Origin of the sequence: Kordia zhangzhouensis (assembly GCF_001005305.1) — a bacterium.
Taxonomy (GTDB): Bacteria; Bacteroidota; Bacteroidia; order Flavobacteriales; family Flavobacteriaceae; genus Kordia; species Kordia zhangzhouensis.
Genome location: NZ_LBMH01000015.1, coordinates 1 through 57,671, shown reverse-complemented (window position 1 = coordinate 57,671; position 57,671 = coordinate 1). Strand labels below are relative to the sequence as shown.

At 34.4% G+C, this 57,671-nt stretch carries 51 protein-coding genes (1 of these 51 running past the window's edge); 12 read left to right on the top strand and 39 right to left on the bottom strand.

Features of this window, described 5'->3' with window-relative positions:
* Positions 1-149: the 3' portion of a helix-turn-helix domain-containing protein gene (locus AA088_RS16280; RefSeq protein WP_082106816.1), read on the top strand. The gene continues 538 nt to the left of window position 1, outside the view; the window shows 149 of its 687 coding nt (coding positions 539-687); its start codon lies beyond the left edge, outside the window; its stop codon occupies positions 147-149.
* A gap of 443 nt (positions 150-592) precedes the next feature.
* Here AA088_RS16280 and AA088_RS16275 read toward each other — a convergent pair whose 3' ends face one another.
* From AA088_RS16275 to trhO, 9 genes are all read right to left on the bottom strand, one after another.
* A complete protein-coding gene (locus AA088_RS16275; RefSeq protein WP_046746098.1) occupies positions 593-2,827 on the bottom strand; it encodes a M43 family zinc metalloprotease in 2,235 nt (744 codons plus the stop codon).
* 252 nt (positions 2,828-3,079) lie between these two features.
* Complete coding sequence (locus AA088_RS16270; protein ID WP_046746097.1) at positions 3,080-3,736, bottom strand: CoA transferase subunit B; 657 nt, start codon at positions 3,734-3,736, stop codon at positions 3,080-3,082.
* 154 nt (positions 3,737-3,890) lie between these two features.
* Positions 3,891-4,589 carry a CoA transferase subunit A gene (locus tag AA088_RS16265; RefSeq protein WP_046746096.1) on the bottom strand — a complete coding sequence of 233 codons (699 nt, stop codon included), beginning with the start codon at positions 4,587-4,589 and terminating at the stop codon, positions 3,891-3,893.
* 74 nt (positions 4,590-4,663) lie between these two features.
* Entirely contained in the window at positions 4,664-7,018 is a 2,355-nt protein-coding gene (locus AA088_RS16260; RefSeq protein WP_046746108.1) for a penicillin-binding protein 1A, read from the bottom strand.
* Positions 7,019-7,037: 19 nt separating this feature from the next.
* The gene (locus AA088_RS16255) at positions 7,038-7,526 is read right to left on the bottom strand and encodes a gliding motility lipoprotein GldH (protein ID WP_046746095.1); all 489 of its coding nucleotides are present in this window, start codon (positions 7,524-7,526) and stop codon (positions 7,038-7,040) included.
* A complete protein-coding gene (locus AA088_RS16250) occupies positions 7,510-8,805 on the bottom strand; it encodes a PSP1 domain-containing protein (protein ID WP_046746094.1) in 1,296 nt (431 codons plus the stop codon). Before AA088_RS16250 ends, AA088_RS16255 begins: the two co-directional genes overlap by 17 nt.
* Positions 8,806-8,908: 103 nt before the next feature.
* Positions 8,909-9,139 carry a ferredoxin gene (locus AA088_RS16245; protein ID WP_046746093.1) on the bottom strand — a complete coding sequence of 77 codons (231 nt, stop codon included), beginning with the start codon at positions 9,137-9,139 and terminating at the stop codon, positions 8,909-8,911.
* Complete coding sequence (locus tag AA088_RS16240; protein WP_157547295.1) at positions 9,139-10,383, bottom strand: peptidase U32 family protein; 1,245 nt, start codon at positions 10,381-10,383, stop codon at positions 9,139-9,141. Before AA088_RS16240 ends, AA088_RS16245 begins: the two co-directional genes overlap by 1 nt.
* Positions 10,384-10,385: 2 nt before the next feature.
* Positions 10,386-11,417: an oxygen-dependent tRNA uridine(34) hydroxylase TrhO gene (gene trhO, locus AA088_RS16235; RefSeq protein WP_046746091.1), complete on the bottom strand. Its 1,032-nt coding sequence runs from the start codon at positions 11,415-11,417 to the stop codon at positions 10,386-10,388.
* A gap of 200 nt (positions 11,418-11,617) precedes the next feature.
* Here trhO and AA088_RS16230 point away from each other — a divergent pair, with 200 nt between their 5' ends.
* From AA088_RS16230 to AA088_RS16210, 5 genes are all read left to right on the top strand, one after another.
* On the top strand, positions 11,618-12,196 hold the full coding sequence (locus tag AA088_RS16230; protein ID WP_046746090.1) for a hypothetical protein: 579 nt from the start codon (positions 11,618-11,620) through the stop codon (positions 12,194-12,196).
* 382 nt (positions 12,197-12,578) lie between these two features.
* Positions 12,579-13,586: a recombinase RecA gene (gene recA, locus AA088_RS16225; RefSeq protein WP_046746089.1), complete on the top strand. Its 1,008-nt coding sequence runs from the start codon at positions 12,579-12,581 to the stop codon at positions 13,584-13,586.
* Between the two features lie 98 nt (positions 13,587-13,684).
* A complete protein-coding gene (locus AA088_RS16220; protein ID WP_046746088.1) occupies positions 13,685-14,107 on the top strand; it encodes a hypothetical protein in 423 nt (140 codons plus the stop codon).
* Positions 14,108-14,138: 31 nt separating this feature from the next.
* Complete coding sequence (locus AA088_RS16215) at positions 14,139-14,678, top strand: RNA polymerase sigma factor (protein ID WP_046746087.1); 540 nt, start codon at positions 14,139-14,141, stop codon at positions 14,676-14,678.
* A complete protein-coding gene (locus AA088_RS16210) occupies positions 14,671-16,275 on the top strand; it encodes an outer membrane beta-barrel protein (RefSeq protein WP_046746086.1) in 1,605 nt (534 codons plus the stop codon). The genes AA088_RS16215 and AA088_RS16210 overlap by 8 nt, the downstream gene beginning before the upstream one ends.
* A 91-nt stretch (positions 16,276-16,366) precedes the next feature.
* Here the strand turns inward: AA088_RS16210 and AA088_RS16205 are convergent, their stop codons facing one another.
* A complete protein-coding gene (locus tag AA088_RS16205; RefSeq protein ID WP_046746085.1) occupies positions 16,367-17,116 on the bottom strand; it encodes a lysophospholipid acyltransferase family protein in 750 nt (249 codons plus the stop codon).
* A gap of 132 nt (positions 17,117-17,248) precedes the next feature.
* Between AA088_RS16205 and trpS the strand changes: the two genes are divergently transcribed.
* On the top strand, positions 17,249-18,217 hold the full coding sequence (gene trpS / locus AA088_RS16200; RefSeq protein ID WP_046746084.1) for a tryptophan--tRNA ligase: 969 nt from the start codon (positions 17,249-17,251) through the stop codon (positions 18,215-18,217).
* Between the two features lie 57 nt (positions 18,218-18,274).
* On the opposite strand, the gene AA088_RS16195 is transcribed toward trpS, so the two are convergent.
* Both AA088_RS16195 and dprA read right to left on the bottom strand, forming a co-directional pair.
* Positions 18,275-19,234, bottom strand: a complete 960-nt coding sequence (locus tag AA088_RS16195; protein WP_046746083.1) for a C1 family peptidase — start codon at positions 19,232-19,234, stop codon at positions 18,275-18,277.
* Between the two features lie 66 nt (positions 19,235-19,300).
* Complete coding sequence (gene dprA, locus AA088_RS16190; RefSeq protein WP_046746082.1) at positions 19,301-20,407, bottom strand: DNA-processing protein DprA; 1,107 nt, start codon at positions 20,405-20,407, stop codon at positions 19,301-19,303.
* A gap of 101 nt (positions 20,408-20,508) precedes the next feature.
* On the opposite strand from dprA, the gene AA088_RS16185 reads away from it, so the two are divergent.
* The gene (locus tag AA088_RS16185; protein WP_046746081.1) at positions 20,509-21,459 is read left to right on the top strand and encodes an HU domain-containing protein; all 951 of its coding nucleotides are present in this window, start codon (positions 20,509-20,511) and stop codon (positions 21,457-21,459) included.
* Positions 21,460-21,630: 171 nt separating this feature from the next.
* Entirely contained in the window at positions 21,631-22,143 is a 513-nt protein-coding gene (locus AA088_RS16180; RefSeq protein WP_046746080.1) for an acyl-CoA thioesterase, read from the top strand.
* A 38-nt stretch (positions 22,144-22,181) separates the two neighbouring features.
* Here AA088_RS16180 and AA088_RS16175 read toward each other — a convergent pair whose 3' ends face one another.
* The 16 genes from AA088_RS16175 to atpB all read right to left on the bottom strand — a co-directional run bounded on the left by AA088_RS16175 (position 22,182) and on the right by atpB (position 37,525).
* Entirely contained in the window at positions 22,182-23,414 is a 1,233-nt protein-coding gene (locus tag AA088_RS16175) for a murein hydrolase activator EnvC family protein (protein WP_052752936.1), read from the bottom strand.
* Positions 23,414-24,187, bottom strand: a complete 774-nt coding sequence (locus AA088_RS16170) for a DUF4292 domain-containing protein (protein ID WP_241483429.1) — start codon at positions 24,185-24,187, stop codon at positions 23,414-23,416. The genes AA088_RS16175 and AA088_RS16170 overlap by 1 nt, the downstream gene beginning before the upstream one ends.
* Positions 24,188-24,193: 6 nt before the next feature.
* A complete protein-coding gene (locus tag AA088_RS16165; RefSeq protein WP_046746078.1) occupies positions 24,194-25,126 on the bottom strand; it encodes a tetratricopeptide repeat protein in 933 nt (310 codons plus the stop codon).
* Between the two features lie 18 nt (positions 25,127-25,144).
* On the bottom strand, positions 25,145-26,164 hold the full coding sequence (locus AA088_RS16160; RefSeq protein WP_046746077.1) for a sugar phosphate nucleotidyltransferase: 1,020 nt from the start codon (positions 26,162-26,164) through the stop codon (positions 25,145-25,147).
* A 44-nt stretch (positions 26,165-26,208) separates the two neighbouring features.
* Positions 26,209-26,643 (bottom strand): dUTP diphosphatase, encoded by a 435-nt coding sequence (gene dut, locus AA088_RS16155; RefSeq protein WP_046746076.1) that lies wholly within the window; start codon positions 26,641-26,643, stop codon positions 26,209-26,211.
* A 34-nt stretch (positions 26,644-26,677) separates the two neighbouring features.
* Complete coding sequence (locus AA088_RS16150) at positions 26,678-28,147, bottom strand: MATE family efflux transporter (RefSeq protein WP_046746075.1); 1,470 nt, start codon at positions 28,145-28,147, stop codon at positions 26,678-26,680.
* A gap of 102 nt (positions 28,148-28,249) precedes the next feature.
* The gene (locus tag AA088_RS16145; protein WP_046746074.1) at positions 28,250-28,801 is read right to left on the bottom strand and encodes a hypothetical protein; all 552 of its coding nucleotides are present in this window, start codon (positions 28,799-28,801) and stop codon (positions 28,250-28,252) included.
* On the bottom strand, positions 28,791-29,279 hold the full coding sequence (locus tag AA088_RS16140) for an RNA polymerase sigma factor (RefSeq protein ID WP_046746073.1): 489 nt from the start codon (positions 29,277-29,279) through the stop codon (positions 28,791-28,793). The genes AA088_RS16145 and AA088_RS16140 overlap by 11 nt, the downstream gene beginning before the upstream one ends.
* A gap of 89 nt (positions 29,280-29,368) precedes the next feature.
* Positions 29,369-30,214, bottom strand: a complete 846-nt coding sequence (locus AA088_RS16135; protein WP_046746072.1) for an alpha/beta fold hydrolase — start codon at positions 30,212-30,214, stop codon at positions 29,369-29,371.
* Between the two features lie 181 nt (positions 30,215-30,395).
* Positions 30,396-32,093 carry a helix-turn-helix domain-containing protein gene (locus AA088_RS16130; protein WP_082106814.1) on the bottom strand — a complete coding sequence of 566 codons (1,698 nt, stop codon included), beginning with the start codon at positions 32,091-32,093 and terminating at the stop codon, positions 30,396-30,398.
* A gap of 380 nt (positions 32,094-32,473) precedes the next feature.
* Positions 32,474-33,334 (bottom strand): ATP synthase F1 subunit gamma, encoded by an 861-nt coding sequence (atpG, locus tag AA088_RS16125; protein WP_046746070.1) that lies wholly within the window; start codon positions 33,332-33,334, stop codon positions 32,474-32,476.
* Between the two features lie 122 nt (positions 33,335-33,456).
* Entirely contained in the window at positions 33,457-35,034 is a 1,578-nt protein-coding gene (gene atpA, locus AA088_RS16120) for a F0F1 ATP synthase subunit alpha (RefSeq protein WP_046746069.1), read from the bottom strand.
* Positions 35,035-35,046: 12 nt separating this feature from the next.
* The gene (gene atpH / locus AA088_RS16115) at positions 35,047-35,583 is read right to left on the bottom strand and encodes an ATP synthase F1 subunit delta (RefSeq protein WP_046746068.1); all 537 of its coding nucleotides are present in this window, start codon (positions 35,581-35,583) and stop codon (positions 35,047-35,049) included.
* 10 nt (positions 35,584-35,593) lie between these two features.
* Complete coding sequence (locus tag AA088_RS16110; protein WP_046746067.1) at positions 35,594-36,094, bottom strand: F0F1 ATP synthase subunit B; 501 nt, start codon at positions 36,092-36,094, stop codon at positions 35,594-35,596.
* A gap of 93 nt (positions 36,095-36,187) precedes the next feature.
* A complete protein-coding gene (atpE, locus tag AA088_RS16105; protein WP_046746066.1) occupies positions 36,188-36,379 on the bottom strand; it encodes an ATP synthase F0 subunit C in 192 nt (63 codons plus the stop codon).
* A gap of 33 nt (positions 36,380-36,412) precedes the next feature.
* Entirely contained in the window at positions 36,413-37,525 is a 1,113-nt protein-coding gene (atpB, locus tag AA088_RS16100) for a F0F1 ATP synthase subunit A (protein ID WP_046746065.1), read from the bottom strand.
* Between the two features lie 242 nt (positions 37,526-37,767).
* Between atpB and AA088_RS16095 the strand changes: the two genes are divergently transcribed.
* The gene (locus tag AA088_RS16095; RefSeq protein WP_046746064.1) at positions 37,768-37,953 is read left to right on the top strand and encodes a hypothetical protein; all 186 of its coding nucleotides are present in this window, start codon (positions 37,768-37,770) and stop codon (positions 37,951-37,953) included.
* Between the two features lie 38 nt (positions 37,954-37,991).
* Here AA088_RS16095 and AA088_RS16090 read toward each other — a convergent pair whose 3' ends face one another.
* From AA088_RS16090 to AA088_RS16070, 6 genes are all read right to left on the bottom strand, one after another.
* Entirely contained in the window at positions 37,992-38,372 is a 381-nt protein-coding gene (locus tag AA088_RS16090; RefSeq protein WP_157547287.1) for a DUF6168 family protein, read from the bottom strand.
* A gap of 2 nt (positions 38,373-38,374) precedes the next feature.
* A complete protein-coding gene (locus tag AA088_RS18085) occupies positions 38,375-38,596 on the bottom strand; it encodes an AtpZ/AtpI family protein (RefSeq protein ID WP_157547285.1) in 222 nt (73 codons plus the stop codon).
* A complete protein-coding gene (locus AA088_RS16085; RefSeq protein ID WP_046746063.1) occupies positions 38,565-38,975 on the bottom strand; it encodes a bactofilin family protein in 411 nt (136 codons plus the stop codon). Before AA088_RS16085 ends, AA088_RS18085 begins: the two co-directional genes overlap by 32 nt.
* A 47-nt stretch (positions 38,976-39,022) precedes the next feature.
* A complete protein-coding gene (gene porW, locus AA088_RS16080) occupies positions 39,023-41,554 on the bottom strand; it encodes a type IX secretion system periplasmic lipoprotein PorW/SprE (protein ID WP_046746062.1) in 2,532 nt (843 codons plus the stop codon).
* Between the two features lie 365 nt (positions 41,555-41,919).
* Positions 41,920-44,829, bottom strand: a complete 2,910-nt coding sequence (locus AA088_RS17805; RefSeq protein ID WP_082106810.1) for a PQQ-dependent sugar dehydrogenase — start codon at positions 44,827-44,829, stop codon at positions 41,920-41,922.
* Between the two features lie 37 nt (positions 44,830-44,866).
* The gene (locus AA088_RS16070; RefSeq protein ID WP_046746061.1) at positions 44,867-51,070 is read right to left on the bottom strand and encodes a LamG-like jellyroll fold domain-containing protein; all 6,204 of its coding nucleotides are present in this window, start codon (positions 51,068-51,070) and stop codon (positions 44,867-44,869) included.
* A 308-nt stretch (positions 51,071-51,378) separates the two neighbouring features.
* Between AA088_RS16070 and AA088_RS16065 the strand changes: the two genes are divergently transcribed.
* Complete coding sequence (locus AA088_RS16065) at positions 51,379-51,846, top strand: hypothetical protein (RefSeq protein ID WP_046746060.1); 468 nt, start codon at positions 51,379-51,381, stop codon at positions 51,844-51,846.
* Positions 51,847-51,951: 105 nt separating this feature from the next.
* On the opposite strand, the gene AA088_RS16060 is transcribed toward AA088_RS16065, so the two are convergent.
* Together AA088_RS16060 and AA088_RS16055 are read right to left on the bottom strand one after the other, a co-directional pair.
* Positions 51,952-52,659, bottom strand: coding sequence for an ABC transporter ATP-binding protein (locus tag AA088_RS16060; RefSeq protein ID WP_046746059.1), 708 nt, complete (start codon positions 52,657-52,659; stop codon positions 51,952-51,954).
* A 21-nt stretch (positions 52,660-52,680) separates the two neighbouring features.
* Positions 52,681-54,156, bottom strand: coding sequence for a DUF5687 family protein (locus AA088_RS16055; RefSeq protein ID WP_046746058.1), 1,476 nt, complete (start codon positions 54,154-54,156; stop codon positions 52,681-52,683).
* A gap of 226 nt (positions 54,157-54,382) precedes the next feature.
* On the opposite strand from AA088_RS16055, the gene AA088_RS16050 reads away from it, so the two are divergent.
* Positions 54,383-55,423: a ferredoxin--NADP reductase gene (locus AA088_RS16050; RefSeq protein ID WP_046746104.1), complete on the top strand. Its 1,041-nt coding sequence runs from the start codon at positions 54,383-54,385 to the stop codon at positions 55,421-55,423.
* 28 nt (positions 55,424-55,451) lie between these two features.
* Here AA088_RS16050 and AA088_RS16045 read toward each other — a convergent pair whose 3' ends face one another.
* The 3 genes from AA088_RS16045 to AA088_RS16035 all read right to left on the bottom strand — a co-directional run.
* Positions 55,452-56,486 carry a glycosyltransferase family 9 protein gene (locus AA088_RS16045; RefSeq protein ID WP_241483428.1) on the bottom strand — a complete coding sequence of 345 codons (1,035 nt, stop codon included), beginning with the start codon at positions 56,484-56,486 and terminating at the stop codon, positions 55,452-55,454.
* Between the two features lie 17 nt (positions 56,487-56,503).
* Entirely contained in the window at positions 56,504-57,109 is a 606-nt protein-coding gene (locus AA088_RS16040) for a DUF4254 domain-containing protein (RefSeq protein ID WP_046746056.1), read from the bottom strand.
* A gap of 109 nt (positions 57,110-57,218) precedes the next feature.
* Positions 57,219-57,671: T9SS type A sorting domain-containing protein (locus AA088_RS16035; RefSeq protein ID WP_046746055.1), on the bottom strand; the 453-nt coding region annotated here is incomplete at its 5' end.

The window sequence follows — 57,671 nt, the reverse complement described above, 5'->3', positions numbered from 1 at the left end:
AATTAAAAAGTAGTGAACATTACCGGAAATATACCGTAAGTACAATGGCAAATGAAGCAGGATTTAGCACTCGAGAATCTTTTACAAAAGCATTTAGAAAACGAACAGGAGAAACAGTAACAGGTTATGTAGAAAAACTAAATTTTTAGCTATTTATCCCTATTTAATCGACATAAGATGATGACATATTTAAGCGGATATATATGGCATTACAGATGTAGAATATGAATCCTTAATGAAAGAAGTAGATAGTGTACAAATAAAACACCTAATTCTTTAAACCTCTACCAACATATAAAACGGCTGAACCAATTAAAACTGCTTAGGAAGGCTTATGAAAAAGTTAAAAAGTTTACAACTCGAGAGTTTGATAAGGAACATACTAACGTAAAAATTACTCTAGAAGCAAATCAAAAAGATTCTCATATTTATATTATGCCAAGGAAATTTTACAAGTAACTGCAACCACGAATCATCATTCAAAATAAATACATAAAGCAATTGAATCAGGGCTCTAATTGTGATATTAAAAAACTCCCAAGAAAATATTCTTGGGAGTTTCAAAGTTTATGGAATTATTTAAAAGTCGTTACTATTGCTTCACAAACTTCTGAATAATTTTTTCTTCTTCATCTGTTACTTCTAATAAGTATACTCCAGACTTAAGTTCACTTACATTCAATCGTCCATCTTTTATCGTTCCTGTTTTTACAGTTTGCCCTAATAAGTTTAGTACTCTGTATGCAGAATTGATATTGTAGCTTGCCAAATTGATTGTAATACCTCCACGAGTTACTGTTGGCGTAATCAAGATGTCGCCTGCTGCTGATCCTTGTGGTCCTGTACGTAATTGTTGTACTCCATCTGCTTCTATTCTTGCTCCTGCTCCATTGATTCCTGTAATGGTAACTTGATCAATGTATACTTGGTCAGAGTTTGCACTCGCATCACACTGTATTCTAAATTGAGAATTTGAAGCAAAGTTTACTTGAGAACTGTCTAGCGTTATTGTTGCCGAGTAGAAGTTTCCATTAGAGAAACTAGTACCACTTGCATACGTAGCAACTGTACTCCAAGTTGAACCATTGTAGTAGCGTACCCAGAAATCTTCTCCGCTCTCCATTGAGTTAGGATAGAAATAGAATTTGAATTCTACTTGATCGAAACCACGTAAGTCAAATGCTTCAGAAGTCATTGCAGAAGCTGTTCCAGAGTTATCACGTAAACGGATTGAGTAATTTCCTTCGTATGAGAAGCTTCCACTATATCGGAAACAGTCGCTTCCTCCATCTTCCCATCCATCAAGGCCTGTTTCAAAATATCCTTCATGCAGCACTGTTGTTCCTCCTGTTTGACATGGCGCACATGATGAACCTCCACAGTCTACTCCTGTTTCATCTCCATTTTGGATACCATCATCACAGGTTGGTGTTGGTGGTGTGCTTCCAAAGCAGAAATCGGTAGCTTCCGAACTTGTAAAGCTTCCTCCAGACTTGATAACACCGTTTGGTCCTGTAATTGTGTACGATCCACTTCCATATGTACAGCACATTCCGTCTCCGTACGAGTCATTGATTGTGAATGTATAACAATCATCCGGTAAACAATATGTTTCTGTCACTGTAGACCCATCAGGGTTTGCTGTTGAATAGCTATTTGATGCCACTGTTGATCCTCCATCAGTTACGATAGACCAAGATGTTTCTTCAGGATAATTATCAAAAGTGATTGTAATAGTTACTTCATTTTCTGAACAACCAGATTGACATGGTGCACATAATGAACCTCCACAATCTACTCCTGTTTCGTCTCCATTTTGGATACCATCATCACAAGTTGGCGGTGGTGGTGGCGTAGAGCTACATTTATCTGATAATGCTAAACTTCTTCTTACTCCTCCCGCATCTAGTACCGCACGCATACGAGCTTTTTGTCCTGCAGTGAACAAGTTCATACATCCATCATCTGAATAGTCCATATAGTTTTGTACCATATCTGTGCTGCTACAAGAAACATGCGTAGGTGTACATCCATAGTTTGGAGCATCTGAGGTTGGTGTATCAGTTACAAAATCGTCAACATTACAATTTCCATCTCCCCAAATATGACGTAAGTTTAAGTAGTGACCAACTTCATGTGTCGTTGTTCTTCCTAAGTCAAAAGGAGCCGATAGGTAAAATCCTGAGCCTTTTGCACTACTTCCAAAATATTGAGGACTCATCACAACTCCATCAGTAGCCGCACTACCTCCTGGAAATTGTGCATACCCTAAAATTCCACTACCTATATTTCCTACCCACATATTAAGGTATTCACTAGTGTTCCAAGGATCAACTCCTCCTTGTGCTGAACTTTTGATAGCATCATTTGTTCCCCATGATGTTCTAGTTGATGATTTTCTGGTAATCCCTGTAGTTGGATTTCCATTAGGATCAACAGAAGCCAAACAGAACTGAATCTCAGTATCGGCCGCTTGTGACCATCTGTTATCTGCATCAGCATTGGTTCGTCTAAAGTCTTCATTAAGAACATCTATTTGTGACTGAATTTGAGCGTCACTGATGTTTTCTTGAGTAGTTCTGTACACTACGTGTACAACAACAGGAATCGTGATAATGTTTCCTGAGATACTTTCTTGCGATCCCATTTCTTGGATACGCTGGCGCGTAAATTCTTCAATTTGTTGCATTCGAGCTTCCAACTGTGGGTCTTGTTGTTTTCTAAATTCTAAGTTATCCATGGTAGAACAGTTGCGATCTTGCGCAGACATCATTCCAACACACAATAAACTTAATAAGAAAAGAGAATGAGTAAAGATTTTTTTCATATTAAAAGTTAATTTTTGGTTGGTTTTTAGATTTTGCTTACAGATATAAGCGTATCAAATATGTTAATTTTTTATGGATTATCCGATTAAATGTATTTTTTTTCGATGAAATGCACGAAATGTTTCGAGATTCTTAAAAATTTTTCAAATCAAGAATTCCTCATTAATCGTATGTTAAAGAACTTAGAGCTTATAAAAAAAGCGTCTAAAATGTATTTTAGACGCTTTTTTTATTTGTTTGTACAGTAAAAATTAGGCTATTTCCATTTCTGGGATTTCTCCTTCTATGATGAGAGTGCCTTCTGTAGCTTTTTTGATTTCTTCAACGGTAATACCTGGCGCTCTTTCTAAGAGTTTGAATCCTTTGTTTGTCACTTCCAGAACAGCCAGATTGGTCACAATCTTTTTTACACATCCTACACCAGTAAGAGGTAATGAGCATTTTTTTAATAGTTTGGATTCTCCTTTTTTATTGGTATGCATCATAGCCACAATAATATTTTCTGCAGAGGCAACCAAATCCATCGCTCCTCCCATTCCTTTGACCATTTTTCCTGGAATTTTCCAATTGGCAATATCTCCATTCTCAGCTACTTCCATAGCTCCTAAAATAGTAAGATCAACATGTTGTCCTCTAATCATGGAGAAACTCATAGCAGAGTCAAAGAAACTTGCTCCTGGTAAAGTGGTAATGGTTTGTTTTCCTGCATTGATAATATCTGCATCTTCTTCGCCTTGGTATGGAAAAGGTCCCATACCCAACACGCCATTTTCGCTTTGAAATTCTACTTCAATATCATCGCGTACAAAGTTGGCAACTAATGTAGGTATTCCAATCCCTAAGTTAACATAGTAACCGTCTTTGACTTCTTTTGCAATTCGTTTTGCTATTCCGTTTTTGTCTAACATTTTATATGATGTTGTATGTCTTTAGTATTTTGAAAATGTGCTAATTTGAAGGTTTGAGAACTACTTTGAAATATTTTTTACCTCTTCGGAAAAGATAAATTTCTATAGAGATCTATTATATCAACGTAACAAGCCTTGCATACTCACAATCAGATTAGCGTGTTCTAACTGTGCGTTGTTCAATACGCTTTTCGTAATTTTTTCCTTGAAAGATTCGTTGTACAAAAATTCCAGGAATATGGATATGATTTGGATCAAGTTCACCTACTGGCACTAACTCTTCTACTTCGGCAACAGTGATTTTAGCCGCTCCACACATACACGGATTAAAGTTTCTCGCTGTTCCTTTAAAAATTAAATTTCCTGCTTCATCACCTTTCCAAGCCTTTACAAAGGCAAAGTCAGCCTCATACGCCTTTTCAAGAATATACATTTTTCCGTTAAACTCTCTCGATTCTTTTCCTTCTGCGACTTCTGTTCCATATCCTGCAGGTGTATAAAATGCAGGAAATCCTGCTTGAGCAGCTCTACATTTCTCAGCCAATGTTCCTTGTGGAGTCAATTCTACCTCGAGTTCACCTGAGAGCATCTGACGTTCAAACTCGTCATTTTCTCCAACATACGAAGAGATCATTTTTTTAATTTGACGTTGTTGTAATAGCAATCCAAGACCAAAATCGTCTACTCCTGCATTGTTTGAAATACAGGTAAGATTCTGAACGCCAAGTTTTACCAATTCAGCAATTGCATTTTCAGGAATTCCACACAAACCAAAACCGCCGAGCATTAAGGTCATGTTATCAGTAACACCTTCAACAGCCTGTTGTACAGTATCTATTTTTTTGTTAATCATCAATCAGAATTTTGATTGAAAATTACGAAATTTTCAAAAGATGTTTCTAATTTTTCAGAATAATTTAAAAAGATTTAATCAAAATCGATTCCTTCCAACTTATCGTTGTTTTGATCATTTCCTTTGTCATCATTAGTATCTGAACCTGCCTTGGAACAATCAACATTAATAGTCATTTCCTCTTCAGGTTTCGGGAAGTTCTCTTTAGAAACGGATAGAGATTCATCAGCATAGCATTTTTTCATAAATAATGCCCAGATAGGTAGTGCCATTGATGCACCTTGTCCATATGTAGTCGTAGCAAATCGTACTTGACGATCTTCTCCTCCAACCCATGCTCCAGAAATTAAATTTGGCACCATTCCTATAAACCAACCGTCACTGTTGTTTTGCGTAGTTCCTGTTTTTCCAGCAATCGGATTTTTGAATTCGTACGGATACCCTGTAATGATATCTTTGTAAACAGCGGTTTTACCTGCCCATTTATGACGCAATCGTTGCCCCGAACCACTTTGAGTTACTCCTTCCATTAAGTTTACTACTGTATAAGCTACCTCTTCACTTAATACATCTTTGGTTTCAGGTACAAATTCATATAGTATCGTTCCATTTTTGTCTTCAATACGTGTCACAATCACTGGTTTTACGTATACACCTTGGTTGACAAATGTACCATACGCACCTAACATTTCATACAGAGAGATATCTGGTGTTCCTAATCCAATAGAAGGAACTTCGGGAATGTCTGCTTCTACACCTAGTCGTTGTGCAAGCGAGCGTACATTGGCTGGTCCGACTTTGTCCATTAATCGTGCTGTTACCGTATTTACAGAGTTAGCCAAAGCGCTTTTAAGGGTTCGCATGCCATCATATTGCCCATCTGAGTTTTTTGGACACCAAGGTTCTAATAAATTGTATTTGCCTTCAGGAATACAGAATGGTCCGTTTGGCATAGAATCGCATGGCGATAAATGCAACTGGTCAATAGCGGTAGCATATACAAATGGCTTAAAGGTTGATCCAATTTGTCGCTTTCCTTGCTTTACCATATCGTATTTAAAGTTTTTATAGTTGATACCACCAACCCAAGCTTTTACTTGTCCTGTTTGTGGCTCAAGCGACATAAAACTAGCTCGTAAGAAAAATTTTGAATAGATAATTGAATCACGTGGCGTCATGATGGTATCTAAACGGTTATTTTTTTCTTTCCATGAGAATACAGTCATTGGTGTTTTTTTATCGAAAGAAGCAATGATTTCTTTTTCAGATTTACCTTCTTCTTTCATTACACGCCAACGTTCAGATTGTCGCATTGCTCTATCTAAAGCAATATCTATAGAGCTTTGTTCTACATCTTTTGCAAAAGGTGCATTTTTGTTACGCTTTTTAGTGTTTTGATGAAAAAACTCTGCTTGTAAGTTTTTCATATGTTGCTCTACTGCTTCTTCTGCATACTGCTGCATGCGCGAATCTATCGTTGTGTAGATTTTCAATCCGTCAAGATAGATATTGTATTTTTCACCATCTTCTTTAGGGTTTTCATTTACCCAACTTTTTAGGAATCCTTTTAAGTGTTCTCTAAAATAGGTTCCTAAACCTTCATTGTGAGACTCTGGTGTGTAATTGATTGTGAGTGGCAACGCTTGTAATGAATCTTTGGCTTCTTCGGTAATGTACTCATACTTATACATTTGAGCAAACACCACATTTCGTCTGTTTTTTACTCCTTCAGGATTTCTACGTGGATTGTATAGCGAAGAGTTTTTAAACATTCCTACCAACATAGCAGATTCTTCAATTTTTAAATCCTGTGGTTCTTTTCCAAAATAAATTCTTGCAGCTGATCGAATTCCGTCTGCATTGTTACCAAAGTCATAAATATTGAAATACATCGCAATGATTTCTTCCTTTGTATATTGACGCTCCAAACGTGTGGCAATAACCCATTCTTTTATTTTTTGAATGATTCGTTGCGGTAGGTTTTTGGAACCTTCTCCGTGAAATAATTGTTTTGCTAATTGTTGTGAAATTGTGGAAGCTCCACCACCACTTCCTAGTTTAATTACTGCGCGAAGTGTTCCTCGTACATCAATTCCAGAATGGTTATGAAAACGAGCATCTTCGGTAGCAATTAGCGCATTTACTAAATCTTTCGGTAAGTCTTTATAATCAACAGGAGTACGATTGTCTTTTAAATAGTATTTCCCTAGTATTTTGCCATCAGAAGACAATACTTGACTTGCAAGATTGGTTTGAGGATTCTCTAAAATCTCAAACGAAGGCATATCTCCTAAAAATCCCCAAGAAGCGAGTAGAAAAAGTAATAAGATTCCACTAATTCCAGAAATGAAGGTAATCCAAAACCACTTGATATACTTTTTGTAAGACGCTGTGTTATTTGCTTGTTTTTTGACCTGCTTTTTTGCCATTTTCAATACGTTGTTTGTATTATTTTTTTTCAATTCTAAAGCCAACCTCAGAAATTCCTTTTAAGCTTTGGACTCCTTTAGGTTCATTAATTTTTCGCATGGCTTGTTGGATGTTTACTTCGTAAGTTCCTTCTTCTGGGAAACGTACATTTTCTTTGTACCAAAGTTTACTTTCTTTGGTACTCACACCTGCTCCAAGCCATTCTCCATTGGGAGCTGCCATTTCATACTCAAGAGTATCTGAAACAACATTTCCGTTTGGAAAGTTCATGTGTACAATAAGAAATAAGTTACGAAATTCATATTCGTTCGTATTTCTTACATTGATAAACAAGTTGTATTTGTTTATCGTATCTGGCTGTTGAAATTTGAATGATAAAGAAGTTTCTTTATTCCATGAGTTATCGACAGAAGCATATTCATCATATATGCGTTTTCCATCACATGAAATCAACACAACTGTACTAAGAATACAAAGTAAAAATGCACATTTATTTAGGATTCGCATTTTTGTTTGGTTTTTTACGTCGTTTGTTATTCTTGTTACCGTTCGTATTCTTGGCACTATTTTTTGCTCTAGGCTGACTACTATTGCTTTTAGTGTTTTTGCCCGGATTATTTTGTGCTCCAGAATGGTTGTTTTTACGCTTTTTCTTGTTTTGAGCGCCTCTTCTTTTTCGGTTTCGAGTGGTTTTTTTGTCAAATCGCGTAAGACTGTCTTGTCCTACAACGTTTTCAAAGTCTGTTTTAGTATGTTCGTCTGCCAATTCAGAAGCATATTCTTCTAAACTAGCAACTTTTTTCTTTTGTGCATTGAGTTCAATGATTTCATTTGCTTGCTCAGTGGTAAGCTTATGCCAATTCATCCATTCTCCTTCGTATGCATACCACAGATATCCTTTAAAGATGTCTGTTTTTTGACAAACAGCAATTCCTTTTTCAGTATAGAGTTTTATATCGTTTTTAGGAAACTGTTGCAAAGCTTCTAGATAGGCATCTAATTCAAAATTAAGACAACATTTTAGTTTTCCACATTGTCCTGCTAATTTTTGTGGATTGAGTGATAATTGTTGATATCTAGCGGCAGCTGTGTTTACCGAACGAAAATCGGTAAGCCATGTTGAACAACAAAGTTCTCTTCCGCAAGAACCAATTCCGCCCAAACGAGCTGCTTCTTGACGAAATCCTATTTGACGCATTTCTATACGAATACTGAATGCTTTTGCCATATCTTTAATTAACTGACGAAAGTCAACACGATCTTCGGCAGTGTAATAAAATGTAGCTTTTGAACCGTCTCCTTGAAATTCAACATCCGAAATCTTCATTTCTAGTCCCAAAGCAATGGCTAATTCGCGGGAACGTTTTTTAATCTCTTCTTCTCGATCACGAGCTCGTGACCAAACATCAATATCTTTTTGTGAGGCTTTTCGATAGACTTTTTTGATTTCTTCACTAGTAGGATTTACTTTTTTCTTTTTCATTTGTACACGAACCAATTCTCCAGTAAGCGTCACAATTCCAACATCGTGTCCAGGAGAAGCTTCGGTAGCGACAATGTCACCTATACTTAGTGATAAATCTTCTGTATTTCTATAAAAATGTTTTCTACTGTTTTTAAAACGCACCTCAACACAATCAAATGGTTTTTGATTGCTAGGTAGCGACATGTTTGATAACCAATTGAATACTGTAAGTTTATTACAGCTATCTGTGCCACAAGTTCCATTGTTCTTGCAGCCTCTTGGTTGGCCATCTTTACCAGTTGAACAATTGTTGCAACTCATATTTTTGTATATAGAATCTGTTTTTTCGGGGAAACAGATATAGGGTTCGTATTTTTCTCTAAAGTCGTAAAGATACTCATTATTTTAATTCTATACATCGCCTCTAAACGAGCTTTACATCAATAATTTTTACAGGACATGCTTTAGACGCTTGCATGCAATCATCATAAATGATATGATCATGTGATTTTATTGTATGAAATCCTTTTTTTTCTGTTGCTTTTAATAAAACAGATTTCCCATCTTTTTTAGACATTTGAAATTGCTCTGGAGCTAATTCCACACAATAATTACAGCCTATACATTTATTCCTTTGTAGTGTAATAACTACCATTATGCTTCAATCTTAGTTTCTACAATTTTATATAGTTTGTCTGATGGACGAATCCTAAACTCTAATGGCATCGTAATTGAGTCTCCTTTGGTTCCTTTAATTTGCTTTTCATCATTTACTAACATTTCACGAACAACTACTTCTTTCGCTCCTGTGGTAGGCCCTGTGATTAAGATGGTATCTCCAATTGTGAGGTCGAAGGCTTCAATTTTAAATTCGCCAATCATTGATTTAGGAAAAAAGTGCATTCCTTTTCCAATGTAAACCTTTTTTTGAGTGGCGTGTGAACCTGATCCTTTACTCCATTCGCCTAGTTTTTGCCCTAAGTAATAACCACTCCAAAACCCGCGATTGTATACTTTTTCAAGTTCTTGCATCCATTCAATAACTTGCTGCTTGTTGTAAGTTCCCGTTGCAATACTATCAATAGCTTCTCGGTAACATTTGATAACTCTTGCAACATATTCGGGTGCTCTACCTCTGCCTTCTATTTTAAGAACTTTAATCCCTGCTTCTGAAATTTGATCTAAAAAATCGATAGTACATAAATCTTTCGGAGACATGATATACTCGTTATCCAACTCCATTTCAAAACCAGTTTCTTGGTCAATTACCGTATATTTTTTACGACAGTTTTGTTTACATGCACCTCTGTTCGCAGAAGAGTTGTGTGAATGCAAACTCATATAGCATTTTCCCGAAACCGCCATACACAATGCTCCATGGCCAAATATTTCTATCTCAACTAATTTCCCTGAAGGTCCTTTGATTTGTTCTTTTTCTATTTGTTCGGTAATTTTTTTTACTTGTCGCAAACTTAATTCTCTACTGAGTACCATTGTATCTGCAAACATTGCATAAAACTTTACCGTTTCAATATTTGTAATGTTTATTTGCGTAGAAATATGAACTTCCATATTTGCTTCTCTAGCGGTAGCGATTACTGCTTGATCCATAGCAATTACTGCTGTAATATCTGCTTCTTTAGCTCTTTTTATCAATGTTTTGACAATTGATAAATCATGATCGTAAATAATTGTGTTCAGCGTAAGATAGGTACGTACATTTTTTGCTTTGCAGCGAGAAGAGATTTCTTCTAAATCATCTAATGTAAAATTGATAGAAGCTCGCGCTCTCATGTTCAACTGTTCTACTCCGAAGTAAACAGAATCTGCTCCATTATCTAAAGCAGCCTGTAAGGATTCAAAATTTCCTGCAGGTGCCATTAATTCTATATGCTGCATCATTATTTTTTGAATTTTAAAACCTCTGAACGTCCTTTTTTGAAAATTTTATTACTTACTTCTTTTCCCTTGCGAAGTTCTTTTTGTACTTCTTCAGGTAAGCTATGTACTTCTTTACACTCTTCCGAACAACAATTATTCATTTTTTCGGCGCATGACTCACATTGAATAAATAATAGATGACACGCTTCATTGGCACAGTTTACATGTGTATCGCATGGATTACCACACTGATGGCAGTTTGCAATAATATCATCAGAGATACGCTCTCCTCTACGGTGATCGAATACAAAATTTTTACCGATAAATTTATTTTCTAAGTTTTGCTCTTCTACTTGGCGAGCATAATTAATAATTCCTCCTTCTAATTGATATACTTTCTTGAAGCCTTTATGCTTAAAGTACGCACTTGCTTTTTCGCAGCGAATTCCTCCTGTGCAATACATTACTAAGTTTTTATCTTCTTTATGCTCAGAAAGATCTTCTTCAATAATTGGCAATGATTCTCTAAATGTATCCACATCGGGTGTAATAGCTCCTTTAAAATGACCTATCTCACTTTCATAGTGGTTTCGCATATCTACAAGAATCGTATTCTCATCGTCCAATAAGTTGTTGAATTCTTCGGCAGCGACATGAATTCCTTTGTTGGTAACATCAAAACTATCATCATTGAGTCCATCGGCTACAATTTTATCTCTCACTTTTACTTTCAACTTTAGGAAAGACATATTATCTTGTTCTATAGCCACGTTTAAACGAACATTTTCCAGAAAAGAAATTGTATCCAAGTGTGTTTTGAATGCGTTGAAATTTTCTGCAGGAACTGAGAGTTGTGCATTTATTCCTTCATAAGACACATAAATTCGCCCAAGAACTTCTAGTTTGTCCCAATTGATAAATAAATGATTTCGTAAAATTTCTGGATTTCCAATTTTGGCGTACTGATAGAAAGATATCGTCATTCGATCCTTACCCGCTTTTTCGATAAGTTCGGCTCTTTCTTTAGCACTTAATTTATTGTACAGTTGCATGCTATATCAATTTTTTAAGTTATAAAGTGTCAATATTTTTCGCAAAAGTACATTTTTTGAGAGAATTAGGTCCTATTTGACATAAAAATCAACGCTTATACATAAATTTCTACGCTTGTACATTTTACAAGCTACGTTTGAAATAATTCATGTATTTTTAGGATATTACTAATTGAGCAACGAAGAGTATAAGGTAAGATATGGCAGAAAAATCATTTGCAGAGCAATTCGGCAAACCGATTCCAGAATGGTTATATAGTGAGAACACAAAACAACCTTTTGCAAATTGTACGCTTTGCCATCAAAATTTAACTAATGTCAAGTATACTATTTGTAAAAGTTTTTCGCGGTTAAGTTTGGAAGATTCGTTTGTTTTAAATTTTGAACTTGTAATGTGTCAAGATTGCTCAGAAACCTATTCCAATAATTTTTCAAAGGAAACATTGAGCGCTTTTGAAAAACTCGCTAAAGAATATCCAGGATTGAGTCCAAATATTCAAATTGTAATTACAGACGTTTATAAAGATTATTTGCCTAAGCCCATATGTGCAGTAACAAAAAAAACTATGGAAGAATTATATGAGTATGAATTGTCTGCATATGTATCGGAAAATCTAGTAATAGGTTCGGCAAATTTATTAGGCGAGAAAGCCATTAAATTATTAGACGATTGTTTATCGGATGAATCTAGTGGCTTTATGGATGATTTTTTTAACAGCTTGATTGATTTACCTCCTGAGATTAGTACAATTTTGAAGGAAAAAAAGATCATTTTTTAGAGTGAAAAAAACTTTTTACTGCAACTACGGGAAAAAATAAAAGTGCTTCCTAAGGTAAGAAGCACTTTTACTAGCTAATTCATTGTTAATATTAATTTTCTCTATTAAAGAGTACAAATTAACAATGAAGCTAGCCACCATCAAGCTTGCAATTCCCAAATAAAGGAACCGAAGCGTTATCTCTTTTTTGGTAAATAAATCTGTTTAAAATTCTCATATTTATGATGCAATTTTATTCACTAGATTCAAGTTTGTTTAAAAGGTTGCGTTTCAATAATCATTTTTTTTTGCCTGTAGATTGCTAAAATGAAAAATGACAAATTGTTTTCAGTAAAAAGAAATAGTAATTTAGCAACATTCAAATTAATAGAAAATTGACATAATGAGTTCAGATAAAGAAAAAGACGCAAAATTAAAAGCACTGAAGCTTACGTTAGATAAACTAGACAAAACTTACGGAAAAGGTTCTGTCATGAAGCTAGGAGATTCTGTAGTAGAAGATGTAGATACAATCTCTTCAGGTTCGCTTGGGTTAGACATAGCTTTGGGCGTAGGTGGTTATCCAAGAGGAAGAATTATTGAGATTTTTGGACCTGAATCATCAGGTAAAACAACGTTGACACTTCATGCAATGGCAGAAGCTCAGAAAAAAGGAGGTATTGCCGCTTTTATTGATGCAGAACATGCTTTTGATCGTTTTTATGCAGAAAAACTAGGCGTTGATATCGATAACTTGATTATTTCTCAACCAGATCATGGAGAGCAAGCTTTGGAAATTGCTGATAATTTGATTCGTTCGGGAGCTATTGACATTGTAGTGATTGACTCTGTTGCCGCATTGACTCCAAAAAGTGAAATAGAAGGAGAAATGGGTGATTCGAAAATGGGATTACATGCGCGTTTGATGTCTCAAGCACTTCGTAAATTAACAGCTTCTATAAGTAAAACCAATTGTACCGTAATTTTCATTAACCAATTACGTGAAAAAATTGGGGTAATGTTCGGAAATCCAGAAACCACTACTGGAGGAAATGCTTTAAAGTTTTACGCTTCTGTACGTTTGGATATCAGACGTTCTACTCAGATTAAAGGAACTGATGGTGATGTAAAAGGAAATAAAACACGTGTCAAAGTAGTGAAAAACAAAGTCGCTCCACCTTTTAAAACTGTAGAGTTTGATATTATGTACGGAACAGGTGTTTCTAAAATTGGAGAAATTTTAGATATTGGTGTCAATTATGAAATTATTAAAAAAAGTGGATCTTGGTTTAGTTATGGCGACTCCAAACTCGGTCAAGGTCGTGATGCTGTAAAAACACTCCTGGAAGATAATCCTGAGTTACTTGAAGAACTCGAAACAAAAATAAAAGAAGCTATTGCTAATAGCTAAATCATTAAAAAAATCCCTATTTAGGGATTTTTTTATTTTTATACGCAACCTTTTGATAAGATATGTATCTACTTGAAAAGTAGCCCAATTTTTGAACTATGAAAAAGATATTATTCGTAGCTATTTTAGTGAGTTTGTTCATGCTTCAAGCGTGTTCGGTAGACGATAATTCTACGGCAGAGTTTCAATTTGAGTTTATTCCAATTGAAAGTGTCGAAATGCCACAAGAATTCAATTTTGGCAATACGCATACCATCCATGTCACTTACAAACAACCTACTACATGTCATTCATTTAGTAACTTTCAGTACGTACAAGAACCTCAAAATGTTCGCAATGTAGCTGTTGTTAATTTTGTTGCCATACGCAGTGATTGTGAAACATTAGAAGAGGAATTTAAAACTGTAAGTTTTAACTTTAGTGTATTAGATACGGAACCGTACACATTTAAGTTTTGGCAAGGAAAAGATGCAAACGGACAAGATATGTATTTGATTTATGAGGTATCCGTAAATAATTAGAAAATCGTTATCAACCAAACCAACAGACCGAGTGAGTTTAGAACAACTCATATATAATTGCAAGAATAACAATCGTGAAGCCCAAGCACAACTATATAAGATGTTTGCAAAAAAACTATATGGTACTTGCTTAAAGTATTCACGTAATCAAGTAGAAGCAGAAGATAATCTACAAGATAGTTTTATGGTTATTTTTGACAAAATCTCTCAATACAATTTTAAAGGTTCCTTTGAAGGTTGGTTGCGAAGAGTTACTGTAAATACAGTACTTCAAAAATACCGAACCAAAGGTATTTTTGAAATAGTCAATGAACGTGTACTGAAAGATGTCCCGGTTACAGTATATGAAGAAGATGTATCGTTAGATTATTTATTACATATTGTACAAGAACTGCCTGATCGATACCGATTGGTGTTCAATTTATACGTGCTTGATGAGTATTCGCATAAAGAAATTGCAGAAATGTTAGGTATTTCAGAAGGCACTTCAAAGTCAAACTTAGCTAGAGCTCGTATGATTTTAAAAAATAAAATAGAATCGTTTAAAAAAAAAATCGCCATCAATGAGTGATCCAAAAGATATAGATAAATTATTTCAAGAACGTTTTCGAGATTTTGAAGCGTCACCAGATCCAGCGTTATGGGATAGCATTTCTGAAAAGTTAACAGCTAAAGAACAAAAACGCGACCGAAAAGGCATTGTATTTCTTCCGTGGTTATACAAAGGAGCAGGCATAGCTGCTGCTATTGTAGTATTGTTTTTTGCAGGAAATGCAATATTTAATACAAATTCTAAGGACAGATTGAACACTGATTCTCCAATTACTTCTACAAAAAAGGAAAATACGAATCACACAGATCAAGATACACCAGTAACGAATGCTGATAACAATTCTAAAGATTTTGATACAAATCAAAACATTACACATCAAAATCTTTCAAACGAAAAACATATAGTAAATAACGAAACTGATAATTCAGATCAACAATCTTTGGAGAAACAAGAAAACAATTCTGTTTTACAAAATGCCGTTAACCAACAAAATAATACTCATACAAATAATCAGTTCAACGTAAGTTTGTCAAAAAATAAGGTTCATCCACATAAAACAGGGAATGGAAATCATGTTTCAGAGACAGCTCTTACATACCAAAACTCGAACAACTCTATAAATGATTCTCAAAAGCGAGCAATCAATACTAAAAACAATAAAAACATAAACGAGAACTCCAATGCAACTACTGTTGCTGTAACAGAAAATGCAACTGATGCAGATTTAACAACAGCTACAAATACTTCATCTGAAAAAGAAATTTCTACAGAAACCACAGTTACAGAAGTAGAAAAAGAAACAGAAATTAAAAAATCACTATTAGATGTAATCAATGAATTGCATGAATTGGAAAAAGAAAATACAGAAGTTGCTGAAACAAAACGCAAAAAATGGAGCATTTCTCCTAATGCCGCACCAACTTATTACAATACATTTTCCAACGGTTCTCCAATTGATCAAACGTTTGCAGACAATACTAAAGTTGGTGATGTAAATTTAAGTTACGGATTGAATGTAGGGTATGATATTTCAAAAAGATTGACTGTTCGTTCTGGAATTCATCGTGTTGATTATAGCTATAGCACTAAAGATATTGCATTGGTTCCTTCTATTGATGGAACTGACTTAACAACAATTGCCTTCAAAACAAATGATGTCTCTTTTGACATTAAAGACCGTCAAACACCTACTGATATTGTGTATTCACAATACCAACTTCCTACTTCTGAGTCATCAATACGCGAAAAACAAATAGAAGGAAACCTAAATCAGCGCATGAGTTATATTGAAGTTCCCGTAGAACTCAAATATGCTGTTTTAGATAAAAAATTGGGTGTAAATGTAATTGGTGGTGTAAGTACACTACTATTAACCGAGAATAGTATCATATTAGATTCTCCTGAGTTACTGGCAGAATTGGGAGAAGCAACCAATATAAATGATGTGAGTTTTAGTACAAATATTGGTGTTGGAATTGATTATAAATTTTCTGACCAATTGGAGTTCAACTTAGAACCTATGCTAAAATATCAAATCAATTCATTTTCAGGAAATACTGGCACCTTTAGACCTTACTCTGTAGGAGTGTATACCGGTGTTAGTTTTAGGTTTTAGTTTTTTAGTTGGTTAGGTATTTGCCATATACCTTTAAAAGCAATGATGTTTGCCAGAAAACCGTTTTTTTTATAAAAGCGGTTTTTTCTTTTTATGACTTTACGCCATACGCTTGTAATTCATTAAGAATGATATTCCGAGCTGTTTCTGTCAGTTCCTTTTTGCTTTCAAGTGTTTTACCTTCCGTTTGAAGAAATTTGTGAATGGTAACCCGCATACGCCCTGGTGAGCCTTTAAAAAAACTGTATGGAAAACGTTCTTTATTGTCTGCAAATGTCATTGGTACAATAGGTATTTGATGTTCAATTGCCAATCGAAAAGCACCATCTTTAAAAAGATCCAAATACACTTCTTCTTCAGGCACTCTTCCTTCAGGAAAAATACAAATACTCATTCCTTGTTTTAAACGCCTTTGCGCACTATCATACACTGCTTTTCTGCTTCGAGCGCTTCCTCTATCAACTAAAATACTAGTTCTTTTGTAAAATAGTCCAAAAATAGGAAGTTTTGCCAATTCTTTTTTTCCAACAAATACAAAAGGGTTTTTAGAAGCTACCAGCATTAGCATGATATCAGTCATACTTGTGTGATTTGCAATTAGCATATAGCTTTTCCTTTTGATGATTTTTTCTTCTTTTTTAAACTTAGGAACAAAACCCATTCCATACAAAATTGGGCGCGCCCACAAGTTTCGAGCAATCCAAAAAAATTGCGGATAAAATTTTTCGCTAGCGCTTAGAATAAGTAAAATTGGGAAAAATAAAAGAATAGGAACGATGACCAAAAGGTAAAACCAAATGCGCCAAAAAAATCGTCCAATATTTTGTATCAAAGCTATCATGCCCGCCAAAAATACACTAAAGTTTCGAAAATGTGTTCAAAAAATGCTTTTATGAAACCAAGCATGATAATTTTTAAAAATTCTATGTAAAAGAAGTACATTTGCTAAAAATTCTATAATTACACTTAACCCATGGCACGAATACTTACAGGAATTCAAAGCACAGGAACACCGCATTTAGGTAATATTTTAGGCGCAATTGTGCCTGCTATCGAAATGGCTCAAAATGATGAAAACGAATCGTTTTTATTTATTGCTGATATGCATTCACTTACGCAGATTAAAGATGGCGAAACTCTAAGAGAAAACACATATAGAACTGCTGCCGCTTGGCTCGCATTTGGTTTAGATATTAATAAAACTATTTTTTATCGTCAGAGTGATGTTCCACAAGTTACTGAGCTCGCTTGGTATTTGAATTGTTTTTTCCCATATAATCGTTTAAAACTAGCACATAGCTTTAAAGATAAAGCAGATCGTTTGCAAGATGTAAATGCGGGGTTATTTACATATCCAATGTTGATGGCTGCTGATATTTTATTATATGATGCAGAAATTGTTCCTGTTGGAAAAGATCAGGAACAACATTTGGAAATTACTCGAAATGTTGCCACTCGTTTTCATGAAAAATTAGGCGAAACATTCGTATTACCTGAAGCTAAAATTCAAGAAGCTACTCAATTAATTCCTGGAACAGATGGTTCTAAAATGAGTAAAAGTAAAAACAATGTTATTGATATTTTCCAAACAGATAAAAAATTGCGCAAGCAAATTATGGGAATTCAAACAGATAGTACTCCTTTAGAAGATCCAAAAGATCCAGATACTGATAATGTATTTGCCTTGTATAAATTACTTGCTTCTGAAGAGCAAATTGAAACCATGCGTCAAAATTATCTGGGAGGAAATTATGGTTATGGACATGCCAAACAAGCTTTATACGAATTAATTGCTGAAAAATTTGCTACACCTCGAGAGCGCTTTAATCATTATATAGAAAATAAAGACGAAATTGATAAAGCCTTAGCTATTGGAGCTCAGAAAGCTTCTGCCATTGCAAACAAAGTACTCGCTAGAGTTCGTAAAAAGGTAGGATATTAAGATTTAAAAATATTTTATATGAAAAAGCAGTTGACTTTAAAGGTTTAACTGCTTTTTTTAATTATCTTCCTTATAACTTACTCTTTTGATAACCAATGCCTCATAGGCAAATAATTCGTGATAATCATAACTAATGCGTTCATAACCAAAGTAACGCCAATCAGCTCCCCAAGAATTTTTAATAATAAATCCTTCTGAGTCATACCCAACAATTGTGACTACATGTCCTCCGTAAGGATTAAAATTGGCTGTAGGTGCTACAGTTCGAAGAAAAGAAACCTGCTGATTGTTAATTCGTTCGTTAATATCTGGAAAACGACTTTTAATATCAGAATATTTAGCATAGCTTCCATCTTGCATTAACACACCATAACCTTCATCAGGCGTTATGGTATGGTATTTTTGAGCTTTAAAAGGTTTCCAGGCAGGTATATATAGTTCATATGATACAGGAATTGCTTTAATTCCACTGTCTAACAAAAATTTTAAATGTTTTACATTTTTACTATCTATTTGCCCTAAATACTCAAAAGAATCTAATGATATTTTTTTGGCAGTCGACTTGTATTTAAGCAGAAAGGTTACCGGTCCAGTAGTGGACTCTTTTAAGGCTTTCATGATTTCTGGATCATTCTCATTCCATGTTCCCGCAATTATATTTGGGTATGGTAACGCAGCTTCCGTAAGAATCCCATATTTTGGCAAAGACATGATATAGGATTTTAAAAAATTCCCTCTAGTAACGCCTGTTTCAGCATCTAATTGTTCGTATTTTTGGGCAGAATACAAAAAGTTTTCACTAATATCTTTAGGCATGTTTGGCAAAGTCTCCAATGCAGCAGCAACTCCAAAAGCGCTACATGTATTTCCATTTCCTTGATTTTTTACTGGAGTTTGTGCACTGATATGTATTGTGCTTGTATTTTGTTGCTCTAGTTTTTCAGGACTTACTAAATGGATCTGAGCCAAAAGGCAATTGACACTCAAAAAGAATACTCCAAAAGAAAGTTTTTTCATACGTTCAATAGTGTTAGTTTTCACTATAAATATAGTTTTTATTTCCTAATAATCAACGCGCTACGATTATACGGCTTCAAATAATTTTCCTGGCAAAGGCTTGATTACACCTTTCATTTCCATCTGAAGTAAGATTGGTGTAATTTTATGAATAGGCAATTTTTGAGCCAACGCAATAGTATCCAACATACTTTGTCCTTTTTCCTGCAAGTAGGAATGTATGGAAGTTTCCTCTGGGCTAAGATCAACAAAAAGCTGTTTTTGAAGCGGTTTTATTTCTTCTCTTTCTAACGACCATCCTAGCATATATACTATATCAGCCGCAGTAGTTAGTATATGTGCTCGTTGCTGTTTAATCAAATTATTGCATCCTATACTTTGTAAGTCTCCTACTCTTCCTGGAACAGCAAATACATCTCTATTATAGGAATTGGCAATATGAGCAGTGACTAAACTTCCACCTTTTTCGGCAGATTCAATTACGATGGTTGCTTGTGACATTCCTGCTATTAATCGGTTTCGTTTTAAAAAATTTTCCCTATCTGGCTTAGAACTACTCCAAAAATCCGTTACAAATGCCCCATTTTTTTGAACAGAATCTACATATTTACTATGTACTTTAGGATAAATTTGATTTAAACCATGTGCCAAACAACCAATTGTAGGAATGTGATTTTGAATAGCTGAACGCTGTGCCACAATATCAATTCCGTAAGCAAAACCTGAAACAATCGTTGGTTGTATAGGAGATAAGTTTTCAATCAGTTCTTCACAAAATTGCGCACCATATGATGTTGCCTTTCGTGTTCCTACTATGCTAATCATTTTTGCAGCATTCAAATCTGCATTTCCTTTTTGAAATAACACAATCGGACTGTCTGGACAATGCAATAATCGTTGTGGATAGGTTTTCTCTAAAAAGTAATGAGCTTGAATAGCTTCCCGTTGTATAAACTGCAATTCATTTTCGGCAGCTCTCAAATTACTTGCGTTATATAAGTCTGCTAAAACATAGGTTCCAATTCCCTCAATTTTAAGTAAATTTTCTTTTTTTTCTTTAAGAACCGCTTCTGCGGATCCGCAATGTTTTATTAGTTTTTTCGCTAATATATCGCCAACTTTTGCTGTTTTTTGCAATGCTAATGTGTACAGCAAATCATGGTCATTATTCATATCTTTTTGATTTACACGACTAAAGTTACAGGATTTTTAAATGTTAATAAAAAGTTATGCAGATATTTTATCGGCTTCAATTTTTTTCTAAATTTGTTTTAATGAGATTAGACCAATACATAAGCGACCTTTTATATAGATATGAGTGTGTGACTGTTCCTGAGTTTGGTGCTTTTTTAACGCAACGAAAAGGAGCGCAAGTACATCACACAACCAATGCATTTTATCCACCATCAAAAGTAGTATCATTTAATGCTCAATTGACTTCCAATGATGGATTATTGGTAAAATATATTGCTGATCTTACAGAAGATGGATATGAAAACACCTTGCAAAAGGTACTTACGGAAGTTGCTAATTGGAAAAAGCAATTAAAGAATACAGAGATTGTTTCACTTGAAAATATTGGAGATTTATCTCTTAATGTAGAAGGAAATATTCAATTTGAGCCTTCTTATCACTTAAATTATCTAACTTCTTCGTTTGGGCTCTCTTCGTTTGTATCATCAGAGATTCAAAGAATTGTAGAGGAAACTAAAAAAGAAGAGGTTGTAGTTGCTACCAATGAAGAAGAAACTTCTGTTATTTCTCTAGTAGCTTCTCAAGAACGTACTAAATATCGTTTCCCTTGGAAATATGCCGCTGCAGCTGCCATTATTGTTAGCGCTAGCTTTTTTGGGTTTAAACAATACGAATCGCAACAACAAATTGCAGAACAAACCAAAGCACAAAAATCAATCAATTCATATATTCAACAAGCCACTTTTTTTAATGCGAATCCTGTAGAACTTCCTTCTATAACATTACAAGTTACCAAAGAAGTTCAAAATTATCATGTAGTAGCTGGCGCCTTTAGAGTTGAAGAAAATGCGTATACAAAAGTAGAAGAGTTGAAAGCCAATGGTTTTGATGCTTCATTGATTGGAAAAAATAAATATGGCTTGCATCAAGTTTCTTTTGCAAGTTATACCACTAGAGCTGAAGCAGCTGAAGCGTTGCTAAAAATCAAAGAAACAATTGCTCCAGAAGCTTGGTTATTAGTAACTGAATAAATTAGAACTACCCAAAATTTATATTAAAGACTGTTATTAAAGCAGTCTTTTTTTATTTCATAATCTTTACAAATTGTATCACTTTTGTGATATCTACCTATTTCTTATAATTATTCTTCTTTTTTGGCCACGTAAAAAACGAATCTATGTACCTTTGCAAAAAATTTTTGGATGGAAGCAAAATACCCTAAAGACTCTAAAACAATTATGACTGACTTGGTTTTGCCAAGTGAAACAAACCCTTTGAATAATTTGTTTGGTGGTGAATTGTTGGCTCGTATGGATAGAGCAGCAAGTATTGCCGCACGAAGACATTCGAGACGAATTGTTGTCACTGCTTCTGTTAATCATGTTGCATTTAATCGTTCAATTCCAGTAGGAAGTGTAGTAACGGTAGAAGCTTCAATTTCAAGAGCTTTTAAATCGTCTATGGAAACCTATATTGATGTGTGGATTGAAGATCGTGAGTCTGGTATGCGCGATAAAGCAAATGAAGCTATTTACACTTTTGTAGCTGTAGATGATACTGGTCGTCCAGTACGCATTCCAGAATTGATTCCTGAAACCGATTTGGAGAAAGAACGTTACGAAGGCGCTTTACGAAGACGCCAATTAAGTTTGGTATTGGCTGGGAAAATGAAGCCTAATGAAGCTACCGAATTAAAAGCTCTGTTTGAACATTAATTTTTTGCTTCTCTTTTAAATTTCTTTTATTGTAAAAATTACATTCTATACAACCATGTTTCTGGGTTTAAGCGAGTAGTGTTTTTAAAGACTGTAAATTTTAGCTCTGTTTTTCCAGTACTACGATTGGTATACATGATGCCTATTTGCTGTTTCATAGACACTTTATCTCCTGTTTTTACAGAAACCGATTCCAAACCAAAATACGTAGTAAAGTAGCTTCCGTGACGAATTAACACACATTTTACACCTTCTTTCGTTGCAAATATTCGTGTGATTTCTCCTCCATAAATAGCGCGTACTGGTTCATTCTCATTTGTTGCAATAACAACTCCATTACTCATTCTTGTTACATTCGGATTCACTACGTCACGATAGTTTCCATACCCTTTTATTTTGGTTCCTTCTGCAACTGGCCAAATATGCTTTCCTTTATTGGCAGCAAAACTATTTCCAATGGCTTGAGCTTCAGGAGTAAGCGCGTATGTTTTTGTAGAAGAATTATTCCCTGCTTTTTTATTAGAGCTGGCAATTGCATCTCGAATGATTTTATCAATTTGACGATCGATTTCGTCTGCCTGTTCTTGCTTCTTTTTAACCTGCGCAGCATACTTATTTTTGTCTTTTCTTAAAACCGCTAGCATTTCATTTTGTAGCGTCTTCTCTTTTTCAAGTTCTTCCTGCACTTTTCTATTCTCAACTATTAGTGCTTCTTTTTCCTTTTTTTGAGCGACAAATGTTTTGTTTAGTTCTTGTAATTCTTGAGTACGAGTTACAATAGCTTCTCCTTGTTTTTTACGATAGTCGGTATATTGTTTCATGTATTGAACACGTTTATACGCTTGTAAAAAGCTTTCCGAAGAGAGTAAAAACATCAATCTGCTTTGTTCTGAGCGACTTTTATAGGATTTTCGAATCATTGCCGCATAGTCTGCTTTTAGCTTCGTTAATTCGTCTCGTAGCTGTCCTATTTTTTTAATATTGTTGTTTATTTGACTTGTAAGGAGATTGGTTTGCTGATTCATCACCTTTATCAAATCTTTTTTAACCCGAATTTTGTGATTGATACTTTGAACATCTTCTACAATAAATTTTGTCTTAGATGTATTTTTTTTGATGAGTTTATTGATGAGACGAATTTCGTTTTGCAAACGCAAACGCATTGCTTCCAATTCCTTTTTGCGATCTTGCGCCATACTGAAACCACTCACCAATAAGAGAATGATAACAGTTATTTTTTGATAGGTATGTTTACAGTATAAAGGATTCACTATATTTTAATTTCTTTGTAACCACTAGGAATTTTGAACGGAAAACGCACCTCTTCGTTGAAAGTGATTTTTTTATATTCAACTTGAATAGTCGTTGTTTTATTGCTTTCGGAAGCTTTGATTTCTACATTTTTAGGAAATACTTGTCCCGTAATTTTTTGATACGCTGGATAGTTGATTGTTAACAATCGTTCTTCAGCTGTTTGTACCAATTGTTGTTGTGCAATTTTGAAGTGAAATGCGTCTAAAAAGAATAATCGTTTAAAAAGATCAAAATCACGCTTTGGTGTTAAAGCATACGTTTTGTCAACAATTTCTGAGTTGAATTTTTCATTTTTTAAATTGAACAATGCTTCTCCAATAAGTAAGTTTTGTATTTTTTCAAAGTCAAGGTCCGTTCCAAGAAATTTACTAATTAATGCAAAATCACCTTCAAAATATGTGTTGTCTAATTTATTGTAAAAACTAACTCTTGTAGGCGTTATATATACTTTTACCAATGAGAGTTTAGCACTTAGCCAGATAGCTTCGTCCTTTTTCATGCGTAGACTCAACGTAAACCCTTCTTGCATTTTACCGTCATCAAAATCTACTTTAAGCTTCCCGCGAATTGTATTAAATTTTAAACTATTCCTATAGTGATTTTTTACAATATTCTTCGTAGATAAGTTGGCGACTTTTCCAGAAGAAACCAACGTTTTAGATGATTTACAACTAACCAGTAGCATGATTGCTAGCACGCTAATAATCGCAATGTGAATTCTGTTTTTCAAGCGTCTTTATTGTATTTTTTTTCGGTAATAGTTCTCTTTTTTCGTATTTCCTATTTTTTTGTAGGCTAACACAAAGGCTTCATAAAATTCTTGTTCTAGAGCCGTATCATCAATGATGTAATCGAGTCCAATTTCAAGCATTTCAATTGCCTTTTTGTAATCTTGTAACGCATGTAAAGCTTGCGCATTGTACAGATACAGTTTGGGTTGCGACGGAAAATCACTGAGTCCAATAATCGCCAATCGATTGGCATCTTTGTACGCATTCATTTCCAACGCTTCTTCTATTTGTTCTAAAATTTTACTGTCTGTATTTTCTCTTGGCTTTGGTGTTTGCTGAATGACTTCGGCGACTTCTTTATCAGAGGTTTGATCTTTATTGAGTTGCTTTTCCAACATGAGTTTCATGTTGGTAGCCGTAAAAGATAATGTTCCTTTTTTTTGAAGTTCTTCCAATTGCTCGAATGCCTTTTTATATTCTTTCATCCCAATATATACTTTTGCAAGATCTTCTCTGAATGAATGATTGAGGTAGACAATCTTTTTTCCTGTTTTTAAAGCATCTTCCCGCTCATTAAGTTTTATCTGCGCATTAAATAAACCTGTTAAATACCATTGATTTTGCGGTTTTTTACTTACTGCTTCTTCAAATGATTCTTTGGCTTCTTCATACTTTTTAAGGGAAAAGTAATTTTTCCCTAATTCGAAAGCAATCGTCGGATTGTCATCAATTTCTTTACATTTTAGTAGTTCATCAATCGCACGATCATAGTTTTCGATACCACGTTGTTTTAATGCTTCAAAAAAATGCTCTTGGAATTCGTCATTATTTTCTTCTAATGAAATAGCTGCGCTTTCTTCTTCTTCTTGAGCGCAAACAATTTCAGGAACACTAAAAAGTATTCCTGAGATTAATAATATATGTATTATTTTTTTCATTAGAATAGATGGTCTCAATTATTGTTCCATTGTTGAATAATCACCAATACTCACTTTGGTAAACTTTCCATCAAATTTTGCATAGTTACCAATCATAGCTTCCTCTAAATTAGCATTTTTTACCAAGCTATTCGTTTGAATTAAGCTATTTTTAAGAGTTGCATTTTCAATTTGTGAATTATCTCCTATAGAAACATTAGGTCCAACTGTTGCATTTTTAATAAGTACGTTTTCACCAATGTAACATGGCGGTATGATTTCTGAGTTTTCAATTTTTGCAGAATCCGCTACTAATTTTTCATTGTCGGCCTGTAAAAACCCTAGCATTTTTCCATTCGTTTCAATAGTTACATTTTTGTTTCCACAATCCATCCACTCATCTACTTGTCCAGTAACAAAACGGCGTCCTTTTGCCATCATTCCTTTAATTCCGTCATTGATTTGATACTCTCCTCCGTGAATGATATTGTTATCTAATACGTATTGTAACTCCTCTTTTAGTACACCTACATCTTTGAAATAGTAAATTCCAATCACTGCAAGATCAGAGACAAATTCGGCTGGTTTTTCTACCAGTTCAATAATTTCATTCTCATCATTAAGTTTTACCACTCCATATGCTTCTGGATGTTCTACTTGTTTTACCCAAATAGCCGCATCAGCTTCTTTATCTAAGTTAAAATCTGCGCGAATTAATGTATCGGCATATGCAATTACAGCTGGACCAGATAAAGATTCTTTTGCACACATTATTGCGTGACCAGTTCCTAATGGTTGATCTTGACGATAGATACTCGCCTTTGCGCCCAAACTTTCTGCTAAGTCTGTCAAGCTTTTTACCACATCTTCTCCAAAAAAAGCTGGATCTCCTAACACAAATGCAACTTCATCGATAGGTTCTCCTAATACCTTTGCTATGTCAGAGACCAATCGGTGTACAATTGGCTTCCCTGCAATTGGAATTAACGGTTTTGGAACTGTAAGTGTATGTGGACGCAGTCGAGAACCTCGTCCTGCCATTGGTACTATAATCTTCATTTTATTGTTTTTTTCTATGATTCTTTTGTTACTATGAAATGTTTTTATTTGGTTCCTGTACTTCCAAATCCGCCTTCACCTCTAGCCGTTTCAGATAGTTCAGAGACTTCAATCCATTCGGCACGTTCATGTTTTGCAATGACCAATTGAGCTATACGCTCTCCATTTTCAATTGTGAAGGATTCATTTGAAAGATTGACTAAAATAACGCCTATTTCGCCTCGGTAATCTGCATCAATCGTTCCTGGAGCATTAAGAACCGTGATTCCTTTTTTGGCAGCTAACCCACTTCTTGGGCGTACTTGAGCTTCATAACCTATCGGTAATTCAATGAATAATCCTGTTTTGATAATAGTTCTTTCTAACGGCTGTAATGTTATAGACTCCGTAAGATTTGCTCTTAAATCCATTCCTGCAGAAGCAGCAGTTTCATAGTGAGGCAATGCGTGTTGTGATTTGTTAATGATTTGTATGTTCATTATCTATTTTTTATCAAATTGTGATGAATCTAGGTTATTTTAAGGCTGTTTTTTGCAATATTTGTTTGAGCTCGTTCTTTTCTAAGAGATAAACAATTGTCAAAAATACTAAAACCAATAGAGTTGACACGAAATAATTTCCTCGTAATGGTCCATAAAAGGCAATTCCAGAAAGTATAGATACTACTACTAAATAGCATATTATTTTTTTGATATTGTACGGAACAGCATAATGCTTTTGTCCCAAAATATACGAAATTACCATCATGCTTCCGTAAGCAACTAATGTAGCCCAAGCGGATGCCATATATCCTATTTTTTTAATCATAATGATATTGAATAGAATCGTTACCATAGCGCCAAAGATTGAAATATACATCCCGTAGTTGGTTTTGTCTGTAAGTTTATACCAAATAGAGAGATTGTTGTAAATCCCCAAACAAAGATTTGCTAGTAATATGATTGGAACAATTGCCAATGCTTCTAAAAACTCTTTTTTGCTGATAAGCATATTTGCAAAAAGGTCAATATATGCTACAACTACCAACATAAAAATCGCTCCCAATATGGTAAACCATTTCAGAATAGTTGCATAATTGTTTTTGGCATTTTTTTCTTTGGCGTGGTTAAAGAAAAATGGTTCGGCACCTAAGCGAAATGCAGTAATATATAATGTCATGAAAACACCTAGTTTATAACAGCCTGCATATTTTCCCATCTCAGCATCTCCAATAAATTCTCCTAAAAAGAGTTTATCGACATTTTCATTGGTTACATAAGCTAAACTACCTATCATGATTGGTGTTCCATATACAAGCAATTTTTTTAGGATTTGTATATCATACGTCCATTGTATTTTCAGAATATTTGGAAATAATACTATCAAAGTAAGTAGACTCGCCAATACATTAGCCAAAAAGATATAAATAACTTGTGCTTCTCCTTTTATATAAAAGTTGAATGCATCTGGAAGCCATTTTTCCGAAAGGACACCGTTAGGAATCATCCAAAGAAATACAATATTTAAAATTGCAAGAAAGAGAATGTTCGCAATTTTGATTCCTGCAAAACGAATTGGACGGTTTGTTACTCGCAAATATGCAAAAGGAATGACAACAATGGTATCAAGAAAAACGGTCCAGATTAAAATCTTGACATACATGATTTTTTCAAAGCCTAATGCAGTTGTAATCTCAGGTGCAAATGTTAATCCTAGGAGTAAGAAAATAGTCGTTGTCACCAACAATGTTATGAATGACGTAGAAATGATTTTGCCTTTTTCTTGTTCTCGGCTAAAGAAACGAAAAAAAGCAGTTTCCATTCCGTAAGTCAATAGTGCATTCAAATAGGCCGCATATACATAATATTCGGTATTTACCGCATATCGATCTGCACCAAAAACATCGGTATGTAACTTTAATAAACCAATGTTGATTGCGCGTGGCAAAATGGCAGCGATACCATAGATGATGGTGTCTTTGAAAAACTTTTTTAGTGCGCTCAAGAAATCTTTCGTTTAAGCTCTAAATGTATTGATTTCTTCGGGCTTTCCCAAAAGGAATAATGGGTTTGTTTTTCTCTTTTCTAAGCCCTTGTATATCTTTTTTTATGATTCTTGGAGTGTTTTTAAGATTTGAAGTTCATTTAAAACTTGCTTTCGAATGACAAAGAATAAAACTACAAACGATACTACGTACGATATGACAACATAATAAAAGAATCCTCTTGTGAGATATTGATAGAAATAATACGCCATAATGACAAATCCTATGTTGTATACAATCAATAATATAGGGATAATTTTAAACGCAAGTTGTTTGCGCTGTTTGTAGTAGTTTACCAATTGAGTTTTGAAATCATTTAATGGAAGCAATACATTTAGCCTTTGTAGTTTTTGTCTACTTTTTATTTCAATATAGCTTCGAATGACAACTACGCCAATGAGGAGAGACATTCCAACCAATACACCGCTAAACTTGTATGCAGAGATGTAGAAAAAAAAGTAAATTAGAATAATCCCTGTAATTCCTAATATGAGTTGAGTAATACGTTGTTGTTTGCGCAATTTTTGTAATTTTTGCTGTGCTGGCTTAAAATCGGGTACGGTTTTGTGTTGCGACTGTTGTTGCCATGTATGTTGTAAATCTTTAAATTCCATGTGATACACATTTTGAGAGTTTTTCTTTGATTCGGTGTACTAAGACACGAATATTTTGATGTGAATGTCCTGTGATGTCTGCAATTTCTTTTTGTGATACTCCTTCTAAAACCAATAAAATTATAATTCTGTCAGTTTCTTTGAGTTGCTGAATACAGGCATACATTTGCTGTAGCCGATTTTCCTGTATTATTTTTTCTTCGGTTGTATTTTCTAATGAATTTAATATATCAGACTCGTTGAACTTTCCTTTTTTTTGTTTTCGAATGAATAATAAACAGGTATTGACCGTAATTCTGTAAATCCAAGTTCCTATACTTGATTTTTGCTTGAATTGATCCAAGTGCTCCCAAACTTTGATAAAAGTATCTTGCACTAAGTCTTTGGCTAATGCCTCGTCACCATTAACGTATCCGAGACATAACCTGTAGACTTTATCATAATGATTTTGATATATGTTTGTAAATTGTTGTGACAATGATGCTTGTTTTTTAACTTTTAATTCTTTTGTTGTAGAATATAGAATTATTCTTTTTTAGCACTTAAAACACGTGTAGTTACGTCAATTTAGTTTGTTACCAATTTTTGAAGCTGCCCTTGAAACCATTTTGCTTGATCAAACATAATAAAGTGTGCTGAATTTTCAACATATATGATTTCTTTATTGACTAGTTTTTGATATTGTTCCGAGTAGAGTTTTTCCACTTGCGGCTTCGGATAGTAGCTTATTGCAGCCATGATGGTTACTGGAATTTTAATCTTTTGGATGTCTTCTCTAAGATCTAATTTTAGCAAATCAATATATCCATATACATAGGTTTTTCTATCTGCTTGCTGCATCCAATCGACAATTAATGATTGTTTTTCTTTATTCATTGTCATTCCTGCTGCCATTTGTGTTGCCATTTGCTTAAACGCTCCATCATCCATTGCCAATTGTTGTTTTGCAAATGGTGTTTCATAACTAACTTTTTCTGGCGAAAAATTAGGAATCATCAATGCGCCGATACTTGCCAAGCCATCCACAATAATCAATTGTTTATAAACATTAGAATTACTAGAAGCAAGCCAAAGTGCTAATGAACCACCCATGCTGTGTCCGATAATGGTAGGTTTTGCTAGTTTTTTTCGAGCGACATATTTCGAGACATCGTTTTTAATAGTTTCTAGCCAAGGTGAATCGATTGCGGGTACATTTCCAAACCCTGCAAAGGTGAATACATGACATTCGTGCGTTTTGGAGAGTTCTTTTACCGTTTCGTCCCACACATCGGCTGTACAACTAAATCCAGGAAATAATAATATAGGATCGCCTTTTCCTATAACTTCTACTTGAAAAGCGGTTTCTTGTGATTGCACTGTATAACTCACAAAAACGGTAAATAATACGATTAATTTTCTAAAGGTTTGCATACTGTTTGTTTTTTTGATTTTCCCTTTAGATACCGTTTTTTAGAAATGTTACACTTTGATGTACGGTTTTTTGATGTACGATTGTAGATTTTTGATTTTTTGGCTCTTGACTCTTAAAAAGTAATTTTCCCAAATATTCCTTGCAACTTCTCAATACTCACTACTAACATCTCACTACTACTTAACTCTCCAACCGTTTCTGTAGCTGATTGATAAAGTAGGAAACATTGATTCCTGTGGTTTTTTGAAATGCTTTGGAAAAAGATTCTGTATTTCCGAAACCTGCTTCTTTCCCAATGGCTTTGATGGTATAATTTCTAAATTTGGAATCTTCTTTTAGTTTGGAAATGACATACTCAATACGTAATTCGTTAATGTAAGTACTGAAGTTTTTTTGATAGTGTCCGTTAATGACTTTGGACAGGTATTTTGGGTTTGTTCCAAGTTTTTTGGCAAGTTCTGTTAATGAAATTTGTTTGGTAAATTTTTGGGATACTTCAAATGTTTCTAATTGTTGTAAAATGGATTCTACGATTTCTTCGGGAACGTCAATGTCTTTCTTTTTAGACGTTTCTTTTTCTTTTGTTTGATTAAGCGCATTTCGACTCTGCTCAATGCTCATAATATTTTCAAAACGTTTTTTATAATATTTCTGACGGCGAAACGCCGCGACCAACACACCTAAAATGACCAACAGAATAACACTAATGGCGGCAAAACTGTATTTCCAAGAACTCTCCTTGGCTTTGGCTTCTTCTACTAAGCGATTGCGCTCGGCGATGGCTTGTGGCGTGTCAAATTTTTTGTTAACGGTTTCTGTTACATAGGTATACGTAGAATCAATAACTTTATCCACTGCTATCAAACGGTCATAGTATTTTATTTGATTCTGCACATCATTTTTACTTTTATAATATTCGATAATATGTTCATACGCATCTCGCATTTCTGGGAAAACATCTTTGGTGGCTTGATAGATAGAATCTGTTTTTAGGAAGTGGAATTGGGCTTTTTCTAGTTGGTTGAGTTTATTGTAGCTTTTAGCTAAGTAATAATACCTCATGGCTAGTTTAGTTCCTTTTAAATGTGGCAATGCAATCAAAGAACTATCAATTGCTGCTTTATAATTTTTTAAATAGTATTGAGCAGTTCCTGCTACACAAACGAAATCATAGTACTCAATAGTGTCTTTGGCTTTACTTATTTCCTCTATTCCCTTTTTAACATTTAATAAACCCTTACGGTACTCATTAATTCCAAAATATGACAATGATAAATTATATATAGCTGTTAAATACCGATTTCTATAATGAACATTTTTATCCTTAATTCGCTCAAGAAATAGAACAAGTTCTTCATTATTTTTTACTACTTCTTTTGTGTCTTTCCAGTTACTCATTAAAGCTATTATAGACATCCTAGTATCAATCTCTAACCTAATATTTCTATTGACTTCTAAGTATTTAAGAGCTAGAAAATAATTATTTAATGATTCTTGATTTTTTCCAAACACATACAAGCAATATCCTTTAAAATAATAGCCTATAGCTGGAAATTTTTCATGACCTTTAATGTTTTTAGTAATGCTTATGATGCTATCAGAATATTTTAATGCTACACTGTCACTATTAAATACAGCTAATAGATAGTAGGCTTCTGCTATTTGTATTTTGTTTTTTTCTTTTTTTGCTTTTAATAAATACCCTAAAGTATAAAGTTTAGAACGTTCAATATCTGTGTATTCATTTTCATCTATTGATTCTTTCAACTCCTCATAACTATACTTCGCCAAAGAATCAATTTGCGTTTGCGCATTCAGCAACATATTCAAACTAAGACAGCAAAAAAGAAAGAGGACAAAAGGGGATTTTGGATTCATGAAGTTTGTATCGGTTTTTGCAAAGATATAAAATGGCGGTTTTGTAAAAATTTACTTTGTGTTTTAACGTGTTTTTTTCGATAAAAATTATATTTTAAAGTGTGTTTTTGTAGTTATGGGTACCTTTTGATATAATGAATCTTCAATTTGCTACTCTATTTGACGTTTGGGTTTTGAGATATCATTGCGGGAATTTGAAAAATTTGCGGCAATCTGTTGGTTTCAAATACGAGTCTGAAATGTGATTTTGGCAGATTACTTCGTCATGCTTCCTCGTAATGACGAATCTAATGGTATGAAAAACAAAAAACCTCATGTTTCCATGAGGCTTTTATTTTTATATGTAGTACACTTCGACTCCGCTCAGTGTACCTATTATTTTAGTTATTTAAAGCTTCCGCTCCACCAACAATTTCTAAGATTTCGTTGGTAATGGCTGCTTGACGTGCTTTGTTGTACGTCAACGTTAATGAATCTCTCAATTCTGCAGCGTTGTCGGTTGCCTTATGCATTGCTGTCATACGTGCTCCGTGCTCGCTTGCAAACGAATCTCTGATTGCTTTGAACAGTTGTGTCTTCAATGACTTAGGAATTAATCCTTCTACAATTTCTTCTTTAGATGGTTCAAAGATATAATCTGATTGAACATTCGTATCGGAAGCCATAGGTACAATTGGCAAGAATTGCTCGGTCATCACAGCTTGAGTTGCCGCATTTTTAAATTTATTATAAACAATTTCGATTTTATCATACGAACCGTTTTCAAATAAATTCATTAATTTTTGTGCAACTACTTCTACGTTTGCAAAGTTCAAATTATCAAAAATGTCACTGTGATTTGCAACAATTGTATTGTTTTTAGAAAGAATATCATTTCCTTTTTTTCCAATTGACAATACATCTACTTGCTTACCAGCATATACATTATTAATCAAGTGATTTGATTGTTTGATGATGTTAGAGTTAAATGCCCCGCACAATCCTCTATTAGATGTAATAGCTACTAAAAGTACTTTATTTACTTCACGTTGTTCTGCAAATTTGCTTCCGCTATCTGCATCAAGTGTAGCACTTAAACTTTGTAGTAATTCTGTAAGTTTATTAGCATATGGGCGCATTGCTGTAATTGCGTCTTGTGCTTTTTTCAACTTAGCTGCAGAAACCATTTTCATGGCACTAGTAATCTGCATTGTTGATTTTACAGAACTAATTCTATTACGTATTTCTTTTAAGTTTGCCATTTGTTTTTAGTATTGAGTATTGAGTTGTTAGTATTGAGATAGCTAACACTCAATATCATATTTTTATGTTGAAAAGTACAAAATACTGAGCTGTCTCAATACTTTGTACTCAATACTAATTACTAATTGTATTTCGCAGACATCTCTTTACAAACTTTTGTTAATGTGTCTGTAACTTCGTCTGTTAATTTTCCTGCTTTTAAGGTATCTAAAATATTTCTGTGTTTTGTATTTAAGAACTCTAAGAAGTCTCTTTCGAACTCTTTTACTTTTTCAACAGGAACATCTCTTAATAGGTTTTTAGAACCTGCATAAATGATTGCAACTTGATCCTCAACTGTATATGGATCATTTTGTGCTTGCTTAAGGATTTCAACGTTACGTTTTCCTTTTTCAATTACATTTAATGTCGCTGCATCTAAGTCAGAACCAAATTTTGCGAATGCTTCTAATTCACGGAACTGAGCTTGGTCAAGTTTTAGAGTACCTGCTACTTTTTTCATAGACTTAATCTGCGCCGAACCTCCTACACGTGATACTGAAATACCTACGTTAATCGCTGGACGCACACCAGAGTTGAATAAGTCAGATTCTAAGAAAATCTGTCCATCCGTAATCGAAATTACGTTTGTTGGGATATATGCTGATACGTCACCTGCTTGTGTTTCAATGATTGGTAATGCTGTTAATGATCCTCCACCTTTTACGATTGGCTTTAATGATTCTGGCAAATCGTTCATGTTCTTAGCGATATCATCATCAGCGATTACTTTTGCTGCACGCTCTAATAATCTTGAGTGTAAGTAGAAAACGTCTCCAGGATACGCCTCACGTCCTGGTGGACGACGTAATAATAACGATACCTCACGGTATGCTACCGCTTGTTTTGATAAATCATCATATACGATTAAAGCTGGACGACCTGTATCACGGAAATATTCTCCGATTGCTGCTCCTGCAAATGGTGCATATACCTGCATTGGAGCAGGATCTGATGCATTTGCTGCTACAATAACTGTATACGCTAATGCTCCTTTGTCTTCTAATGTTTTTGCAATGTTTGCTACAGTTGATGCTTTTTGTCCAACTGCTACATAAATACAAAATACTGGCTCACCTGCATCATAAAATTCTTTTTGGTTTAGAATTGTATCGATACAAACGGTTGTTTTTCCTGTTTGACGGTCACCAATTACCAACTCACGTTGACCTCTACCTACTGGAATCATCGCATCGATTGATTTGATTCCTGTTTGTAACGGTTCGTTTACTGGCTGACGGAAGATAACTCCTGGTGCTTTACGCTCTAAAGGCATCTCATATAGATCACCTCCAATTGGTCCTTTACCATCAATAGGATTTCCTAAGGTATCCACTACACGTCCTACCATTTCTTCTCCTACCTTGATAGAAGCGATACGTTGTGTACGTTTTACCGTGTCACCTTCTTTAATTTCTTTAGAAGGACCTAATAATACCACACCAACATTATCTTCTTCAAGGTTCAATACGATACCTTCCATTCCTGTTTCGAATTCTACTAATTCTCCATATTGAGCATTAGCTAATCCGTAAACACGAGCGATACCATCACCTACTTGTAGTACAGTTCCAACTTCATCAAGTGAAGCAGTTGCTTCAAATCCTGATAGTTGCTTTTTTAATATTGCTGATACCTCAGCAGCTTTTACTTCTGCCATTTTATTTAGTATTTAATTTTGAGAGAAAGACCTTTTTAGTGCATTTAATTGATTGGCGATACTTGCATTATACTGTAAGTCACCTACACGTAAAATAAATCCTCCTATGATACTTTCGTCGATTTTATTTTCAATTGTCACTTGATTTCCTGTCAAGTCCTTTACTTTTTGCAATACTTTTGTTCTAAGATCGTCTGTTAAAGGAACTGCTGTAGTTACTACTGCTTTTTCTTTTCCTTGAGACGCATCGAATAAAGTACTGTATTGTGCAGCAACGTCACCTAATAATTCAACACGTTTGTTGCTTACTAGAATATCAATTAATCCTTCTGTAACAGAATGAACTTCTTTGAATATTTCTTGTAACGCCGCTTTTTTGATTTCTTGCTTTACGATAGGACTATTGAGCATCAGTCGTAAATCTTTGCTTTCAGCTACAGTTTTTACGATGCTATCCATATCTTTTGCAACCGCTTCTCCAGCATTTTGATCTTGTGCTAATGCCAAGGTTGCTTTTGCGTAACGTATTGCTGCTCTAGATCCTGCCATTGTGTGCTAATTAATTTAATGTAACGTCGTTCAGCATTTTATCAACTAATGATAATTGCTTGTCCTTGTCTGCCAATTCAGCGTGAACTACTTTTTCTGCAATTTCAACAGAGATTGTTGCCACTTGATTTTTTAATTCTGCCAAAGCAGCTTGCTTTTCACTTCGAATGCTTTCTTCAGCTTGAGCAATCATTTTTCCTGCTTGCACTTGTGCTTCTTCTTTAGCATCTGCGATCATTTTTTCTTTGATCTCACGTGCTTCTTTTAGCATTGCCTCTCTTTCTGCACGTGCTTCTTTCAACAACTTTTCGTTATCTGCTTGAAGATTTTGCATTTCTTTTTTTGCATTTTCAGCTGATGCCAACGCATTTTTAATCCCTTCTTCTCTGCCATTTACAGCTTCCAAAATAGGTTTCCATGCAAATTTCCATAGCAATAATACTAATCCTATAAAAAGGAATAATTGCCAAAAAAACAATCCAAAAGAAAACTCACTAATTAACTTCTCCATGATATATGATATAAAATACTATTATATTTTTCTTTTTATAAATACAGAATAAATTATAGCTACAACCAACCGTTGCAGCTATAATTTTAGTCATTATGCTGCGAATAACGCTGCAAATCCAATACCTTCAATAAGTGCTGCTGCAATAAGCATAGCTGTTTGGATTTTTCCAGAAGCTTCTGGTTGACGTGCAATAGCGTCCATTGCTGATCCACCAATCTTACCAATACCTAAACCAGCACCGATAACGATTAAACCTGCTCCTACAATGTTTGGAATTGTCATAATATATATATTTAATAATTAAACATTCAATTTTTAGTGGTCATGGTGTTCTTCAACTGCCGACCCGAAATACAATGCTGATAACATTGTGAAAATATATGCTTGCAAAGCAGCTACTAATAATTCTAACAGAGATAACGCAAATGCCAATCCGAAAGAAAGTGAGCTTCCTAACCAGTTTTTAAATAAGAACATTAGTCCAATAATACTCATCAATACAACGTGACCTGCTGTAATATTTGCATACAAACGAATCATTAATGAAAATGGTTTAATAAATGTCCCTAAAAGTTCTATTGGAGCCAAAATAATTTTCATTGGCCACGGCACACCAGGCATCCAGAAAATATGTCCCCAGTAATTTTTGTTAGCCGTAAATGTTGTGATTAAGTATGTAATCAATGCTAAGGCAAATGTAACTGCGATATTATTGGTAACGTTCACTCCTAACGGAGTTAATCCTAGTAAGTTGATAATCCATACAAAGAAAAATACTGTCAATAAGTACCCCATATATTTTTTATAGTGCTTCTTTCCAATATTTGGAATCGCAATATCATCTCTAACATATAGAATAATTGGCTCTAAGAAACGCCCTATTCCTTTAGGCACAGGGTTCTTTTTGTATGATTTTGCCATTCGAGAAAATACCACAAACATCAACAAACTCACTAAGAATATAAATACTACATTTTTAGTGATTGAAAAATCCAAAGGCTTTGCATTTGTAGGATGGTCATGATCTCCCTCCTCAAAATTCATAGTTCCTTCTGCATCTGTTTTGTAGATTTTGTTGTGATACATTTTGTAATAATTATCACCTACTTTGGCAACTTCTTCTCCGTGATGGAATTTTGAAGAAGAGAATACTTTTAATCCACCATCCCATAAAATTACTGGCAATGGAAAACCAACATGCACTTTTTTGCCATGATCATTTGTATAAGAATACAATCCGAAATCATACGAATCTAATAAGTGATGGTTGATGTAATCTTTGATACTTTTCTTTTGAGCATCTTCCGAAGTTACTTCAGTTGAACCTTCTTGGTGTCCTGATTCGTCTCCATGATGCTGAGCAACAGTAACAAACGATACTAAAAATAGTAAGAGAGTAATTTTTTTAATTGAAAATTTTCTTCGCATATCGCACAGATAATAGTGTCTTAAAAATCGGTGCAAAGGTATGTTTTTCTCTTAAAAACAAAAACTATTTCCAAGTTTATTTTATTATACTTCAATTTTAAAGATTAGAACTCTTTTTTTTCAACAGAACAAAACAATTCACAAAAAATCAATCGTTCTTAAAAATGATTAACGCTTATATAATATTTTTACCCTAAAAAAGTTTTTTTTCTTACTTTTAAAGAAATCAAAAACTTATTAAAATGAAAAGAAAATCAATTAAGTATTTCATGTCTGAAATTAATTTAGAAAATGATGCACTGATTAAACAAACTGTTTTAGGTGGAGGTCTATGGGATGATTTTATTGAATGGTTAAAGTCAAGAGGAGCACCAAGAGATGGAGAACCTGGGGAACCTGGGGAACCTGGGGAAACGGGAAGTGCATAAATTATTAAAAAAAGAGCTGTATTCTATACAGTTCTTTTTTATTTAAGAAGTTTAATCACTGCTAAGGTTTCAATAATCAGAGAAATGCTGTACGGAATAAAAAATGTTGCAAACTCAATTCCTTGCATTTTTGAATCTGCATGATATTCTGGATAAAATAGGATAAAGAAGAAGAGAAATTTAAACAGACTGCCTGCCATAAAGATAAACCCTAGTTGATCATTATATTTCTTCTTTAATAATAACAATGAGACAAAAATAACTACTGCTAATATCCAATTGACTATATAGGCTTTGACAATTTGATGTTCAAATAATGAAAGTTCTAAAAATTGCAATACGAATATATGGATTGCAAAAACAACTCCAAGAAGTATTGTGAGTACAATTGTAAAACGAGCAATTGACTTACTTATCATGTTTAATCTTTTATTTTCTTGAGTTGTGTAATAACACTGTACATGGTTGCAACTAAGGCAATAATAATGAAGATAAAAGTAATTATCTTTTTTTCATTTCCGTAGTATGTATCTAGTTTTTTGCCAAAGTAGGCTGCCAAATAGAACGTAACTCCCATTTGTATTCCTAATCCTGAGAATCGGATGAGCTTATTAAGCTGTTTTGTCGGCTTTTTTTCCTTCACTTGATTTGAGTTCTTTGATACCCGTTTTCATAGTACAGGAAGCATTTAATGACGCCCCAGGCTCAACCGAAAGTTTTCCTATTGTGATTTCACCTTCAATTGTAGCTGTGCTTTTTATGGTAAGTAAGTTTGACACTAAAAGCTCTCCTTCAAAACGTCCTTCAATATCAGCATTGGTACAATTAACTTTTCCAGTAATGACTCCGCTTGCTCCAATGACAATTTTTCCTGTAGTTTTTACACTTCCTTCTAGTTTTCCATCTATTCTAAAATCTGCTTCTGAGACTACATCACCTTTTATGTGTGTTGATTTTCCAATACGATTTGATTGACCGCGGGTTGCTTCTCCGTTTTTGTTTTTTTTAGATTCTGAAAACATGATTTTTTTAGTTTGGGGTATTATATAATTTGGTTAGGCTATTCTTTTTATTTTAACTCGTCAAGATTTTTATGTATTTGAATGGTTTGATAATTCTCCGAAGACATAATTACATTTTCCTTTGCAATTTTGTACTCCTTGAACGTTTCCAATATATCTTCCACCGTAACGGCGGCTAATTTGGTTTTGAAACCGTGTATAACTACGAAATGTTGACTCCTGTCATATACATCACGTGAAATGGAAAGCGAGTTGTAATTTTTATCTTCAATCATTTGATTGATAGTTTTTTCTATAGCTTCCATTGCTTCGGTTTCGTTTTTTTGAAACGCATAAATGATTTTAAAGCTGGTAGATTTATCATCATTTACCAGTGTTTTGTTTGCTATTTTGGGCAGTGATGTATTAATGATTTCTTGTGCTTGCTTCCCTTCTTCATTGTTTGGGTAGTTTAGTGCAACATAATTCAACGCTTCTTTGTATGCATTATATCCGTCTAAACGAGCAATGGCAATTGCTTTTAACATTTCAAATTTAGGCACGATTGGTTCTCCTGTAAATTGAAGAATGTAGGTATTAGCATCTGTTAGTGCTTCTTCAAATTGTTGTTCTGTAAATTTTTTATAGGTTTTCGCATATAAGTTTTCAGGACTGTTTTCGTCTGAAGCAATTACCTCTTGTGGGTTTCTTAAAATTTGAGCATAGCGACTGTTACCATGATTGGAAAGAATATCATTTTTATATTTCTCTGCCGCTGTTGATTGCTCTAAAAGAGTGTACAATTTATATAGATTGTATTTTGATGGCAGAACGAGTTTTTCTTCTGGATTATTTTTTAATAGTTGTTCTAAACGTTGTACTGCTAGTTCATACTCTTTAAACTTTTCTTTATATATCAACCCCAACTGATAATACGCAAAATTTCTGTCTTTCGTAAGACTATCAATAACCTTCGTATCGGTAGGGATTTTGTCCGTATAATAAGCTACTGAGTATATATCGTCTGCACTTGAATCTGCTGTAGTAGCTTGATTTTGACCAACTGTGTTTTTAGAAACCGTACTTTTATTAAATAGTCTCCAATTATCTTCCAAAGATCGTTCTCCCCATTTTTTTCGGAATTCATTTTTACCGTAAGCAACTGTTGTTTGATTATAAAAGTAAAAATCGCCTTCTCCACTTCTAGGTCCAGAGTTTCTCCCAGTTGCAAATTCGTTAGCCACAAAGCTTTCTCTATATTCTGAATCTTCTTTAGCTTTTTTTCGCTCTTCTTCTGCTGCTTTTAATAAGTCAATATGTTTTTGAAAATAAGACGTGCGTTCTGCATCTGTATAGTTCACTAGTTTTAATATACTATCGTTAGTGTAGGCAACATTTTCATAAGCAATTACGTCTTCTAAATTGGCTTTTTTCTTTTCAATACGTCTAAATTTACGCGTGTTTTTTTCCAAGTTTACAAGTGTGCTATCATAATACATACCTGCTTCCTTGTATTTGGCTTCGTCAAAACGTAGTGCAGCAATATTTTCGTAATCTAAAGCTTTTAGGTATTTATCTGTAGTAACTTTTCGAATCGATTTGTTAAAATATTCTTCCGCTAAGGTTAATGAGTCTTGTGACAAGTGAAATGCTGCTAAACGTCTATAAATTCTATCTAAAAAAGGTCTATTTTCTCGATTTTCAGCTAAATCCGTTAACATTTCTAAAAATTCTTCTTTGTCTCCTTTTTCCAGATCATAGTTTTTTGCTTTTTCAACGTACGCATTAATCATGTATACACGAGGTGATTTTCTATTGAGATCTATTACTTTATCAAAAGCCATATTGGCACTGTCTTTATATCCTAATTCATTGAATAATTGTCCAATAATATAGTTATAACGCCCTTTTTCCTCATTGATTTTTGTAGTCGTAACCGCTCGTTTTAGCACTTGTACAGCACTATCTTTATGTTTTAGATTGATATATGCCTGCCCTAAAACTGCATTTGCATCAGCATATTCTTGATCGCTTAGTTTTTCATAGCGCAAGATTTTTTTAAGATTTGCTATGGCAAATTCTTCATTTTCCAATCGAAGATGTGTCTTTTCTCTCCAAATTTTTGTTTCGTTAATTTTGTCACTATTTGGATATTCACTTATTGTGTAATTAAAAGCTTCTAACGCAGGTATAAATCGCTGATCAAAATAGCGAGCTTTTCCTAGTAGTAAATAAGCCTCATCTATTTGCGGATTGCGTTGACGACCATTAATTTCCATAGAATGCTTTTGAATCGCTTTTACCGCTTTTTCTTCTGCTTTTTTAAAATTTGGATTTTTTCCACCTTTTCCAGGAAGCGTAAGTTCATCTTGTACTTCCATACGTTCAACAGGAAGGATTTCCCAGTAATTGTCAATATAAGCATCCATTAAGGCTTCACGACCTTCTTCAAAGGCAACATTTCCATTAAATAATACATTATATTTGGTGGTTACCGCATGAAAATTTCGGTTGATAAAAGTGTCTTTTTTGGTAGAACAACTAAAGAGCAAAACTCCTAGTATTGATAAGGTTACCGATGTATATAGTGTTTTTTTCAAGTTGATTCAATTTTGTATTTGTAAAACTAAAAAGTTAAGCGTTTAGTATACAGAAGGGTAAAAATACATTTCTTTTTGAAAAATTGAGAAAAAACTCGGATAAACTCTAGGTTTTTTAGTGATATTACAAACTTTTGAACATTTTTAGGAGAGTAGGTACCTTTTATAAAATATCTACAAAACCTCATCTGTTTGATTTAAACCACGTTTTTATGTGCGCTAATTGATTATTTTCTTCCTTTTTTAGAAATCCATATCCTTTCATTGCAACAAAAACACCTATTCTGCCAGACACTGAACGCAGTCATCATGCAGAATAGGTGTTTTTTTGCTAGGAACACTAAAAATTAAACGAAGCTTGTATGTTATAGTTTTACAAGCTTTTTAACAGTTATGATTTCCTCAGATGATTGTATTTTTAGGAAATAGACTCCTTTATTTGCATTTTTTAATCCGTTAAATTTTAATACATTTTCACTTGAATCGATTTGTTTTTGAGATACAACTCTTCCTTGTGCATCAACCAGTGTAAGTAGTATTTGTGATTCTTGATATTGAGAAGGCAAAGCAATGGTAACGATATCTCTAACAGGATTTGGAAACACTCGAATTGAGTTTACCGATATTTCATCAGTTATTGAAAGTGTATTTCCAATGATATTGATTGTGTAATCTTCATACTCTCCTAAATTTCCATCAAAGCTTCCATCACAAGAATCTGTAGGATGCCACCAATTTCTGAATGCTACACGCATTCTAGTTTGTCCTTCAAAGGCTGAATTTGGAATCGCGATATTGGCCGAGATATAATCCCCATTAATGGTTCCACTTGTACCTGAGCCACCTTGAAACCATACATTTTCCCCAGAATCTGTAAAATCACCATCTTGATTGAAATCAATCCAAACAGCAAATCCTACTTCCATCCAGTTTTGATCTCTATTCACATCAATTTGAATAGTTTCAGTACTTCCTATGTCTACATCAGCAATGTTTACTGTATAGTTTCCATAACCGTTGTCAAAACCTGAAGAGTAATCGATGTTTTGAGCCTGCGAACCAAAACGAACTCTATTAATGTAATGCCCTGCAGCAGTATTAGGAACGTTAGGTGTGCAATATGTGATGGTTGTAGTGGTAAAATATTCTGGAAAACTATATGCCGATTGACTAGCTCCACAATTACTTCTGATTTCCAGTTCGTAGTCTGTTAGCGTTGTTAACCCTGTAAGCGTTACCATATTTGTTGGAGCTATTGTAGTAGTCCATGCGCCTCCGGAAATTGGTCGATACCGTACATCAAAAGTAACATCTTCAACAGCATCCCAAGTAACGCTTGCGGAAGTTGCTCCAGGTGAAATTATTATATTTGATGGAACTGGAATGGCATTAACTACTACATTTTGAGTAGCGGTTACAATATTTCCATTATCGTTGAAAGACCATGTTATTGTTCCACTTTGTCCTGCAGTATATGTGATTTGATTGCTGGTAGTTGCTGTAATTTCTACACAACCATTTGATATTACTGAAGGTGCCGCAACTGTAATGGCACAATTGCTTACGATGTCATCAAGTGTTGGTGAAGAAATAGGTGTTGGGTTTGCATTTGGTTGAACAGTAACAGTTGAAGAACATCTGCTTTCATTTCCCTCATTATCAGTTACCGTAAGCCAAACAGTTTGCGGAGTTCCCACATGAGAACAATCGAATGTATCTCTATTAATGGTTACAGAACTGATTCCTGCAGCACCGCCTGTAGAACCATTATTTATTTGTGAAGCATTGATTGTTGCATTACCTGTTGGATTTAAAGTTACGGTAATGTCTTGACAAATGGCTACTGGCGGATTGGAAACTTGCGAACCTATATATTCTATTTTTATAATTGTACCTCCATTTTCAATGGAAACACCACTTGTAGAAGAAGGGCCTGACGTTCCTCCGCTATTATCAGTAACAGCATAAATTGTAAGTCCGTCAGGAGATATTGCGATGTCTCTATAGCGGTCATTTGACGAGTGAAATTCTTCATAGCTATCACCTACTATATCATCTCCACTAGCAGTAATTTTTGCCCTGTAAATTGTTCCTTTTTTTAGTGCTGGAATGAGCAACGATCGTCCCCATCCAGGAATATTGTTGGATTCATGAATATCAATTCCTGAAGGTGCTATTGTAGGCCATGTAAACCAACCTCCTGAAGGATCAACATTGGTAGTACTACCATACGTTCCTATTGGTGGTTGAAAATTTACTGGAACATCATTGATTGTTGGATACGATTCGTATTCAGTAGCTGTTTCTGCTCCCACAGGACAATTATGATCACTAAAATCATTTGCATTACAAGCTCCTCCTAATGAAGACCAATTACAATACGTATATGCCATGTTATCATAATATCCGGCAATTTCTGGCCAACCATAGTTTTTACCTTTATAAATAATATTAATTTCGTCATCTACTTTAGCCCCATGTTCAGAGCTATACAGAGTTCCATCTTCAGCAAAGATAATTCCTTGTGCATTTCTATGTCCGTAACTAAATACATGACTTTGCACATTGTTGAATACAGGGTTATCTGCGGGAATAGATCCATCTAGATTGATACGAAGTGTTTTTCCTGGGTAATTATCATAATCTGTAGAAGATGTTGGCAATACCTGAGATAGTACAGGGTTGCATGAGTAATCAAATTGATTAGCTCCTTGATCTCCAACAGTATAGTATAGTTTCAAATCTGGTCCAATGATTAATCGTCCTGAATTATGATCTGCGCTCCCTGGAAGACCTTCTAAAATTGTTCCATTGGCATCTAATGAAGTATCTTCTGTAAGTGTTCCAGTAGTGTTGTTGTATACTAAGCGTACCAATCGAACTTTTAGGCCTCCATCAGTATAGGTATAGGCTGCATACACATAATTGTTGGTTACGGTAGTGATATCATTGTATAGTGCTGGATGTACTGCCATTCCCATTAATCCTCCTTGCTTTGCATTGGTTACTTTGCTGCTTAGATCAATCATTGTAGTAATGCTTCCTCCAGTAGTTCCTATACGTACTATTTTTTCTCCGACGCGTTCCGTAATCCAAAGATTATTATCGGGGCCGTAGGTAATTTCCCAAGGAAAGTCAAAAGCAAAATCTGCGGTAAGCGTCGTAGTATTCCAATCTGAACCAGAAGTAACAGATGAAGGTAAAGGTGTCATAGGGCCTTGCGCAAAGCTATATGACATGCATAGCAATGCTAAAAAAAGTAATTTTTTATACATGTGAATAAGTAGGTTTGTTTAAGTTAACGTTTGTTGTTTAGTTATGTATGATTTGTTTTTTGGTAATCGTAATTCCTTCTGTTTGCATGGTAATAATATATACCCCTGTTTGAAGTGATATAGGGAGATTTACTTCTTCTAAGGAAGTATTCAGTTGTTCTTTGAGTAACGTTTGTCCCAATAAATTATGAATACTTAGGGTTTCTACGTTGCGTTTTTTAGGATTTTTTATAACCAAAGAGTTTGTGATTGTATTGTAATGCATTAGAATGTCCTCGGCAACTTCAAATTCGTTTACAGCTAATGTGTTATCTGCAAATACGATTCTGAAACGATCAGAAATTACACCAGAAGCAACTGTAGTAGAATAGTTATTTGCCCTTAAATCATGGTACGTATTGTTATATAAGTCTTCAATATATATTTGTACATCATTCGCTACATTTTCTAGGGCATGAATACTAATTTCTATAATTCCACCATTTTGAGTTTTAACGCTTAATGGTAAAATAGTCGTTTCATTAACTTCATTGATTCCTTGTATCACATAGTTGGTTCCATTGAGTAACCATGACATGTCTTCTACATTATCTTCAATCAACGCACCATCATATCCCCAATCATATTGATTGGTTGCATTTTCATCAACCGTAAGTAATAAATGACGCTCGTAGTTTTCAGGCGAATGGTATTTGATTCTGAATTTAGGGCGCACATCTTCAGGTAAGTTATTATTTTCGTTTTCAATGAATGCAGTTTCATTATTTCCACTTCTGTAGAACCACGAATTGGTATTTCCCTCTTCAGTTACAAATATTCTCTGATCATTTTCAAAAGTAACTAAGCCGTCAGAATCTGCTACCACAAAAAATCCTTGGGCTACAGGAATATATCTTCTTGGTGTTTTGAGTGCCGTTCCTCCACTATCTACATCTGCATCAGCAATAGCAGGTGTTCCTCCTGACAGGTTGTAAAGCCCATAACCTCCTTGGTATTCTGCTAACGCATGAGAGTTTCCTCCATAGTGTTCCCAAAAATATAATGTTCCATTAAGGTTTGTATTATCATTCAGAACTTCGTTTGCGTCTATAGCCGAAGGGTAAGGGTTTCCTACTAAATAGTTGTTTCCTCCTGTGATGTTTAATGAAATAGTTCCATTATTGGGCACGCCTCTAAATGTATAGTTTTGCAAATTAGTTAAAGGACTTGTTGATGGACCTTTCATTGTATATCCTTCTCCAACAGAGAGATTTCCTCCACTAAGTACTTGCTGCCATTGCGAATAGTCATCATCTAGACTGTTAACAAATTTCCAAATCCAATATTCGGCCAGTTGGATTGGCGTCGTTGTGCCATTTCCATTTAATCCGCTCACAAAGTTAATGGCTACAGGATTGCTAGCATCTGTTCCATCCATAAGAACATTTTGTAGAGTGTAGGTTTCATCTCCATCAATAAGAGCATTAGGGTTGTTAGAGTGTACAGGTGATGACCAGTAGTTGTATGTATATAGATTTATTGTTCCTTGCTGATCTCTTTCTAGTTTCCCATTAGCTCCGGCAACAATTGTGCTGCTACTCGTTTGAACTAATTGTGACTCTCCTTGTAGATCAATTTCTCCATCAAGATTTAAATACCAAGAGTTTGACAACTCTACATTGTTGGTAACCTCTAGTTTTACCCCTGCATTAATTAGTAAACCAATACCTTTATGCGTATCTGAGGTACTAATATTGTTCTTTATGTGCACGATTGACCAATCTTTATTGGAGGTCACATTGGTGATATCCCACACACTACCATGTAACCAAGTGCTTAGAGTTGTCCAATTTCCATCAGCAGTAGTTTCATAAGGTAATGGAGCCGTTTGTGGATAGATGTTTTTGATATTATATATCCTAGCTCCTGTATTTTCATCAATAGTTGAAGTTGTTTTGTTATCCAAAATATCGTCTTTATAAGCATCCATTTTATAGTATTTTACTAAAGAGGTGCCTAAAGAGGTTGAAATATTGTATGGGATTATTTTTCCACTATCGAAGCTATTTACATCATCCAATTCTTGATATACCATACGCTGAAGTTCTTGATTAGATAATGCTTTATTAAAAACCCGAACCTCATCAATTTCTCCTGCAAAATAATTGGCGTCCATTTCTGATTCTTTTCCAATTGTAAAATTGGACGTGTCTGAAGTTAAAAGTCCCAAACTAGCAGAGCCACTTTCTTCTCCATTTATAAATAGTGTTGTTTCTCCTGATGAAGTAGTTGCTGCTATATGCGTCCAGATTTCATTTACAACAGTTGATGTAGAGGTAATTAGTGCAACACCATTTAGAGAGACACTTACTGTATTATCTGTGTTTACAGTAATATTAAAGTTTTGCTGTCCAATAACAGTTCGTGTTGAATTGGTTGCATTATTTCCTGTAATTCGAATGAATGCCATCAGTGTAGCTTCTCCAGAGTTAATTACATTACTATCTTCTACATAGTCGTTTCTTCCATCAAAGAATAGTGTATATTTATCTTCAAAATTTCTTGGAGATCCATAGTAATTTGTATTACTATCAAACGCATCTAAAATTCCATCATGATCCACATCAAGCGTTCCATCAATAATGCCATCGTGGTTGGTATCTAAATGAGCCCAAATTGTGCCACTAATGTCCGAGCCATTTGAAGTATCGTTTGTCGCATCATAACTATCTACATCTAAGTAATTTGGAATTCCATCTCCGTCACTGTCTAAAGGTGTTGGATAGTTTGCACTTCCGTGGTCGCTTCCTACACCATCATCATTTAAGTCCATAATAGGAAGTATTCCATCACCATCTGCTTGAGTAGAAGGATCTCCATCGTCTTTATCATTTCCAGTTCCAATTCCATCACCACTCACATCAATATCTCCCAAACCATCATATTCTACACTATCAAAAATACCATCATTATCACTATCTAAATCAATATAGTCTGGTGTTCCATCACCATCAGAATCGGGTATGGTGATACTTTCAAACAAATCGTGCATACCATTATTGTTTGTATCAACCCATGTTACTACGGAGTCATTGAATAGAGTAGCATCTTTATCGTTATCAGGTAAGTTGAGTTCTACAACATTTGGAATTCCATCATTATCATTATCTAAATCAACTGTATCTGAAATTCCATCGCCATCAGAATCGCATAATTGCTGCTTAACAAAAATATCGTCAATTGCTAAATCGTTTCCAATTCCTCCTAATTGGCTATTTATTAATTGCACTTTGAATTGTGTAAACGAAGTTGTAAATGTGGCACTCACATCTACCCAATCGCCTGCAGGTGATGTTGGTGGGATTAGACCAGAAGTTGCCGTAGCTATTTGATTTCCATTTGGGTCGTATATTAATATTTGTACTTCAGGACGAAGTCTTGTCGCAATATCTGGTGCATCTATTCTGTCTATATTTAATGCTGAAAAGCCATAGGTAATTGGCACATTAGGTGTTACCCCTACAATATCAGCTTCAAAAAATATTCCTGGCTCTTCATCTGCATTGAAAATAGCCATACGTCCGTCTACATCTCCAGGAGTGTGATCTTCCCCTACGTACCAATAGTCATCTGCCCATTGAGAAATATCACCTATTGGTGTTTGATCTACACCATCTCCATTGGCAATTTGATGATATACTGTATATTCTCCATCATTTAAACTGGTTGGATTGAAGGCAGTAGCACAAGCAGTTCCCGAACCATCTTCATAACAATAAGATGTGGTTACTCCAATTGTAAATGCATCTATTTCGACACGTGTTCCTGCATTAGATCCAAAGGATTCGTTCAGAAAAACTACCTCTGTTTGTGTTGCGTTAGACGAACTACTACATGATGCGTTTTCGAGTGTATCAACAATACCATCGTTATCATCGTCAATATCTACATTATCTGTTATACCATCACCATCTGTATCTGGAAATGTTTGTACACCTTCTCCTCTAACTACGAATGTAAAAGGATTTTCATCAGTATCATCACTACCTATGCTTATGATTGCTTGATGCACTGCAAGCGTTGATGGATTATAGCTTACCGTAAATGTAGTTGTTTCTCCAACACTTAATACTGTATCGGAAGGTTGAGTAACTGTGAAATCTGTACTTCCTGAACTTTGAATGATTGGTGACCCTACCAGATTCAAATCCAAACCTCCATTATTTGTAATAGTGTATACTTTTGTGATGGTTCCTTCATAAATATCGTATACCGCAAAATCAGTTCCGTTGTCAACAGTAGCATCTGCTAAAACAGCACCATTCGTAATGTTATTTCCATTTCCTGAAACAGCAATTTCTCCAGGAGAGCTTGGATCAATCATAAGATTTACAGAATAGTCTTCATATTCTCCTAAGTTCCCATCAAAAGAACCGTCACAAGAATCTGTAGGATGCCACCAATTTCGAAACGCAATACGCATTCTGGTTAGTCCAGCAGTAGCTGATGTAGGAATGGTAAAACTTGTTGACACAGAGTTCCCAGCAATAGTTCCTCCAGTTCCTGTACCTCCTTGAAACCATATATCTTCTCCAACATCAGTAAAATCTCCGTCATTATTTAAATCAATCCATACCGCAAACCCAACTTGCATCCAATTTTGTTCTTTGTTTACATCGATACGAATAGTTTCTGTATTTCCAATATAAACATCTGCTACATTAGCACTATAGTCTCCATATCCGTTGTCATAACCAGAAGAGTTGTCAATATTTTGTGCTAAAGAGCCAAAACGAACTCTGTTGATATAATGTGCTGCGTTCGTATTAGGTACATTTGGAGTACAGTATACATGATTGGGTGTCATAAAATTAAACATAGTTGAAAATGCGGAGTTGCTTCCATTACAAATGGCACTTACTTGAAGTTCATAGTTTGTATTGGAGCGTAAACCTACAATATTTAATGTGTTATCGGGTGATAATACAGACGTCCAACTTGTAGCTCCTACTTCTCTATATTGTATTTCATATGAAGATATAGCTGTAAGCTCATCCCAAGTAATGGTAGCTGTTGTAGCTTCTATAGTACTTGCGCTGATATTGCTTGGTGCTGTTGTGGCTACAATAGACACCATTTCTACAGCCGTTGCAGAATTCCCTGTAACACTATCATAATAGAGCCAATGTATAGTGTAATTTCCTTGTGCAGAAAAAGTTAACGGGTCACTTGTTGTAGGTGTAATAGTCCTACACTGATAAGATATTGTTTGTGCTGATGCGGTGTAATCACAATATGTAGTAACATTGGGTAAGGAAGGTGCAACCAAGATTCCTGTATATGGATTTACTGTAACTGTAGCAGTACAAGTATCTGTAAACCCATAGGAGTCTTCTACCGTTAAGGTTATAATGTTTGTTCCTATATCAGAACATGTAAAATTTGCTTTATCAATAGATAATATTGGCACTCCAGAATCAACCGTAGAGCCATTATCAATATCTGCAGGGATGATTGTAGCATTATCGAAGGCATCTAAAGTAATAGAGATATCATTACAATTTGCTTGTGGTGGTGTGATTGACAATGTTCCTTCTAAGATTAAATCATCAATATAATAGTTATCATTTCCGCCAGACGCATTTTGAAAATCACAACGAATAGTTGCTCTGAATCCTGTTGCAGTATCTGGAATTGAAACTGTATATGGGTTGGTATGCACTCCACTTACTCCAAACGCTAATGCATCTGATGCATCATTTGTTCCTTCAATTAATTTTACAGAAATATTTACCCATGTTCCTGATTCATAATATGAATAGTCCAACCAAAGGTCTTCTGCATTATCTGGATCGCCTAAAGAGTGATAAGCAATAGAGAACGTAACACTAGTGTATAAACTGATATCTTGATCGGCTAAAGCAATTGATGGTTGATTATCCCAGTAATTTTTGAACTCTAAACAATAATCACTTGAAGCAGGAGCTGTAACCGAACTATTTACAACTCTGATTACCCCATTTGTAGATGTTGCTACATAATCCCAATCATCTGTACCTTGATGTGTAGTGATATTTGAGCTCGCATATTGAGCTGCTATAGTTACTTGTCCTGTAGAGCTACCATTATTAAACTGTTGGCGTGCAATGGTTGTTTGCGATAAAGAATCGCTGAAACATAGTAAAGATAGAATAAAGAAAAGTGTACGTTTAGTAGAAAAATTGCAAATAAAATAAGTATAAAAACTTATATATTGATTCATGGCAGTTAGTTTTAGTAAGATAGGGAGACTTAATAAATTTCTCCCTAAAAATACTCCTTTTAGATTCTCTTACTGTTAAATGATAGGAATGTATCAAAGAAAGATAGTTTCGTATCAAATCGTCGACACAAAAAAGAAAATAGACTACATTAAAAACACTCTTTATCTTACAAATTGCTTTTTCGTCATCTTTTTTGGCTACTGTATAGAGTTTAGTTAGATTTTTTACTTTCTAAATGTATGTTTTTACCGTAACTACCTGATTTTTAAATTGTTTAATTTGAATAGTAATTTATAAACCAATAGTTATGAAAAAACTTACGTATACTTTGATAGTATCATTATTTGCTTTTTTAGCTTGTCAAACAGATACTATAAATTCAGAAGTAGAAGCTTTTGATAAAGAAAATCTGGAATGGAAAAACAACTTCGGCACATTTAATCTAATTCCTGAAAAATCAGTAAAAAACTTAGATGCTTACCTAGATCGACAATTACAAACCATTGCTAAAAGAGATCCTGTTCGCTACGGTTGTGTAACTTTTGTTAATGGGTATGCGATTATTGATGAAGGTTGTTCCATTACAAGTGGTGTTCCAAGAGACTATAGAGATTGTGATCTTAAAGGTGTTCGATATATTCAATGTGGTACATGGAATGCAAATCCTAACTGTGTAATTTGTGCTGTGGCTTATATTTTAGAATGCGACGGTGAATTGGGTTGGGTTTTAGGTTACAATATTATTTGCGATTACTCACAACCTGTTCCGCTATAATCTTTAAAAAGAATAAATTCAATAGCTTTAAAAAAACACCGATTCTGTATTTCGTCATTAAGTAAAATCGAAATACAGAATCGGTACTTTTAGAGCATCTCTCTATTATATTTCTTCTTTTCCAGCAAAGAACGCTTCTAGTTCCTTGAGTGTCGCTTCTGATTTGACAATATCTTTTACAACTTCACCCTTATTAAGTACCACTATCCTATCTGAAACTTCGGTAACGTGCATAAGGTCGTGACTTGAAACCAGTACTGTCGTTTCTTGATCGGCTGCTAAATTTTTAATGATTCCTTTTAAACGAATTTGAGTTGTAGGATCTAAATTTGCAAACGGTTCATCTAGTATAACTACCTCTGGATTTCCAATGAATGATGCCACAATTCCAGCTTTTTTCTGGTTTCCTTTACTAAGATCGCGCAAGTATTTTTTTTGATTAAGGATTTCTCCATGAAAAAAATCTTCAAATTGAGCCAATAAAGCATCTACATCAGCTTTGTTTTGACCACGAAGATCGCCAATAAAGTAAAAATATTCTTCTGCTGTAAGATACCCAATAAGGAAACTTTCATCAATAAACGATGAAGTAAAAGGCTTCCAGTCTTCGCTTTCATGCACCTTAATTCCATGATTACTTATGTGACCTGTTGTGGGTTGAATAAGATCTAATAAAAGGCTAAACAGAGTTGTTTTTCCAGCTCCATTATTTCCCACCAACCCAAAACTTTGTCCTTTTGGGATTTCAAGGCTATTAATGTTTAAAACAGTGTTTTGTCCGTATGTTTTTGAGATATTTTGTATTGAGATCATTGTATGTGTTTTTAACTGAGATTATTTTTCGCCAAAAGCTTCAATCGTTTTATATTTTCCTTTTTGATAAACTTTTTCAATTTGATTGAGGAAAAAGTTTCTAAACGCTAATCCAACTAACCCACTAGCTGCTAACGTAATGATTCCTGCATTAAGGTTATATCCTGTAATTAAGTACGGAATGTAAAATAATAATACCGGCAATAACATTTTAGGCAATGCAATTAACAACTGTGTTGGGTTAAATCCCTGAGTATTGCTAAATGCCTTTGCTTTTTCATTAAGTTTCACAGGAACTCTATTCAATGCACCTCCAAAAAGTGTAACAAATGAGTTAATTCCGATATTAAAGGATGCGCCTGCGGCAATCATTGCATATTTATCCCAACCAAAGTAAATATAGGGCGTGCTAAGTAAAAACGAAATAAATACGGCTAATACCATGAGGTACCATTTAGATTCTAAATATTTTCTATATGATATATTTTGACTCATTAGCATTTTATAATGTTCACTATCCCATGAAGGCACTAGTTGACCAAACGAAAATAAAAATCCTGCGGTGATAAAGATTGATGCAAACGCAACCATAGCAGGCATATCATCGTATGCTTTTTGGGTGAAGAAAAATAATCCGTAAAATAAGAAGAATGCAGATGCCATCAACACTTGTCGAGGACGCTTGTTGCGCCAAATCATTCGTACATCATTTTTCAAAAAAGTAGCCAGTTTTCCAAAACGATCCATCCAAGATAAATCTGAAGTTTTTACTTCTTTTATTTTTTTAGAAATCGCATTGTCAAGGTAAAAACGCTTATTGAGGTAATCGAAATTAAGATAGTATAGAAATCCTGCCAAAGCCATTGGAACAATTACCAAGTATGGATGATTGTATATTCCGTTAAAAACAACACCAAATAACTCTGACACTTTGTACACTTGGAAGTATTCCAAAGCTCCTAATAGTACAAGCAATGCTAATACAATATAAAATACTGTATTGCTTTTATTTACCAACACATTCAAGAAGTTTAATGACTGCGTAATTGCAAGCACCGATAAGAACCAAAAAATGACATGCAACGGAGCATATCCGTGAAATAGCAATACAATACTATAGGGTAAAAAGATAAAAAGCGGAATAAAATTAAAAAATGAAATCATCGTTTTTCCTAAAAGGAAGTGAATGATTGTTTTTTGTTTTATAGGAACAACCATTAGTGGCTTAATGTTCATTACAGGCATTTGCTGCATGAAATAGCGAATAATAAGATCGAGCATAAACCAAAAGATGAGAAAATTGTTGACAATTACCATCGGATCTTGTCCAGGAAGCGCTTTTTTTATGATAAAATAAATTCCTGTTCCTAGAAATATCGCCATACCACCAAAGTATAAGGCTGCAAAAAACAGTAAAATTTTAATCGCAACCCCTTTTTGAAAAGAAGCCGACCGGGCAAATTCTTTCCATTGTAAGCTTAAAAATTTTTTAATCATTATGTATGTGAATTGGTTGTAGTGTTAGTATCAAATTTAAGGATTTGTTACAGTTTCAATGTCAAAAATTAACTTTTTTATGTTCAAATATTCATCTTTTTATAGATTCATTTTTTATATGTTTCGTGTTTTCAGAAGTAATTTATAGTAAATCGTTTTTAAAGCCTTTGAGTATTGTTTATTTTTGCACAATATTCGCAAAAGTGATCATTTTAAAAAATTGTCAATGTCAAATTTCCATTCGTTAGAAGTATATCGTATACATAGAGAAACTCCAACTGCTATTAGTGTTGAATTTAATGTTCCACCTGCATTACAACCTTCTTTTTCTTTTAAAGCTGGACAGTATATTACTTTAAAAACTTCAGTAAATGGTGAGGAAGTTCGCAGAGCATATTCGCTTTGCACAACTCCCAATGAAAATACGTGGAAAGTTGCTATTAAAGAAGTTGAAAACGGAACTTTTTCAACATATGCCAATAGAAAATTAACCGAAGGCGCTACATTAGATGTACACACTCCTGAAGGTAATTTTATATATACACCTTCCACACATAAAGGAGCGATTGCGTTGTTTGCTGCCGGTAGTGGAATTACTCCAATTATGAGTATTTTGAAAACAGCTTTGGCTTATGGAAATACGGTGGCTTTGTTGTATGGAAATAAATCTGTAGATGAAACTATTTTTAACGACGAGCTGATGTCTTTAGCTAGTAAATATCCTAACTTTTATTTGAAGTTTGTATACAGTCAAGCACGTGCCGAAAATGCTTTGGCTGGGCGAATTGATAGTGCTGCGGTCAATTTTGTATTGAAAAATCAATTAAAAGATGTTGATTTTAGTCATTATTATATATGCGGGCCTGAAGCCATGATTCATACTGTATCTGATACATTAAAAAATAATGGTATTGCAGAAGATGCTATCAATTTTGAATTATTTACTTCTTCAGAAGAAACCAATAAAGCTGCAGAAAATATTTCTGGAACCACACGTATTTCTATTACTGTTGATGATGAAGATTTTACTTTTGAAATGGACGCTAGTGAAACCATTTTGGATGCTGCTTTAAAGCAAAAAATAGACGCACCATATTCGTGTCAAGGAGGTATTTGTAGTAGCTGCATTGCTAAAGTTGTAGAAGGAAAAGCGGTTATGGAAAAAAATCAAATTTTAACTGATAGTGAAATTGAAGAAGGTATGATTCTCACTTGTCAAGCACACCCTACAACTACAAGTATTAAAATTGATTACGACGACATTTAATACATTGGTATATACTAAAAATATCCCTTTATAGTACTTCTATAATCTTTTCATAAACCATTTCAGGTGTAATGGTTTCCATTACGTTTTCATATCCTTCAGGAAATTTGTTTCCATAAATGGAAGTAGGCAGCAAAGGGTATTGTTCCTTATCGGCTATAAGTGCATGTGTTTTGGGTTGTCCGAACGGATAAAATCCTGCATAAGGATGCGTAACGCCCCAAATGGTTACTACTTTTCTACCAAACATTGCAGCTAAATGAGCATTTCCTGAGTCCATGGATAACATAACATCTAAGTTGGATATTAAAGTCAGCTCTTCCTCAAAAGAAAATAAGCCTGCGCAACTATGAGCATTTTTGTACTTTTTTTCCCAATCAATCAACTGCTTCTTATCTGCTGGACCGCCAAATAATATAATCTTACAAGTAGAAGCTTCATTAAGTTTGGCAATAACACTTTCCATAGACGATTTAGGATATGTTTTTCCATCGAACGCTGCAAAAGGAGCAATTCCAATCCACTTTTTAGCATCTTTCCCAATAAATAAAGAAATTTTCTCTGTTAATGGTAACCGTGGCAACACATCTTCTTGTGTAAGCTGAATAGGAAAACCTAATTTATTAAAAACATCTGCGTACCGTTGATGCGTTGTTTTGAGTTGTTTAAACTGCTGGTTTTCTGTACGAGTTAGTGCTTTTTTTTCAGCTCTACCTTTGTCAATTCTACAAAGTTGATATCCAGATATTTGAAAATAGGCTCCTAATATTTTTGAACGCAAAACATTATGCAAATCTGCAATGGCATCTATGTTTTGTTTTTTTAATTCTCTATACAATTTAAATAAGCCAAACACGCCACTGTGCTTTCCTTTTACATCTGCTGCATGAAATGTTACATTGGGTAGTTGTTGAAACATTGGCTTAAAAAAAGCCCTCGAAAGCACCGTAATTTTGACATGCGGATAACTTCTATTCATTGCTTTAATGACTGGCACACACATAGCAACGTCTCCCATTGCGGAGAGACGTATAACTAAAATATGCTTTGAAGTTGATCCCATTTTTATGGAGACTTCTTTTATTTGTTTTTATTGTAGAGTACAGGGTTCAAATCGTCGTCATTATACATTTTCATCTGCTTGTAGACTTTCATGTATTTATTACCATTCTCTATATCTATAATTAATTGATCTATTGCTGTCGACAAGTCTACACGTTGTTCTAATAACACATTTAACTTTGCTTGACATTTTTCTTTGTGCGTTTCAGAAGCATCTTTTCGATCTACTTCTTCTTGCATGTGGTATATTTTTAATGCCAAAATTGATAACCGATCAATAGCCCATGCAGGACTTTCAGAATTAATAGTCGCTGTTTTTTTGGGTTGAACATCTTTATATTTTTGTAAAAAATAGCTATCAATATATTCAACAGTATCTGTTCTATCTTGGTTTGAAGCGTCAATTAGCCTTTTTAATTTCAGTGCTGCAACAGGATCAATATTAGGATCACGGATAATATCTTCATAATGCCATTGCACTGTATCAATCCAATTTTTTCGATATAATAAGTGTTCTATTTTATCTTTTGGGTACGGATTTTCAAACGGTTGATCTACATCATCAATGATATGATATTTGTCAATACTTTCTTGAAATATTTTATTGGCTAAATCGCTAAACATAGTTCTTTTATTTTGGTGCAAATATACGCTAATATTTCATTCTAGGAGATATCATAAAAAAAGCCGCAGTAATGCGGCTTTTCATATGGTTCAGGGAAGTTGCTATTGGTTATTTCTTAATGAACTTTTTGCTAGCAACTTTATTTCTCGATACAAATTTAGCATAGTACATTCCTGGCGCTAATCTTTGTACATCAACTTTTCCTTCTTCTCCAAATTGACTTGCCGTTGTAGTCATTACTTTGTATCCTCTGTCATTGTATATTTCTACAGTTACATCACCTGCAAACTCTTCTGTATTGATGGTAATTTCTCTAACAGCTGGGTTTGGATAAAGGTGTAATCTATCTGAAATGTCTTCTGGAGTTTCGCTTAATGCACTTCCGTTTGTTATAAGAACATTTCCAGTGTTGGCATCTCTTGATGTAGAGTTTAGGTTTACATAGTTGATTCCAAAGTTTACTCCTGTTAATGAACCTGTCATTACTGTTGGATATACTCCATCAGGGTTTGCAGTTCCTGTATCAGGATCATACGTAGGTGTCCAAGACTCGAATGGTGG

Bases quoted from the DNA above. Each gene is read 5' to 3' on its own strand.
- AA088_RS17805 (WP_082106810.1), bottom strand. From the start codon at position 44,829: ATGTATAAAAAATTACTTTTTTTAGCATTGCTATGCATGTCATATAGC.
- AA088_RS16240 (WP_157547295.1), bottom strand. From the start codon at position 10,383: ATGCAGCATATAGAATTAATGGCACCTGCAGGAAATTTTGAATCCTTA.
- AA088_RS16230 (WP_046746090.1), top strand. From the start codon at position 11,618: ATGGCAGAAAAATCATTTGCAGAGCAATTCGGCAAACCGATTCCAGAA.
- AA088_RS16135 (WP_046746072.1), bottom strand. From the start codon at position 30,214: ATGCAAACCTTTAGAAAATTAATCGTATTATTTACCGTTTTTGTGAGT.
- AA088_RS16165 (WP_046746078.1), bottom strand. From the start codon at position 25,126: ATGAAAAAAATAATACATATATTATTAATCTCAGGAATACTTTTTAGT.
- AA088_RS16085 (WP_046746063.1), bottom strand. From the start codon at position 38,975: ATGTTTTCAGAATCTAAAAAAAACAAAAACGGAGAAGCAACCCGCGGT.
- AA088_RS16245 (WP_046746093.1), bottom strand. From the start codon at position 9,139: ATGGTAGTTATTACACTACAAAGGAATAAATGTATAGGCTGTAATTAT.
- AA088_RS16130 (WP_082106814.1), bottom strand. From the start codon at position 32,093: ATGAATCCAAAATCCCCTTTTGTCCTCTTTCTTTTTTGCTGTCTTAGT.
- atpG (WP_046746070.1), bottom strand. From the start codon at position 33,334: ATGGCAAACTTAAAAGAAATACGTAATAGAATTAGTTCTGTAAAATCA.
- AA088_RS16145 (WP_046746074.1), bottom strand. From the start codon at position 28,801: ATGGAATTTAAAGATTTACAACATACATGGCAACAACAGTCGCAACAC.
- AA088_RS16265 (WP_046746096.1), bottom strand. From the start codon at position 4,589: ATGATTAACAAAAAAATAGATACTGTACAACAGGCTGTTGAAGGTGTT.
- trpS (WP_046746084.1), top strand. From the start codon at position 17,249: ATGGCACGAATACTTACAGGAATTCAAAGCACAGGAACACCGCATTTA.
- atpE (WP_046746066.1), bottom strand. From the start codon at position 36,379: ATGACAATTCCAAACATTGTAGGAGCAGGTTTAATCGTTATCGGTGCT.
- AA088_RS16110 (WP_046746067.1), bottom strand. From the start codon at position 36,094: ATGGAGAAGTTAATTAGTGAGTTTTCTTTTGGATTGTTTTTTTGGCAA.
- atpH (WP_046746068.1), bottom strand. From the start codon at position 35,583: ATGGCAGGATCTAGAGCAGCAATACGTTACGCAAAAGCAACCTTGGCA.
- AA088_RS16250 (WP_046746094.1), bottom strand. From the start codon at position 8,805: ATGAGTTGCAACAATTGTTCAACTGGTAAAGATGGCCAACCAAGAGGC.
- AA088_RS16045 (WP_241483428.1), bottom strand. From the start codon at position 56,486: ATGGGATCAACTTCAAAGCATATTTTAGTTATACGTCTCTCCGCAATG.
- AA088_RS16210 (WP_046746086.1), top strand. From the start codon at position 14,671: ATGAGTGATCCAAAAGATATAGATAAATTATTTCAAGAACGTTTTCGA.
- AA088_RS16270 (WP_046746097.1), bottom strand. From the start codon at position 3,736: ATGTTAGACAAAAACGGAATAGCAAAACGAATTGCAAAAGAAGTCAAA.
- AA088_RS16060 (WP_046746059.1), bottom strand. From the start codon at position 52,659: ATGATCTCAATACAAAATATCTCAAAAACATACGGACAAAACACTGTT.
- AA088_RS16065 (WP_046746060.1), top strand. From the start codon at position 51,379: ATGAAAAAACTTACGTATACTTTGATAGTATCATTATTTGCTTTTTTA.
- AA088_RS16090 (WP_157547287.1), bottom strand. From the start codon at position 38,372: ATGATAAGTAAGTCAATTGCTCGTTTTACAATTGTACTCACAATACTT.
- trhO (WP_046746091.1), bottom strand. From the start codon at position 11,417: ATGCAACTGTACAATAAATTAAGTGCTAAAGAAAGAGCCGAACTTATC.
- AA088_RS16220 (WP_046746088.1), top strand. From the start codon at position 13,685: ATGAAAAAGATATTATTCGTAGCTATTTTAGTGAGTTTGTTCATGCTT.
- AA088_RS16255 (WP_046746095.1), bottom strand. From the start codon at position 7,526: ATGCGAATCCTAAATAAATGTGCATTTTTACTTTGTATTCTTAGTACA.
- AA088_RS16260 (WP_046746108.1), bottom strand. From the start codon at position 7,018: ATGGCAAAAAAGCAGGTCAAAAAACAAGCAAATAACACAGCGTCTTAC.
- AA088_RS16160 (WP_046746077.1), bottom strand. From the start codon at position 26,164: ATGAAGATTATAGTACCAATGGCAGGACGAGGTTCTCGACTGCGTCCA.
- AA088_RS16055 (WP_046746058.1), bottom strand. From the start codon at position 54,156: ATGATTAAAAAATTTTTAAGCTTACAATGGAAAGAATTTGCCCGGTCG.
- AA088_RS16180 (WP_046746080.1), top strand. From the start codon at position 21,631: ATGGAAGCAAAATACCCTAAAGACTCTAAAACAATTATGACTGACTTG.
- recA (WP_046746089.1), top strand. From the start codon at position 12,579: ATGAGTTCAGATAAAGAAAAAGACGCAAAATTAAAAGCACTGAAGCTT.
- AA088_RS16095 (WP_046746064.1), top strand. From the start codon at position 37,768: ATGAAAAGAAAATCAATTAAGTATTTCATGTCTGAAATTAATTTAGAA.
- AA088_RS16040 (WP_046746056.1), bottom strand. From the start codon at position 57,109: ATGTTTAGCGATTTAGCCAATAAAATATTTCAAGAAAGTATTGACAAA.
- AA088_RS16050 (WP_046746104.1), top strand. From the start codon at position 54,383: ATGTCAAATTTCCATTCGTTAGAAGTATATCGTATACATAGAGAAACT.
- dprA (WP_046746082.1), bottom strand. From the start codon at position 20,407: ATGAATAATGACCATGATTTGCTGTACACATTAGCATTGCAAAAAACA.
- AA088_RS16275 (WP_046746098.1), bottom strand. From the start codon at position 2,827: ATGAAAAAAATCTTTACTCATTCTCTTTTCTTATTAAGTTTATTGTGT.
- AA088_RS16205 (WP_046746085.1), bottom strand. From the start codon at position 17,116: ATGATAGCTTTGATACAAAATATTGGACGATTTTTTTGGCGCATTTGG.
- AA088_RS16185 (WP_046746081.1), top strand. From the start codon at position 20,509: ATGAGATTAGACCAATACATAAGCGACCTTTTATATAGATATGAGTGT.
- AA088_RS16195 (WP_046746083.1), bottom strand. From the start codon at position 19,234: ATGAAAAAACTTTCTTTTGGAGTATTCTTTTTGAGTGTCAATTGCCTT.
- AA088_RS16070 (WP_046746061.1), bottom strand. From the start codon at position 51,070: ATGAATCAATATATAAGTTTTTATACTTATTTTATTTGCAATTTTTCT.
- atpB (WP_046746065.1), bottom strand. From the start codon at position 37,525: ATGCGAAGAAAATTTTCAATTAAAAAAATTACTCTCTTACTATTTTTA.
- dut (WP_046746076.1), bottom strand. From the start codon at position 26,643: ATGAACATACAAATCATTAACAAATCACAACACGCATTGCCTCACTAT.
- atpA (WP_046746069.1), bottom strand. From the start codon at position 35,034: ATGGCAGAAGTAAAAGCTGCTGAGGTATCAGCAATATTAAAAAAGCAA.